Source organism: Nonomuraea sp. NPDC049709 (genome assembly GCF_040674815.1).
Taxonomy (GTDB): Bacteria; Actinomycetota; Actinomycetes; order Streptosporangiales; family Streptosporangiaceae; genus Nonomuraea.
The window spans coordinates 115,344-172,152 of record NZ_JBFANM010000021.1 but is presented as its reverse complement, the minus strand read 5'-3'; the positions used below and the strand labels follow the sequence as shown (position 1 = coordinate 172,152).

General features: G+C 70.6%; 53 protein-coding genes and 1 pseudogene (2 of these 54 only partly in view). 35 read left to right on the top strand and 19 right to left on the bottom strand.

The window, feature by feature from the left end:
- Window positions 1–537, top strand: partial view of a hypothetical protein gene (locus AB0J69_RS22855; protein ID WP_364120434.1) — the final stretch only. It extends 666 nt beyond the left edge of the window; 537 of the gene's 1,203 nt are visible here — the last part of the coding sequence; the start codon falls outside the window, past its left edge; its stop codon occupies window positions 535–537.
- Between the two features lie 422 nt (window positions 538–959).
- Here AB0J69_RS22855 and AB0J69_RS22850 read toward each other — a convergent pair whose 3' ends face one another.
- Window positions 960–1,886, bottom strand: coding sequence for an MBL fold metallo-hydrolase (locus AB0J69_RS22850; protein ID WP_364120432.1), 927 nt, complete (start codon window positions 1,884–1,886; stop codon window positions 960–962).
- A 110-nt stretch (window positions 1,887–1,996) separates the two neighbouring features.
- Between AB0J69_RS22850 and AB0J69_RS22845 the strand changes: the two genes are divergently transcribed.
- Entirely contained in the window at window positions 1,997–2,407 is a 411-nt protein-coding gene (locus AB0J69_RS22845) for a single-stranded DNA-binding protein (protein ID WP_364120430.1), read from the top strand.
- Between the two features lie 903 nt (window positions 2,408–3,310).
- On the opposite strand, the gene AB0J69_RS22840 is transcribed toward AB0J69_RS22845, so the two are convergent.
- Window positions 3,311–5,131 carry a DUF1015 family protein gene (locus tag AB0J69_RS22840; RefSeq protein WP_364120427.1) on the bottom strand — a complete coding sequence of 607 codons (1,821 nt, stop codon included), beginning with the start codon at window positions 5,129–5,131 and terminating at the stop codon, window positions 3,311–3,313.
- A 120-nt stretch (window positions 5,132–5,251) separates the two neighbouring features.
- On the opposite strand from AB0J69_RS22840, the gene AB0J69_RS22835 reads away from it, so the two are divergent.
- On the top strand, window positions 5,252–5,674 hold the full coding sequence (locus tag AB0J69_RS22835) for a tetratricopeptide repeat protein (protein WP_364120424.1): 423 nt from the start codon (window positions 5,252–5,254) through the stop codon (window positions 5,672–5,674).
- 48 nt (window positions 5,675–5,722) lie between these two features.
- Here the strand turns inward: AB0J69_RS22835 and AB0J69_RS22830 are convergent, their stop codons facing one another.
- Window positions 5,723–6,169 (bottom strand): TipAS antibiotic-recognition domain-containing protein, encoded by a 447-nt coding sequence (locus AB0J69_RS22830; protein ID WP_364120421.1) that lies wholly within the window; start codon window positions 6,167–6,169, stop codon window positions 5,723–5,725.
- An 83-nt stretch (window positions 6,170–6,252) separates the two neighbouring features.
- Between AB0J69_RS22830 and AB0J69_RS22825 the strand changes: the two genes are divergently transcribed.
- Complete coding sequence (locus AB0J69_RS22825) at window positions 6,253–7,227, top strand: HAD-IIA family hydrolase (protein WP_364120418.1); 975 nt, start codon at window positions 6,253–6,255, stop codon at window positions 7,225–7,227.
- 290 nt (window positions 7,228–7,517) lie between these two features.
- Here the strand turns inward: AB0J69_RS22825 and AB0J69_RS22820 are convergent, their stop codons facing one another.
- From AB0J69_RS22820 to AB0J69_RS22810, 3 genes are all read right to left on the bottom strand, one after another.
- Window positions 7,518–8,291, bottom strand: a complete 774-nt coding sequence (locus AB0J69_RS22820) for an ABC transporter permease (protein ID WP_364120415.1) — start codon at window positions 8,289–8,291, stop codon at window positions 7,518–7,520.
- Window positions 8,291–9,025: an ATP-binding cassette domain-containing protein gene (locus AB0J69_RS22815; RefSeq protein ID WP_364120413.1), complete on the bottom strand. Its 735-nt coding sequence runs from the start codon at window positions 9,023–9,025 to the stop codon at window positions 8,291–8,293. The genes AB0J69_RS22820 and AB0J69_RS22815 overlap by 1 nt, the downstream gene beginning before the upstream one ends.
- A gap of 137 nt (window positions 9,026–9,162) precedes the next feature.
- The gene (locus AB0J69_RS22810; RefSeq protein WP_364120410.1) at window positions 9,163–9,519 is read right to left on the bottom strand and encodes an SCP2 sterol-binding domain-containing protein; all 357 of its coding nucleotides are present in this window, start codon (window positions 9,517–9,519) and stop codon (window positions 9,163–9,165) included.
- A 118-nt stretch (window positions 9,520–9,637) separates the two neighbouring features.
- On the opposite strand from AB0J69_RS22810, the gene AB0J69_RS22805 reads away from it, so the two are divergent.
- From AB0J69_RS22805 to pssA, 12 genes are all read left to right on the top strand, one after another.
- Entirely contained in the window at window positions 9,638–9,895 is a 258-nt protein-coding gene (locus AB0J69_RS22805) for a hypothetical protein (RefSeq protein WP_364120407.1), read from the top strand.
- Window positions 9,892–10,704, top strand: a complete 813-nt coding sequence (locus AB0J69_RS22800; RefSeq protein WP_364120404.1) for a TlyA family RNA methyltransferase — start codon at window positions 9,892–9,894, stop codon at window positions 10,702–10,704. Before AB0J69_RS22805 ends, AB0J69_RS22800 begins: the two co-directional genes overlap by 4 nt.
- Window positions 10,701–11,600: an NAD kinase gene (locus AB0J69_RS22795; protein ID WP_364120402.1), complete on the top strand. Its 900-nt coding sequence runs from the start codon at window positions 10,701–10,703 to the stop codon at window positions 11,598–11,600. The genes AB0J69_RS22800 and AB0J69_RS22795 overlap by 4 nt, the downstream gene beginning before the upstream one ends.
- A gap of 155 nt (window positions 11,601–11,755) precedes the next feature.
- Window positions 11,756–13,465, top strand: coding sequence for a DNA repair protein RecN (gene recN, locus AB0J69_RS22790; protein ID WP_364120399.1), 1,710 nt, complete (start codon window positions 11,756–11,758; stop codon window positions 13,463–13,465).
- A gap of 73 nt (window positions 13,466–13,538) precedes the next feature.
- Entirely contained in the window at window positions 13,539–14,735 is a 1,197-nt protein-coding gene (gene steA / locus AB0J69_RS22785; RefSeq protein WP_364120396.1) for a putative cytokinetic ring protein SteA, read from the top strand.
- Window positions 14,732–15,709 (top strand): copper transporter, encoded by a 978-nt coding sequence (locus AB0J69_RS22780; RefSeq protein ID WP_364120394.1) that lies wholly within the window; start codon window positions 14,732–14,734, stop codon window positions 15,707–15,709. The genes steA and AB0J69_RS22780 overlap by 4 nt, the downstream gene beginning before the upstream one ends.
- A gap of 1 nt (window position 15,710) precedes the next feature.
- Entirely contained in the window at window positions 15,711–16,574 is an 864-nt protein-coding gene (locus AB0J69_RS22775; RefSeq protein ID WP_364120391.1) for a hypothetical protein, read from the top strand.
- Window positions 16,575–16,650: 76 nt separating this feature from the next.
- The gene (locus tag AB0J69_RS22770) at window positions 16,651–18,255 is read left to right on the top strand and encodes a lipid II flippase MurJ (RefSeq protein WP_364120388.1); all 1,605 of its coding nucleotides are present in this window, start codon (window positions 16,651–16,653) and stop codon (window positions 18,253–18,255) included.
- 200 nt (window positions 18,256–18,455) lie between these two features.
- Window positions 18,456–19,502, top strand: coding sequence for a glycosyltransferase family 4 protein (locus AB0J69_RS22765; RefSeq protein ID WP_364120386.1), 1,047 nt, complete (start codon window positions 18,456–18,458; stop codon window positions 19,500–19,502).
- A 193-nt stretch (window positions 19,503–19,695) separates the two neighbouring features.
- Window positions 19,696–20,679, top strand: a complete 984-nt coding sequence (locus AB0J69_RS22760; protein ID WP_364120383.1) for a TerC family protein — start codon at window positions 19,696–19,698, stop codon at window positions 20,677–20,679.
- 138 nt (window positions 20,680–20,817) lie between these two features.
- Window positions 20,818–21,429: a phosphatidylserine decarboxylase gene (locus tag AB0J69_RS22755; RefSeq protein WP_364120380.1), complete on the top strand. Its 612-nt coding sequence runs from the start codon at window positions 20,818–20,820 to the stop codon at window positions 21,427–21,429.
- A complete protein-coding gene (gene pssA, locus AB0J69_RS22750; RefSeq protein WP_364120377.1) occupies window positions 21,416–22,240 on the top strand; it encodes a CDP-diacylglycerol--serine O-phosphatidyltransferase in 825 nt (274 codons plus the stop codon). Before AB0J69_RS22755 ends, pssA begins: the two co-directional genes overlap by 14 nt.
- 140 nt (window positions 22,241–22,380) lie before the next feature.
- Here the strand turns inward: pssA and AB0J69_RS22745 are convergent, their stop codons facing one another.
- Entirely contained in the window at window positions 22,381–23,037 is a 657-nt protein-coding gene (locus AB0J69_RS22745) for an MBL fold metallo-hydrolase (protein ID WP_364120374.1), read from the bottom strand.
- On the bottom strand, window positions 23,034–23,963 hold the full coding sequence (locus tag AB0J69_RS22740) for a maleylpyruvate isomerase N-terminal domain-containing protein (RefSeq protein ID WP_364120371.1): 930 nt from the start codon (window positions 23,961–23,963) through the stop codon (window positions 23,034–23,036). The genes AB0J69_RS22745 and AB0J69_RS22740 overlap by 4 nt, the downstream gene beginning before the upstream one ends.
- Before the next feature lie 216 nt (window positions 23,964–24,179).
- On the opposite strand from AB0J69_RS22740, the gene uvrA reads away from it, so the two are divergent.
- From uvrA to whiA, 8 genes are all read left to right on the top strand, one after another.
- Window positions 24,180–27,020, top strand: a complete 2,841-nt coding sequence (uvrA, locus tag AB0J69_RS22735) for an excinuclease ABC subunit UvrA (protein ID WP_364120368.1) — start codon at window positions 24,180–24,182, stop codon at window positions 27,018–27,020.
- Window positions 27,021–27,259: 239 nt separating this feature from the next.
- Window positions 27,260–27,664, top strand: a complete 405-nt coding sequence (locus tag AB0J69_RS22730) for a Rieske (2Fe-2S) protein (protein ID WP_364120365.1) — start codon at window positions 27,260–27,262, stop codon at window positions 27,662–27,664.
- Window positions 27,665–27,767: 103 nt separating this feature from the next.
- Window positions 27,768–28,229, top strand: a complete 462-nt coding sequence (locus AB0J69_RS22725) for a Rieske (2Fe-2S) protein (protein ID WP_364120362.1) — start codon at window positions 27,768–27,770, stop codon at window positions 28,227–28,229.
- A gap of 46 nt (window positions 28,230–28,275) precedes the next feature.
- Window positions 28,276–28,737, top strand: a complete 462-nt coding sequence (locus tag AB0J69_RS22720; protein ID WP_364120359.1) for a Rieske (2Fe-2S) protein — start codon at window positions 28,276–28,278, stop codon at window positions 28,735–28,737.
- Window positions 28,738–28,821: 84 nt separating this feature from the next.
- Window positions 28,822–30,750 (top strand): excinuclease ABC subunit UvrC, encoded by a 1,929-nt coding sequence (uvrC, locus tag AB0J69_RS22715; protein ID WP_364120356.1) that lies wholly within the window; start codon window positions 28,822–28,824, stop codon window positions 30,748–30,750.
- A 331-nt stretch (window positions 30,751–31,081) separates the two neighbouring features.
- Entirely contained in the window at window positions 31,082–31,948 is an 867-nt protein-coding gene (rapZ, locus tag AB0J69_RS22710; protein WP_364120353.1) for an RNase adapter RapZ, read from the top strand.
- An 89-nt stretch (window positions 31,949–32,037) separates the two neighbouring features.
- The gene (gene yvcK / locus AB0J69_RS22705) at window positions 32,038–32,952 is read left to right on the top strand and encodes a uridine diphosphate-N-acetylglucosamine-binding protein YvcK (RefSeq protein ID WP_364120443.1); all 915 of its coding nucleotides are present in this window, start codon (window positions 32,038–32,040) and stop codon (window positions 32,950–32,952) included.
- 71 nt (window positions 32,953–33,023) lie between these two features.
- Window positions 33,024–34,004 carry a DNA-binding protein WhiA gene (gene whiA / locus AB0J69_RS22700; protein WP_185103354.1) on the top strand — a complete coding sequence of 327 codons (981 nt, stop codon included), beginning with the start codon at window positions 33,024–33,026 and terminating at the stop codon, window positions 34,002–34,004.
- Window positions 34,005–34,241: 237 nt separating this feature from the next.
- Here the strand turns inward: whiA and AB0J69_RS22695 are convergent, their stop codons facing one another.
- Window positions 34,242–34,823, bottom strand: a complete 582-nt coding sequence (locus AB0J69_RS22695) for a hypothetical protein (RefSeq protein ID WP_364120350.1) — start codon at window positions 34,821–34,823, stop codon at window positions 34,242–34,244.
- A 244-nt stretch (window positions 34,824–35,067) separates the two neighbouring features.
- On the opposite strand from AB0J69_RS22695, the gene gap reads away from it, so the two are divergent.
- The 5 genes from gap to AB0J69_RS22670 all read left to right on the top strand — a co-directional run bounded on the left by gap (window position 35,068) and on the right by AB0J69_RS22670 (window position 38,826).
- Window positions 35,068–36,072 (top strand): type I glyceraldehyde-3-phosphate dehydrogenase, encoded by a 1,005-nt coding sequence (gap, locus tag AB0J69_RS22690; RefSeq protein ID WP_364120347.1) that lies wholly within the window; start codon window positions 35,068–35,070, stop codon window positions 36,070–36,072.
- Window positions 36,073–36,107: 35 nt separating this feature from the next.
- Complete coding sequence (locus AB0J69_RS22685; protein ID WP_364120344.1) at window positions 36,108–37,295, top strand: phosphoglycerate kinase; 1,188 nt, start codon at window positions 36,108–36,110, stop codon at window positions 37,293–37,295.
- 1 nt (window position 37,296) lies between these two features.
- Complete coding sequence (gene tpiA, locus AB0J69_RS22680; RefSeq protein ID WP_364120341.1) at window positions 37,297–38,076, top strand: triose-phosphate isomerase; 780 nt, start codon at window positions 37,297–37,299, stop codon at window positions 38,074–38,076.
- Window positions 38,077–38,175: 99 nt separating this feature from the next.
- Window positions 38,176–38,406, top strand: coding sequence for a preprotein translocase subunit SecG (secG, locus tag AB0J69_RS22675; protein WP_090942947.1), 231 nt, complete (start codon window positions 38,176–38,178; stop codon window positions 38,404–38,406).
- Window positions 38,407–38,481: 75 nt separating this feature from the next.
- The gene (locus AB0J69_RS22670) at window positions 38,482–38,826 is read left to right on the top strand and encodes an RNA polymerase-binding protein RbpA (protein ID WP_090942943.1); all 345 of its coding nucleotides are present in this window, start codon (window positions 38,482–38,484) and stop codon (window positions 38,824–38,826) included.
- Window positions 38,827–38,880: 54 nt separating this feature from the next.
- Here the strand turns inward: AB0J69_RS22670 and AB0J69_RS22665 are convergent, their stop codons facing one another.
- A complete protein-coding gene (locus AB0J69_RS22665; protein WP_364120338.1) occupies window positions 38,881–40,482 on the bottom strand; it encodes an amidohydrolase in 1,602 nt (533 codons plus the stop codon).
- 43 nt (window positions 40,483–40,525) lie between these two features.
- A complete protein-coding gene (locus AB0J69_RS22660; RefSeq protein ID WP_364120335.1) occupies window positions 40,526–41,902 on the bottom strand; it encodes an FAD-dependent oxidoreductase in 1,377 nt (458 codons plus the stop codon).
- 108 nt (window positions 41,903–42,010) lie between these two features.
- Between AB0J69_RS22660 and AB0J69_RS22655 the strand changes: the two genes are divergently transcribed.
- Window positions 42,011–43,033 carry a GNAT family N-acetyltransferase gene (locus tag AB0J69_RS22655; protein WP_364120332.1) on the top strand — a complete coding sequence of 341 codons (1,023 nt, stop codon included), beginning with the start codon at window positions 42,011–42,013 and terminating at the stop codon, window positions 43,031–43,033.
- 187 nt (window positions 43,034–43,220) lie between these two features.
- On the opposite strand, the pseudogene AB0J69_RS22650 reads toward AB0J69_RS22655, so the two are convergent.
- A pseudogene (locus tag AB0J69_RS22650) lies at window positions 43,221–43,637 on the bottom strand (Clp protease N-terminal domain-containing protein); the annotation flags it as partial.
- A gap of 73 nt (window positions 43,638–43,710) precedes the next feature.
- Between AB0J69_RS22650 and AB0J69_RS22645 the strand changes: the two are divergent.
- From AB0J69_RS22645 to AB0J69_RS22635, 3 genes are read left to right on the top strand one after another with little or no spacing between them, the layout of a single operon-like run.
- A complete protein-coding gene (locus AB0J69_RS22645; RefSeq protein ID WP_364120329.1) occupies window positions 43,711–44,475 on the top strand; it encodes a hypothetical protein in 765 nt (254 codons plus the stop codon).
- A gap of 36 nt (window positions 44,476–44,511) precedes the next feature.
- On the top strand, window positions 44,512–45,381 hold the full coding sequence (locus tag AB0J69_RS22640) for an oxidoreductase (RefSeq protein ID WP_364120326.1): 870 nt from the start codon (window positions 44,512–44,514) through the stop codon (window positions 45,379–45,381).
- Between the two features lie 11 nt (window positions 45,382–45,392).
- Entirely contained in the window at window positions 45,393–45,965 is a 573-nt protein-coding gene (locus tag AB0J69_RS22635) for a TetR/AcrR family transcriptional regulator (RefSeq protein ID WP_364120324.1), read from the top strand.
- Here the strand turns inward: AB0J69_RS22635 and AB0J69_RS22630 are convergent.
- On the bottom strand, window positions 45,946–46,704 hold the full coding sequence (locus AB0J69_RS22630) for a class I SAM-dependent methyltransferase (protein ID WP_364120321.1): 759 nt from the start codon (window positions 46,702–46,704) through the stop codon (window positions 45,946–45,948). The genes AB0J69_RS22635 and AB0J69_RS22630 overlap by 20 nt on opposite strands.
- 99 nt (window positions 46,705–46,803) lie before the next feature.
- Between AB0J69_RS22630 and add the strand changes: the two genes are divergently transcribed.
- Window positions 46,804–47,823 (top strand): adenosine deaminase, encoded by a 1,020-nt coding sequence (gene add, locus AB0J69_RS22625; RefSeq protein WP_364120318.1) that lies wholly within the window; start codon window positions 46,804–46,806, stop codon window positions 47,821–47,823.
- Between the two features lie 43 nt (window positions 47,824–47,866).
- On the opposite strand, the gene pgl is transcribed toward add, so the two are convergent.
- The 6 genes from pgl to tkt all read right to left on the bottom strand — a co-directional run bounded on the left by pgl (window position 47,867) and on the right by tkt (window position 56,036).
- On the bottom strand, window positions 47,867–48,640 hold the full coding sequence (pgl, locus tag AB0J69_RS22620; protein ID WP_364120315.1) for a 6-phosphogluconolactonase: 774 nt from the start codon (window positions 48,638–48,640) through the stop codon (window positions 47,867–47,869).
- 2 nt (window positions 48,641–48,642) lie between these two features.
- Window positions 48,643–49,557, bottom strand: coding sequence for a glucose-6-phosphate dehydrogenase assembly protein OpcA (locus AB0J69_RS22615; protein ID WP_364120312.1), 915 nt, complete (start codon window positions 49,555–49,557; stop codon window positions 48,643–48,645).
- A 70-nt stretch (window positions 49,558–49,627) separates the two neighbouring features.
- On the bottom strand, window positions 49,628–51,229 hold the full coding sequence (gene zwf / locus AB0J69_RS22610) for a glucose-6-phosphate dehydrogenase (RefSeq protein ID WP_364120309.1): 1,602 nt from the start codon (window positions 51,227–51,229) through the stop codon (window positions 49,628–49,630).
- 1 nt (window position 51,230) lies between these two features.
- The gene (locus AB0J69_RS22605; RefSeq protein WP_364120440.1) at window positions 51,231–52,844 is read right to left on the bottom strand and encodes a glucose-6-phosphate isomerase; all 1,614 of its coding nucleotides are present in this window, start codon (window positions 52,842–52,844) and stop codon (window positions 51,231–51,233) included.
- A complete protein-coding gene (tal, locus tag AB0J69_RS22600; protein ID WP_364120306.1) occupies window positions 52,844–53,935 on the bottom strand; it encodes a transaldolase in 1,092 nt (363 codons plus the stop codon). Before tal ends, AB0J69_RS22605 begins: the two co-directional genes overlap by 1 nt.
- 7 nt (window positions 53,936–53,942) lie before the next feature.
- Complete coding sequence (gene tkt, locus AB0J69_RS22595) at window positions 53,943–56,036, bottom strand: transketolase (protein ID WP_364120304.1); 2,094 nt, start codon at window positions 56,034–56,036, stop codon at window positions 53,943–53,945.
- A gap of 320 nt (window positions 56,037–56,356) precedes the next feature.
- On the opposite strand from tkt, the gene AB0J69_RS22590 reads away from it, so the two are divergent.
- Window positions 56,357–56,809: the beginning of a heme o synthase gene (locus AB0J69_RS22590; protein ID WP_364120301.1), read on the top strand. The gene runs 492 nt beyond the window's last position; only the first 453 of its 945 coding nucleotides appear in the window; the start codon lies at window positions 56,357–56,359; its stop codon lies off the right edge, out of view.

The window sequence follows — 56,809 nt, the reverse complement described above, 5'->3', positions numbered from 1 at the left end:
GACGTCGAGGAAGATTTCGACGACGAGGACGACTTCGACGACGCCGGCGTGACCGAGACCGGGGACGCGGCCGGGACGGTCGAGGAGGTGGACGACGCCGAGGCCCTTGCCGAAGCGGGTGACCTCCTGGAGACCGAGCCTGCCGACGATGTGCCGGACGAGCGGGCCAGTGTCGATGAGGCAGCGGAGGAGACGCCTGAGCAGGGCGATCCTGCGGATGTGGTGGCTGAGGAGCCGGACCAGGCCAGTGCCGGTGAGGTGCTGGTCGAAGCGGTCGAGGTCACCGACGTACCGGACGAGGTCGAGTCCACGCCCGAGGTCCTGGACGCGGAGCCGGAGAAGCCCGTCTCCGCCGATGACGACTCGGAGCCCTCCGAGGCAGAGGGCGATGCCTCCCAGGACGAGACGGCTCGCGAGACGACGGAGCAGGCTGCTGGGACGCGTGGCATCACCCCGGCGTTCATCGAGCCGAACTTCGGTGACGTACTCGACGAGTCCGCCGAATCGAGCACGGACAAGCCCAAGACCGACGACTGACCCACTTTCGCTGCCCGCCGTACCCATCCCCGCAGGATGTGGTGCGGCGGGCAGCGGTGTGTCGGTCGGATCTGCGCGAGCCGAACTCGCGGTGGTGCGAGCGAGAACGGCGCTCGTCGATGGGCCCTGAAGGATTTCTGACTTGAGGTACGGCGATGGCTGGCGGAGCGACCTCGACCCCCGGCACGCCGCAGCTCTTCCTCCGAACTCAGGAACGCACGCGCCCCACCTATGCCTCTGGCATCGGACACGGCGCCCTACCGGAGCCCCTTGCCTGAACCCCTCGATGGGCACAGCGCCCGAGCTGAGATCCACCGGAAACCCCTGGCGCGGACGGGTGCTCAGCCTGGGCCTCCTCCCGTGCGGACCGGGCCGCCTCCACCTCAATGCCTGCCGCCGGGAGCTGGACGCCCATCAGCCCCTCACGGCGTGACGCGGTTCAGCCAGTGCAGGATCCCCGCCACGTTGGACGGAGCACCGCTCAGCAGCTCGAACTGCTCAGCCGTCGCCTCATCGGACGTCATAGCGCTGTAGCGCTCCTTGGTACGGTCTCTGACCATGGCGACCGCGTGATCCAGATCCATGCCCTCAGATCGGGCCTGCCGCGTGAGGTCAACCCAGACCCGGAGCTCCTCCGCAGACCGCTCGAGCGTCTCCCGAACGGCCTCAACCGGCCCATAGTGGCTGAACAGCAACCGTTGCGGCCCAAGCGCTTCGAACAACGCGATCGAGTCGAGCGCGGTCTTCAGGTCGAAGTCCGGCGGAGGGGTCGCCGGACGCAGGTCTCCCGTCTCGGGAAGGTAGACGCCGGCCGCGTCCCCGACGTACAGGTCGCCGGTGGCGGAGTCGACCAGGCCCACGTGGTGTTTCGCGTGGCCGGGGGAGTAATGGCTGTTGAGCGTACGCCCGTTGCCCAGGTCGATGGCGCCGGTGTCGCCGAGGGCTACGATGCGCTCGGCTTCCGTAGGGGACAACTCGCCGAAAAGCGTGTCGAGCCGGTCGCCCCACACCATCCTCGCGCTGGCCATGAGCCGGGACGGCTCTGCGAGGTGGCGGGCGCCTTTCTCGTGTACGACGACCTGCGCGGACGGGAAGAACCTGGCGATGTCTCCCACGCCACCGGCATGGTCGAGGTGAATGTGGGTCACCACGACCGTGGCCAGGTCTTCGGGGCCGACGCCGAGGGAGGCGATCGCGTCCCGCACCACGGGGGCCGAGGTCGAGGTGCCCGTCTCCACCAGGCATGGCCGGTCGCCCAGGATCAGGTAACCAGCAGTGATGCCCGCATATCCGGCCATCTTGGTGTCGATCTCATAGACGTCGCCGCCTAGTGCGGTGATGTTGTCCACAGGCACTCCCGATCGTCCAGCCGTTGTCCCCAGAACGGCGTTCCAGCCGATCCGGCCTCCCCATCATCGTAGAGAGTGATCTCCACCAGAGCACCGATAGGAGGACGACCGTGGACCGAAACGAAGTCTTGCTGGTGGGGAGGCTGTCAGCGCCGGTCGAGGAGCACCCGTTGCCGAGCGGTGACACCGTGACGAAGTGGCGCATCATCGTCCGCCGCCGCCGTCACAGACGTGGCGCGGCCCTGACGGACAGCATCCCGTGCGTCACGTTCAACCCGGATACGGCCGCCGTGGTCCGCGGCCTCAAGCCCCGCGACTACATCGAGGTGACGGGGGCATTCCGCTGCCGCGTCTTCGGCCCGTCGGCCGCCAAGATCTGGCGGTACGAGGTGGAGGTGAGCGACGCGAAACCCTACGAGGCCGAGATCCCGCAACCCGATGAGCCGGAGGGTGATGCCGACGGGATGAAGCTCGCTGCCCTGATACCCCGGCAGGTGCACTACCTGGCACCAACCGGCTGACCGGAGCCCGGGCGGCGGGGGCCGAAGCACCGCACGGCTGCGCGCCGACGGGAGGTGCTGCCGGAGGGCGTCGGTGCGGGCAGCATGCCGAGGGTTCGGGGGCCTTCGGCATGCTCGGCGACGAACCACGCGCGTCCTTGGTGTGGAGTGTCCGCTGGGTGCGGTGATGTAGGTGCGGCATCGAGGGCGCGTGCTGGGTGCGGGTAAAGGGCCAGTGAGTGCGTGCTGGGTGCGTACAAGAGTGCCGTGAGTGAGTGCAGGGGCGCGTACCGGAGTGCCGTGAGTGCGTGCTGGGTGCGTGGTAGTGCGCGGCACCGAGCGGACAAGGGCTGTGCTGGGCTTCTCCTCGCGTGCAGTCGCGCAGGGGCGGGTGGCTGCGTTGCAGGGGCGTGTGCATCGGTGCCTGGCGTGCCAGGACCTTTGCGCATGGACTTCGTTCGGAGTGTCCGCTGGACGCGGGGGGACTTACGTGTCCAGGGGCCCCAAGTGCCGTGCCTGAGCGCCTGGTAGGGGCCTGGGGCCCACCAGGCTGGTTGGGCTCTTGCGCCACCGCGCTGGCGCCCAGTGCGTGCGGCGTGGTCAGTGCGTGCGGCGTGGTCAGTGCGTGCGGCGTGGTCAGTGCGTGCGGCGTGGTCAGTGCGTGCGGCGTGGTCAGTGTGTCGGCTGCCTGGGCCTCACCAGTCTCCGGCGCGCTTGAGGGGCGGGGGCGCCTCAGCCGAGCGTCTGGCTTGGCACTGGGGCGGTCAGGCCAGAGCCGCGCCTCTGGCCTGGTTGAACGGCGGCGCGCCCCAGCCGAGCCTTCGGCTTGGCTTTGGGGTGCTCGGGTCAGCCGAACCGTTGGCCTGGGTTTGAGCGGCGGGGTCGCCTCAGGTGAGGCCGCTGGCCGGTAGTGGGACGAGTGTCTCAGTCGATGGCGAACGTGCGCAGGACCAGGCCGGTTCTTGGTTTCGGGCCGAAGGAGGTGGATTTGCGGGGGACTCGTTCGCCGCCGGCGGCGACGGCCAGCACGTCGTCGATGGCGAGTGGCTTGAGGATCACAGCGGTCCCGCCCGTGCGGAGGGCCAGCTGTACGGCGGCGTCCGTGTCGTGGTGGACGATGCGTACGTGCTGCTCATCGTCGTGCAGGCCCCACACGAACGGCAGGACGAACTGGGCGAGGATGGAGGTGTTGAGGGAGTTCCAGCGATCCGAATGATCGGGCGGCATGGCGCGGGCCAGTTGCACCGGGTCCGGATCAGTAAGGAGATGGACGCCGCTCTCGCCGACGAGGAGGAAGGAGGGCTCTGCGGCTCGCTCGAGCGCGGCCAGGCCCTGGGCCAGGTCGTTGTAGTCGTGCACCTGCCATGAGCCCTTGGCCTTTGCGGCGGCTTCGGTCGGCGGGAGGCCCGGGATCACGCGGTGGATGGCCTTGAGGTCGGGTGGATACGCGCTGGTGTCCACCAGCAAGGCCAGCCCGAAGTCCCAGGGGCCTACGGACAGTTCGCCGCCGGCGGGTTGCGGGGAGGGTGCTTGGGGCTGGTGGGCGGCGCGTACCTGGCGCTGGAGGACGCGGTACGTCGCGTACCGGTGGTGGCCGTCGGCGATCAGGGCCTGGCGGTCGTGGAGGTCGGCGTTGATCGCGGTGATCTCCGCGTCGTCCGTGATCGCCCACAGCCGGTGGGTCAGGCCGTCTTCGGTGCGGGCCGAGATGAGGGGCTGCCGGTTCGAGGCCACCTCGTCCACCAGGCGGGTGGTGGTGCCGTTCCCGCCCTCGTACAGGAGGAAGATGGGCTCGAGGTTGGCCTGGGTGGTGCTCATGAGGGCGAGCCGATCCGCGATGGGGCCGGGGAGGACGTCCTCGTGGGGGAGGATGATGTGCTGCCCGGGGTCCGTCAGGCCCACGTCCCCGATGAGGCCGCGCTGCAGGATGCCCGGGCCACGCTGCTCGTACACGTAGAGCCCCGGTACGTCGTCGGGCACCAGCACGCCTGAGGCCAGCCAGGCTCTCAGCGTGTCCCTGGCCTCGGTGTATCGGGTGTGGAGCGGTGCTTCGCCGGTCGGGGAGGTCGAGTCGGGGCGGAATTGGGCCGATGTGCTGGATTCTGGGACGTTTGGGGCGGCTGGTGCCCTGCCGGGTTCTGGGTCGGCTGGAGCAAGGCCGGGGGCGAGAGCGGGACCGGGGGCGAGACCGGAGGCGGAGGCCGGAGCGGGGGCGGGTTTTGGGCTGGCCGATTCGTCTTGGGTGCCGGTGGTGTGGAGTTGATCGTCCGTTGGGGCGCCGGTGGCAGCGGAGGCGGAGTTGAGCTGATCGTCGATTGGTTCGGTGGTGGCAGTGGAGGTGCTATCGGGTTGGTCGTCGGTTGGTTCGACAGGGGCTTCGGTGGTGGGTGGATGGTCCGGTGATTTGGCGGTAGCGGTGGGGGAGGCGGTGAACTTGTGGTTCGCGGGTTCGCCGGGGGTGGAGTGGTGGTGGTCTGCGGGGTCGACTGGGGGTGTGGTGAGGGGGTCGGGAGTGGAGTTCTGGGTGGCTGGTGGGGCGGTGGAGGAATTGCTGCGGGAAGAGCAGGGAAGGATGAGGCGTACGACGTTGTTCGGGTGAGAGTCCAGAAGGACCTCTACGTCGGCGTCGGAGATCAGGTCGTACGGTGGGGAGGTCACCTTGGCGGGATCTTCGACAGCGAAACGCACGCCTCGGAAGGGCCGTAGCACGAGGCCATCCGGCACCGGCAGTTCAGGAGTCCCCATACCGGGCATGCTGCCATAAATGCTTGCGCCTTCCCGACGTCGCCCCATGGTTGTAGTCGTGCCCGTTCCCAGCAGGGCGGGGCAGGGTCCCCCCGTACAGCGATGAAGGAGTCCTCACGCATGGCTCAAGAGGGAAACATTCATGATGAGAGCTCGGGCGCTCCCGGCGGTGGTGTTTACGACTGGTACCAGCGGGGGGTCAAGTTGCTGAAAGAGGGGAGCCCCGCGGCCGCGGCGGCGTTGCTGGAGCGGGCCGCGGCGGCGGAGCCCGAATCGCGCAGCATTTTGGAGGCGCTGGCCCGGGCGCAGTTCAACTCCCGGCAGTACGCCGAGGCGGCGGCCAGTTTCCGGCAGATCGTGGATGCCAATCCGGCTGAGGATTATGCCTATTTCGGGCTCGGGTTGTCGTTGTGGCGGACGGGGGATGTGGAAGGGGCTCAGGAGCCGCTGGCCATCGCGGTGGCCATGCGGCCCGATGAGCGGCATTACGTGTCGGCCTTGAAAAGCGTGCGTGCCACCTTGCGTGCTCGACGGGGAATGTGAGCCGGGCGGCACGCACGACCTCGCCAGCCCCATTGCGGAGATCTTCGGTCAGGCGTCGTGGCGGTGGGCGTTGGCGGTGATGGCGGCCTGAAAATACGCCGCCAGGCCCGGAGCCGTTCGGTCGATGGAGGCGGTGAAACGGGGGTCCGTGACGTACATGTCCCCGAGACCGCGGTGGATCTCGTAGGTGCAGTCGTAGCACCAGCGGGTGATGTGGGCGCGGTGCTCCTCCGCCAGGTCCATGGCCAGCTCGCCGTCCGCCGGGGCGCCCGAGCGCATCGCCTCCGCCATGCGGGTGGCGATCTCGCCAGCCTCCGCCATGAACCGCTTCCAGTCCTCCTTCGTGTACGACGACGAGCGGCGCATCGAGTCCGTCCAGGCGTCCGTGCCGCCCCAGCGCCGCTCGGCCTCCGCCGCGTGATCGTCCGGGTCGAAGCCGCCGAACAGCTCGGCGCGGTCCTCGGCGGTGAGGTTGAGATTCGCGGGCATGGTCATCCTTACGTCATCCTTCCTGCGGGCGGGTACGAGGGCGACGCTAAAGTCTCACGCAGCGTGAGAGTCAAACGGGAAGAGGCGCTGTGCTGATCGACGGCTATGACACCCTGCTGCTCGACCTCGACGGCGTGGTCTACCTGGGCAGCCAGGCGGTGCCGGGGGCTCCGGCGGCGCTGGAGGAGGCCCAGCGGCGCGGGGTGCGGCTGGCGTACGTGACCAACAACGCCTCCCGCACACCGGCCGCCATCGCCGGCCACCTGCGCGAGCTCGGCGCGCCCGCCACGGCCGCCGACGTGGTGACCTCCGCCCAGGCCGCCGCCCGGCTGATCGCCGAGAGGGTGGCGCCGGGCGCGAGCGTGCTCGTAGTGGGCGGGTCCGGCCTGCGGCTGGCGGTACGGGACCAGGGGCTCCGGCCCGTCTCGACCGCCGCCGAGTCGCCTGTCGCCGTGGTGCAGGGGATCGCGCCCGGTCTGTCGTACGGGCTGCTGTCCGAAGGGGCGCTGGCGGTGCGGCACGGGGCGTTGTTCGTGGCGTCTAACAGGGACAGCACGATGCCGACCGGGCGAGGGGAACTGCCCGGTAACGGGGCGATGGTACGGGTGATCGCCACCGCTACCGGGGTCGAGCCGGTCTACGCGGGCAAGCCCGATCCGCCGTTGCACCGGGAGTCGATGATCCGTACGGGGGCGCGGCGGCCGCTGGTCGTGGGGGACCGGCTCGACACCGACATCGAGGGCGCCGCCAACGCCGGGGTCGAGAGCCTGCTGGTGCTGACCGGGGTGGCCACGGCGGCCGACGTGCTGACGGCGGAGCCGCGGCATCGGCCCACGTACGTCGGTGAGGACCTGCGGTCGCTGCTCCAGCCGTATCCCGAGGTGCGGGACGGTGCCTGCGGAGGGTGGCGGGCCCGGTGGCAGGACGGGGCACTGCACGTCGACGGCGACGGCAGCCGGATCGATGGGCTGAGGGCCGCCTGTGACGCCGCATGGGCGGCGGCCGGCACGGGACGCGCCGAGGAGGACGCGGTGAAGCCGGTCCTCGATCGGCTCGGGGGTTAGCAGGAAGTCGGGCGTCGATCGGCTCGGGGTGGGGAGGGAGGTAGGGCAGCCGGCTGCACCTGGTGCGTGGGTTGGGTGGTCGGTCGGTTCAGGTGAGCGGGTCCCGGGGCGGTCGGTTCAGGTGAGCGGGTCTCGGGGTGGTTGGTTCAGGGGTGGGTGGGGCTTCAGGGGTGGTTGGTTCAGGGTGGGTGGGTTTCAGGGGTGAGTTTCAGGGGTGATTGGTTGGTTCAGGTAGGCGGTGTCGACGGTTGATCTCGGTCGGGGAGTGCGGGTGGTGCGGGGGTGGTGGATCAGGTGACGCGGTCGGCGGTCTGGCGGGTGAACTGCCAGGCACCCACCGCCAGGAGCAGGACCGACGCCAGCACCAGCACCCCCAGCGACACCGGCAGAGCCCCGCCCCACCCCTGCAGCACCAGCAGCCGCATCGCCTCGATCGCGTACGTCAGCGGGTTCGCCCGCGCCACCGCCTCCATCCACCCGGGCATTGCCGACAGCGGCACGAACGCGTTGCTCGTGAACAGCAGTGGCAGCGAGGCGAAGCCCGTGATGGCGAAGAACGTCCCGTGCGAGGGCACCGCGCACGCCAGGGCCATCGCCGCGGCCGTGAGAGCCAGCGTCAGCAGCGCCGTGGCCACGAGGATCGCCGGCACCCCCAGCGGGCCCGAGGCGGGTCGTACGCCGAGAGCGAGCGCCACGAGGAGGATCACGAGCACCTGGGCCGAGTTCATCCCCACCTGGAACACGAACCGCGACACGATCAGCGAGCTGCGCCTGATCGGCATGCTGAGCAGCTTGTCCAGATAGCCCGTCTCCTTGTCGAACAGCAGCGGCATCGCCGCCGAGATCCCGTTGCCCACCACCGTGAAGGCGATGATGCCGGGCACCGCGAACGCGATGTAGTCGCCCGTCCCCACCACCCGCGGATCCACCGCCCCGCCCATGGCCCCGGCGAAGAACACCAGCCACACGGCCGGCTGCAACACGCTGAACAGCAGGTTCAGGCGTTCCCTCAGCATCATGAGCAGCCAGCGCCGGGACAGGGCCAGCACCTCCTGGGACCACATCAGTGCAGCTCCTCTCGCAGCGCGTGACCGGTGTGCCGGAGGAACACCTCGTCGAGGGAGGCCGCCCCGAGCGCGGACTTCAGCTCGGCGGGCGTGCCGGTGACCACCTGCCGCCCGCGGTCGATGATCGTCAGCCGGTCGCAGAGGCGGTCGGCCTCGTCCATGTAGTTGGTCGCCAGCAGCACGGTCATGCCCTCGTCGCAGAGGGAGCGGATGTGGTTCCACATGTGGTGGCGCGACTGCACGTCGAGGCCGAGCGTCGGCTCGTCGAGGATCAGCAGCTCCGGCCGGTGCAGCAGCCCGCACGCCAGGTCGAGGCGCTTCTGCATGCCGCCGGAGTACTCCTGCACGAGCCGGTCGGCGCTCTCCGACAGCCCCACCAGCTCCAGCACCTCATCGGCCCTGGCCTTCACTTGCCGCCTCGGTACGTGGTAGAGGGCCGCCTCGATCTCGGCCTTCTCCCGGCCGGTCAGCATGTAGTAGCCCATGGAGGAGACCTGCTGCATCACGTAGCCGATCCGCCGGCGCACCTCTCCCGCCGCCCGCACCACGTCGTACCCGCAGACCCGGGCCGTCCCCTCGCTCGGGGGCAGCAGCGTGGAGAGCATCCTGATCGTGGTGGTCTTGCCCGCGCCGTTCGGTCCCAGCAGGCCGAAGATCTCCCCGGGCCCGATGGCCAGGGTGAGGCCGTCGACGGCGGGGTGGTCGCCGAAGGTACGGCTCAGGCGTTCCATGTCGATGATCAGACCCAATTTTGTTCGCCCATCGCCTAATAGTTAACGTATCCATTAAATAACTAGGCGATGGGACGGGTCAACGCCCCCGGGCCGGCCCCGTCAGATCACCTGGGACGGCGTCTCAGGCGGGGGCGTCAGATGAGCCTGCGCAGGCGCAGCAGGTCGCCGAAGCTCGCGTCGATCTTCACCCGCCCTCCGAGCAGCGCCCGTGCCAGGTCCAGCTCCCCGTCGACCAGTGCGATCAGGTCGTCGCTCACGATCGTGAGCTTGACGTCGGCTGGCTTGCCGTCCGCCGGCGGCTCCTCCGCGAACGGGTCGAGCCCCCCGTGGTGCAGCCGTCCGTAGAAGATCACGTCGAGGTCGGATACCCGGCAGCTGACCGTGCGCTCGACCACGTGCTTGGCGCGGTCCTCCTCGTCGATCTCGTCGAACTGGGCGACGAGCTTGGCCAGTGCCGCCCGGCACTCCTCGACGCTTGCCATGATGCGCATCCTTTCTTTCCTTTTGCGGACGGTAGCGTTCCACATCAGTAGCACCCCCGTATGAGCTTCAACGCGTGACACGCCTGCCAAGGTCCCGGGTGCTCGCGGGAGGCGTTACGGTCGAATCATGAGTGAGCTGCCGGAGGAGACCGGCGACGAGCGGGTCGACGCCATCGTGGCCGGCCTCGCCGGGCTGGGCGAGCTGCCCGTGAGCGCGCACGTCGCGGTCTTCGACGAGGCGTTCTCCGGGCTCGAGAGCACGCTCGCCGCCGTGGACGAGGCCCCCGCGGGGGAGCAGGGCGGCGGGCAGGGCGTAGGGCAGGGCGTCGGAGGGCAGGGCTCCGGCTGGCAGGGTGGCGGCGAGCAGGCCGCAGGCCACCGGTGAGCCGCAGGATCCGGCTCGACAGCGAGCTGGTCCGCCGGGGCATGGCCAGGTCGCGCGAGCAGGCCGCCCAGCTCATCGAGGCCGGCCGGGTCAGCGTCGCCGGTCAGCGCGCCCGCAAGCCCGCCACCCAGGTCGACACGGCCTCCGCCATCGTCGTGGCCACCTCCGAGGACGGGCCCGACTACGTCTCGCGCGGGGCGCACAAGCTGCTCGGCGCGCTCGACACGTTCGGCAACCTGTCGGTGGAGGGCCGCCGCTGCCTCGACGCGGGCGCCTCCACCGGCGGGTTCACCGACGTGCTGCTGCGCCGCGGCGCCGCCCATGTGCTGGCGGTCGACGTCGGCTACGGGCAGCTGGCCTGGTCGCTGCGCAACGATGAGCGGGTGACCGTGATGGAGCGCGTCAACGTACGCGACCTCACCCCCGACATGGTCGGCGAGCCGCCCACGCTGGTCGTGGGTGATCTGTCGTTCATCTCGCTGCGGCTCGTGCTGCCCGCCCTGGCCGAGGTCGCCGCGCCGCGGGCCGATTTCGTGATGCTGGTGAAGCCGCAGTTCGAGGTGGGCAAGGAGCTGGTCGGGGCGGGTGGCGTCGTACGCGACCCGGAGCTGCGGGCGCGCTCCGTGCGCGACGCCGCGGCCAAGGCGGGAGAGCTGGGGCTGAGCGTGCGCGGCGTGACCGCCAGCCCGCTGCCCGGACCGTCGGGAAATGTGGAATATCTGCTCTGGATGGGCAAGGGTGAGGGCGAGCCGCAGGTCGCCGACCTCGAAGCCGAGATCCAGCGGGCCGTCGCGGAGGGGCCGCAATGAATCGCACCGTGCTGGTCGCCGTGCACACCGGGCGCGGCGCCGCCGTCGAGAGCGCCCGGCTGGTCATCAACCGGCTGGTCGACGCCGGCATCACCGTCAGGGTCCTGGACACGGAGGCCGGCGACATCGGCTGCCCCCGCGTCGAGGCGGTGCCCGGCGACCCGAGCGCCGCCAAGGACGCCGAAGTCATGATCGTGCTCGGTGGCGACGGCTCGCTGCTGCGCGCCGCCGAGCTGGCCAGGCCCGCCGGCACGCCGCTGCTCGGCGTCAATCTCGGGCATGTCGGGTTCCTGGCCGAGGCCGAGGTGGCCGACCTGGCCGCGGCGGTCGACAGCGTCGTGGCCGGCCGCTACGACGTCGAGGAGCGGATGACCGTCGATGTTCTCGCCCGGCAGAACGGCCGGGTGCTGGCCGACACCTGGGCGCTCAACGAGGCCACTGTGGAGAAGCAGGAGCGCATGCTGGAGGTGGTCGCCGAGATCGACGGGCGGCCGCTGTCCCGGTGGGGGTGCGACGGCGTGATCTGCGCCACCCCTACGGGCTCGACCGCGTACGCGTTCTCCGCCGGCGGCCCGGTGGTCTGGCCCGAGGTCGAGGCGCTGCTCATGGTGCCCATCAGCGCGCACGCGCTGTTCGCCAAGCCGCTGGTGGTCTCGCCGCGCTCCACGCTGGCCGTCGAGATCCTGCCCGACACGCCTGGCGGCGTACTGTGGTGCGACGGGCGCCGCAGGTTCGAGCTGCCGTCGGGGACGCGGGTCGAGGTGCGCAGGGGCGCCGAGCCCGTACGCCTGGCGCGGCTGCACGGCGTGGAGAGCACGGGCGCGCCCTTCACCGACCGGCTGGTCGCCAAGTTCGAGCTTCCTGTCCAGGGGTGGCGCGGAAGGGTGCGACCCTGAGTGAATGGAGGGGAGAGCGCGTAGGATCACGTGGGCACGGTGGACCGCATCGAGCGGGCCGGCGCGGGCGGCAGGCTGCTGCTCCCGCGGTGGGTCGCCTCCGGCGGTCCAGCGCGGGCAGCGGCGTCAGACACGGCAGTGAACGGGAGTGGGCAGTGCGACCAAGGGTCGAGGAGGTCCGCATCCAGGGGCTCGGCGTCATCGACGAGGCCGTGCTCGACCTTTCGCCTGGCTTCAACGTGGTCACCGGCGAGACGGGCGCGGGCAAGACGATGGTCGTCACCGGTCTCGGGCTGCTGTTCGGCGGCCGGGCCGATCCTTCGCGCATCCGGCCGGGAGCCGACCGGGCGACCGTGGAGGGCACGCTGGTCATCGAGCCGGGCGGGCGCGTCTCGCAGCAGGTCGAGGACATCGGTGGCGAGGTCGAGGACGGCGAGCTGATCATCTCTCGCACGGTCTCGGCGGAGGGCAGGTCCAGGGCGTGGCTGGGCGGCCGCACGGTGCCCGTGGGCACCCTGACCTACCTGGCCGACGACCTGGTGGCGGTGCACGGGCAGATGGACCAGCAGCGGCTGCTGCAGCCCGCCAGGCAGCGGGCCGCGCTCGACCGCTACGCCGGTAACGAGCTGGTCAAGCCGCTGCGGGCCTACTCGCAGGCGTATAAGCGGCACAAGCAGGTGGGTGCGCTGCTCGACGAGCTCACCACCAGGGCCAGGGAGCGGGCGCAGGAGGCCGACAGGCTGCGCTTCGGGCTGGAGGAGATCGAGAAGGTCGACCCCAAGCCGGGCGAGGACGCCGACCTGCGCGGTGAGGAGGAGCGCCTCTCGCACGCCGACGCGCTGCGCAGCGCCGCGACGACCGCGCACACGGCGCTGCTCGGCGACCCGATGGAGGCCGCGGGCAGCCCGCACGACGTGATCTCCCTGCTGGGGGAGGCGCGCGCGGCCGTGGAGGCCGTACGCGACTTCGACACCCAGCTCGCCGGGGTGGCCGACCGGCTGGCCGAGGCCGGATACCTGATCTCCGACGTGGCCACCGACCTGGCGGCGTACGCGGAGTCGATCGAGGCCGACCCGGCGCGGCTGGCCGCCGTGCAGGAGCGGCGGTCGCTGCTGTCCGGCCTGATCCGGAAATATGCCGAGGACAGCGCCGGAGTTCTGGCCTGGGCGCAACAGTCCGCCGCCCGCCTCGCCGAGCTCGAAGGCGACGACGAGCGGATCGATGAGCTGACCCGCGAGCACGAGGAGCTGACCGCCCGGCTTACCGAGCTGGCCGCCGAGCTCACCAAGGTGCGCGAGGCCGCCGCCGAGCGATTCGGCCAGGCGGTGACCGAGGAGCTGACGGCGCTGGCCATGCCGCACGCCAGGGTCGTGGTCCAGCTCACCCAGAGCGCGGAGTTCGGGCCGGAGGGCCGCGACGAGGTGGAGCTGCGGATGGCGGCCCATCCCGCGGCGCCGCCGCTGCCGCTCAACAAGGGCGCCTCCGGCGGCGAGCTGAGCCGGGTGATGCTCGCGATCGAGGTGGTCTTCGCCGGTGCGGATCCGGTGCCGACGTTCGTCTTCGACGAGGTCGACGCGGGGGTCGGCGGCAAGGCCGCGGTCGAGATCGGGCGCAGGCTGGCCAGGCTGGCCCGCACCGCGCAGGTGATTGTGGTCACTCACCTGCCGCAGGTGGCGGCGTTCGCCGACCAGCATCTCGTGGTGGAGAAGGCGAGCGACGGCAGCGTCGTGCGCAGCGGCGTGGTCACGCTCAACCACGAAGGCAGGGTACGCGAGCTCTCCCGCATGCTGGCCGGGCTGGAGGACTCCGAGCTCGGCCGGGCGCACGCGGAGGAGTTGCTGGGGCTCGCGGCCGCAGACAGGTGATCCTGGGTGACATAGCGGACACGCCGCGTCATGCGTGGCCCCCGCGCTGTTTCGCTCTGGCAGGATGGTCTTGATGAAGGTTCCGGGAAGCAGGATGCCGGGCCTCCGCGGCAGGAAGGTCGGTGACCTTCCCGGTGTAACGGCAGTGGCGAGAATCGACCGGCGTACCAAGAGGCTGACAAAACGCCTCCAGCCCGGAGAAATAGCGATTATCGACCACGTTGACGTTGACCGGGTCAGCGCGGAGGCGCTCGTCGCATGCGGTGCTTCGGCCGTGGTCAACGTCGCCGCGGGAATCAGCGGCCGCTACCCCAACCTGGGGCCACAGATTTTGCTGGAAGCCGGCGTGCCGTTCGTGGACAACGCCAACCAGGAGCTGTTCGAGCGGATCAAGGACGGCGACGTCGTACGCGTCTGCGAAGGGGTCGTCTACCTCGACGACGACGTGGTCGGCAAGGGTGAGGAGCAGACGGCCGAGGCCGTCGAGTCCGCCATGGCGGAGGCGCGTGCCGGTCTCGCCGTGCAGATTGAGGCTTTCGCCGTCAACACGATGGAGTACGTTCGCGGTGAAGGCAAGCTTCTCATCGACGGAGTCGGCGTGCCTGAGATCCGCACCCCCATGGAGGGCAGACATGTCCTCATCGTGGTGCGCGGTTATCACTACAAGGAAGACATCGCCACCCTGCGCCCGTACATCCGCGAATACCGGCCGGTCCTCGTCGGCGTCGACGGCGGGGCCGACGCGCTGCTGGAGGCGGGCTACCTGCCCGACGTGATCGTCGGCGACTTCGACTCGGTCTCCACCAAGGCCCTGACCTGCGGCGCCGAGCTCGTCGTCCACGCCTACCGCGACGGCAGGGCCCCCGGCCTGGAGCGCGTCCACCAGCTCGGCCGGGAAGCGGTGATCTTCCCCGCCACCGGCACCAGCGAGGACATCGCGATGATCCTGGCCGACGACAAGGGCGCCGAGCTGATCGTCGCGGTCGGCACCCACGGCACGCTGGAGGAGTTCCTCGACAAGGGGCGCTCCGGCATGGCCAGCACCTTCCTCACCCGGCTGATCATCGGCAGCAAGCTCATCGACGCCAAGGGCGTCAGCAGGCTCTACCGCAGCCGCATCACCACCTCGCAACTGCTCCTTCTCGTGATCACCGCGCTGATCACGATGGGGATCGCGCTCGTTCTCTCGCCACTCGGCCAGACCTGGCTGAACGGCCTGCAAGACGCATGGAACGCGTTCATCTTCTGGCTGGTCGGACTCTTCTCGTGATCGATTTTCGCTACCACCTCGTCTCCATCGTCGCGATCTTCCTGGCCCTCGCGGTCGGGATCGTGCTGGGCACCACGCTGCTGCAGGAACCGGCGATCAAGTCCACCCAGGAGGTCGCCGCGGGGCTCACCGCGTCCAACGACGAGCTGCGTGCGCAGATCGACACCCTGCGCGGGCGCGAGGCCGGCAACGACACCTTCATCGCCTCGGTGACGGCCGACCTGGTGGCCGGCGAGCTGTCCGGCCAGCGGGTGCTGCTGGTCGAGGTGCCGGGCTCCAACACCGCCCAGCGCGAGGCCGCCGAGCAGGTGCTCGAGCAGGCCGGCGCCGATATCTCCGGACCGGTCACGCTGACCGAGAAGTTCTTCGACCCCAAGGGTCGCGGCGTGCTGGACGGTCTGGTCGACCAGCTCAAGCCGGTCAACATGGTCTTCCCCGCCACCGCCACGAGCTGGGACCGGGCCGCGGCGCTGCTCGCCGCGACATTCGTCACGACCGACCAGACCCAGAGCGGCACCCCCAACCCGGCCACGGCCGACGTCATCACCACGTTCGAGCACGGCGGGCTGCTCAGCACGGAGCGCGAGCCGGGCAAGCGGGCCACGCTCGTGGTGATGTTCGCGCCGGAGAAGCCGTACGAAGGGGAGAACGCCGAGGCCCAGGCGGGCGCGATCGTCTCCGTCGCCGACGGCCTCGACGTCGGGGGCAAGGGCACGGTGCTGGCCGGGCTCGCCGCCGCCAGTGCCCTGCCCGGCGACGCGATCAGCACCGTACGCGACGAGGGCGAGGTCTCCAAGCGCGTGTCCACCGTGGACACGGCCGATATGCCTGTGGGCCGCGTCGCCATCGTCTACTCTCTCCGGGAGCAGCTGTCCGGTCGCGCCGGCCAGTACGGCATGGGCAAGGGAGCCTCGGCCCCCGTTCCCCCGGTGACGTCCGCGACTCCGTCCCCCACCACCCAGTCAGGGAGCTGACATGCCTGCCAGCCGGGCCCGTGGCCTGCTCTACGCCCTCGCCGGCGCCGCGATCGGCGCGGTGGCCGCCCGAGCCGCCTACGCGGGGTTCACCCGCAACCGGCCCGCCGAGCTGAGCGGCCGCTGGACCAGGAAGAACCACCGCGGCGAGCCCATCACCCTGCTCGAAGGCCCGGCCTTCGTGGCCGGCTCCGGCGCCGCCGCCGCGCTCGTGCCCGGCCTGACCCCCCGCGTACGCGCGGCAGCGCTGCTCGCGGGCGCCGGCAGCGGCGCGCTCGGCGCCTACGACGACCTCTACGGCACCACCTCCTCCAAGGGCTTCAAGGGGCACCTGAGCGCGCTCGCCCGGGGCGAGGTCACCAGCGGCGCCGTCAAGATCCTCGGCATCGGCGCCACCGGGCTGGGCGCCGCCGCCCTCGTCTCCCAGGGCCCGGTGGACACCCTGGTCAACGGCGCCGCCATCGCCGGCACCGCGAACCTCGCCAACCTCTTCGACCTGCGTCCAGGCCGCGCCATCAAGGTGGGCCTGCTGACCGGCGGGCCGCTGCTGGCCGCCTCGCTCCTGCGCGGCTCGCCCGCCACGGCCGCGCTCGCCGCCGTCCCGCTGGGGGCCGCCGCGGCGCTGCTGCCCGATGACCTCGGCGAGCGCGCCATGCTCGGCGACGCCGGCGCCAACGCCCTGGGCGCCCTGCTCGGGCTCGCCGCCGTGACCACCCTCGGCAGGCCCGGCCGCTACACCCTGCTGGGCACCGTCGTGGCCCTGACGGCGGCCGCGGAGAAGGTCAGCTTCACCAAGGTCATCGCCGGGAACCCGGTGCTCAACCGCCTCGACATGCTCGGCCGCCGCCCGGTCGACCCCGTGTGATCCCCCGGCGCGACTGTCGGTCCGGCCTGCCAGGATGTCTGCGTAAGCGTTGATCCGCTGTGGCAGGGGAGGCCGGGTGGGTGTGGTGACGGCGCGGGGCGTCGCGGGCGGTGCACTGCTCATCGGGGCGATCACCGTGCTGGCGCGCGTGGCCGGGTTCGCCAAGCAGTACGCCTTCGCCCAGACCGTCGGCACCAACTGCCTGGCCACGGCCTACATGACGGCCAACCAGATCCCCAACATCGTGTTCGAGGTGGTCGTCGGCGGCGCGCTGGCGGGGATGGTCGTCCCCGTGCTCGCCGGGGCGGCCGACCGGGATTCGCGTGATCGGGCCGGGTGGATCAGCTCGGCGCTGCTGACGTGGGTGGTCGTCGTGCTCGTCCCGCTGGGCGTGCTCACGGCGCTGCTCGCCGGGCCGGTCGTGGGGCTGTTCTTCGGCGCCGCCCTCGACGGGTGCGACGTCGGCGCGGTGACCGCGGTCTCCACCCGGATGCTGGTCGTCTTCGCCCCGCAGATCCCGCTCTACGGGGTGGCCGTGGTGCTCTACGGCGTGCTGCAGTCGCACAAGCGGTTCGCCGGGCCCGCGGTCGCGCCTCTGGTGTCCAGCATCGTGGTCATCGTGGCCTACCTGCTGTTCGTGCCGTTCAGCGGTGGCGTGAGCGATCCCGCCGGCGTTCCCGGGCCCGCCGAGCTGGCGCTGTCGGTGGGGACGAGCCTCGGCGTGCTGTCGCTGGTGCTGGCCGTGGTCGGGCCGGTGGCGCGGCTGGGGCTGCGGTGGCGGCCGACCTTACGGTTCCCCGCCGGGGTGGCCGCGCAGGTGCGCAGGCTCGCGCTGGCCGGCATCGCGGCGCTGCTGGCCCAGCAGGCCGCCATGGTCGTGGTGCTGGTGCTGTCGAACAAGGCGATCGGCAACGCGGCCATCGCGGTGTACAACTACGCGTGGGCGATCTACCTGGTGCCCTACGCGGTGCTGGCCGTGCCCATCGCCACCAGCGCGTTTCCCCGGCTGGCCGCGCAGGCGGGCGACCCGGGGGCCTTCGCGGCGCTCGCGGCGCGCACCACCCGGGCCGTGGTGCTGGTGTCGGGGCTGGCGGCGGGGGTGCTGGCGGCCGCGTCCGGGCCCGGGGCGGTGGTGTTCCTCGCGGGAAAGAGCGAGGTGCCGGCCGCGGAGCTGGCGGCGGCGATCGCGCTGTTCGCGCCCGGCCTGGTGGGATACGGGCTCATCGCCCACCTGAGCCGGGTGCTGTACGCGGCGGGCCGGGGGCGGGCCGCGGCCACCGGGACCGTGGTGGGGTGGGGCGTCGTGATGGTCGCCCAGACCGTCTTCGTGCTGGTGCTGCCGGACGAGTGGGAGATCGGCGGGATGGCGCTCGGGATGAGCGTGGGCATGAGCGTGGGCGGGGCCGTGCTGCTCGGGTCCGTGGTGCGGGCGCGGGGGAGCGCGGCCGTGGCGGGGCTGCTCAGGGCGTCGGGGGCGGCGGTCGCCGGTGGGGGGCTGGGATACCTCGCGGGGGCGGGCGTGGTGCGGTGGCTCGGGGCGGGCGGCATCTGGCCGAACGTGGGGGCAGCCGTGCTGGCCGCGATGGTGGCGTTGGTCGTGGGCGCGGTGGTGGTGGCGGTGCTGGACCGGGCGGACGCCGGGGCGGTGGCCGGGCTGCTTCGCCGGGGCGACTCGGGGTGAGGCGCCCGGTTGCGCGGTGAGGCGGCTGCTCGGGCTGAGGCGCCCGGTCGTGCGGCGGGTGGTCGGTTCGAGACGGTCCGTCGTGCGGTGGGGTGGTCGGTTCGAGACGGCGGTTGTGCTGCGGGGTGGCGGGCGGGGCGGCAGGGGTGCGAGGCGTTCGGTCGGGTTGTGCGTCATGGAGGAAGGAGCGGGTCTTGCGGGTGGCTTTTGTGTTGAGCACCACGTCCGGTGGCACGGGGCGGCACGTGCTCATGCTGGTGGAGGGGCTCGTACGGCGGGGGCACCAGGTGCTGGTGGCCGGGCCACGCAGCGTGGAGGAGCAGTTCTCGTTCGGTGGTGCGGGGGCGAGGTTCGCGGAGGTTCGCGTCTCCGACCGGCCGCACCCGGTCAACGACCTCCGTGCGGTGCTGGCGATCAGACGGCTGACCAGGGGCGCCGACGTGGTGCACGCCCACGGGCTGCGGGCGGGGGCGCTGACCGCGCTGGGGCGGCGCGGGCCGGTGGTGACCCTGCACAACGCGCTGACCGCTGGTGGGTTCGTGGGGTACGTCCACGGGGTGCTCGAACGGATCGTGGCGCGGCGGGCCGGGCCCGTGCTGGTCGTCTCGCCCGACCTCGGCGAGCGGATGACCCGGCTCGGCGCCCGCGACGTACGGGACGCCCTGGTGGCGGCGCCCGTGCCTCCGCCCGCGAAGCGGACGCCGCCGGAGGTCAGGGCCGAACTGGGTGCCGGCGAGCGGCCCATCCTGCTCACCGTCGCCCGGCTGGCCCAGCAGAAGGGGCTGGAGACGCTGCTCGACGTCGCGGCCGGGTCGTGGCGGGGCGAGCCGCTGTTCGTGGTGGCGGGGGAGGGGCCGCTGCGCGGGGAGTTGCAGCGCAGGATCGACGCCGAAGGGCTTCCCGTCAGGCTGCTGGGCAACCGCGACGACGTGCCCGATCTGCTCGGCGCCGCCGTCGCCCTCGTGATGCCGAGCCGGTGGGAGGGGCAGCCGCTCACGCTCAGGGAGGCGCTCATGACCGGAACCCCGGCCGTCGCCTCGGAGGTCGGGGGAATTCCGGGAATCCTGGGGGAGGCGGGAATCCTGGTGCCGTACGGGGATGTCGAGGGGTTCCGTGAGGCCGTGAACGAGCTGCTGTCAGTGCCCGGAACTGCGGAAAGACTGGCTACGGCGGCCGCTCGGCGGGGGCGGGAGATGCCCGGCGGCGACGACGCCGTGGAGAGCGTGCTGGCGGTGTACAGGCGGTGAGGGCCGGAGGATGATTAGGTGCGGTCGATGCGTTCTCATATACTGCCTGGGTTAGGGAGGGGAGTATCCCTTCGCGACAGCCTCGTCATCACGGTGCAGCCCCGCTCCACGGGGCCCCCGGGGCTGCCGGTCCGCAGATTTCCGCGGGCGGGAGAGACCTCCGGCAATGAAGCGTGCATGCCGGAGGGTCTGAGTGAGCGAACCTTTGTGGGCCTGGATCGCCGTTATCGGCGGTCTTCTTGTTGTCCTCGCCATTGACTTGTGGATCGTCGACCGCGGAGAAGCCCGAGAGTTCTCCATGCGGCAGGCGGGATACTGGGTCTCGTTCTACGTCGCGCTGGCCGTGGCCTTCGGATTGTTGCTGTGGGTGACGACCGGCGCCGACAGGGCCGGAGAGTTCTTCGCCGGCTACATCACCGAATACAGCCTCAGCGTCGACAACCTGTTCATCTTCTTCATCATCATGAGCCGGTTCGCCGTCCCCAAGGCCTACCAGCACAAGGTTCTGCTCGTCGGCATCCTGCTCGCGCTCGTGATGCGCGGCATCTTCATCGCCCTGGGCGCCGCGGCGCTCGAGCGGTTCAGCTGGCTGTTCTACGTCTTCGGCGCATTCCTCGTCTACACCGCGATCAACATCGTGCGCCAGCATCTCAAGGGCGACGAAGAGGAATTCAACGAGAACGTCGTGCTGAGGTGGGTGCGCCGGGCGTTCCCGACCACCGAGACCTACGTCGGCTCCAAGGTCACCGTCAAGATCGACGGCAAGCGCATGGTGACCCCGATGCTCATCGTGATGGTCGCCATCGGCAGCACCGATCTGCTCTTCGCGCTCGACTCGATTCCCGCCATCTTCGGGCTCACCAAAGACCCCTTCATCGTCTTCACGGCCAACGCGTTTGCCCTGATGGGGCTGCGTCAGCTCTACTTCCTGCTGGGTGGCCTGCTGCAGCGGCTCGTCTACATCAGCTACGGTTTGGCGTTCATCCTGGGGTTCATCGGGGTTAAGCTCGTATTGGAGGCGTTGCACTCCAGCCATGTCTCCTGGGCGCCCGAAATTCCCATCTGGGTGTCGCTCTCGGTCATCGGCGCCACCATGGTCATCACCACTGTGGCGAGCCTGATCAAGGCCCGCATCGACGCGCGCAAGGGCGAGGAAACGCATCCGGAGCAGGTCTAGCGAAAAGGGCTTCGAGGCGCTTTGCTTGTGTAGTTGTGCCGTGCCACAGTTACTCGTTCGGTAACATCACGGCAAAGCGCCCAGTCCAGTCACCACCAAAGGTTGTACGTGTCCGACGATTCTGCTAAGCCGAGCCGTATGAGGCTCGCGCGCGGGGTCTCCCCGTGGCTCCTCCCGACGGCGGCCGCGGCGGCCGCCTCCGCGCTGCTGACGCGCCGAGACCGGCGATGGGCGCTGGCGGCGGTGCCGCTGAGCGCGCTCACCGGGGGCATGCTCTGGTTCTTCCGCGACCCGCACCGCACACCGGGGGAGGGGCGCATCCTGTCGCCCGCCGACGGCGTGGTGCAAAGCATCGATCCGTGGCCGGACGGCCGCACCAGGGTCGCGATCTTCATGAGCCCACTGAACGTGCACGTCAACCGTGCCCCTCTTGCGGGAAATGTCGCCTCCGTGCAGCATGTGGCGGGTGGGTTCCTGCCGGCGTTCAACAAGGACAGCGACCAGAACGAGCGCGTGGTGTGGCATTTCGAGACCACGCTGGGCGACATCGAGATGGTGCAGATCGCGGGTGCGGTGGCGCGCAGGATCGTGCCGTACCTGAGCGCCGGCGCGAAGGTCACGCAGGCCGAGCGGATCGGGCTCATCAGGTTCGGTTCCCGGGTCGACATCTACCTTCCCGAAGGAATCTCCCCCGCGGTGTCCGTGGGTGAGAAGACGGTTGCGGGGGTGACCAGAATTGACCGCGGCTGACGCCGGTAGCTGGCAGGCGGAAGAGGAAGAGCCTCGCGGGCCCGTCGGCAAGGCGTTCCGCCTGTCCGCCGCGGACTCGCTGTCCCTGGGCAACGCCGTCTGCGGCTTCCTCGCGGTGTGCGTGCTGGCGTACTCCGCCATCCAGCAGCTCCAGGTGGACGGCGGGCGCTTCACGCCCGCGCCCAGCTACTTCGCCACCGCCATCGTGCTGCTGCTCATCGGCGCGACCTGCGACCTGTTCGACGGGCTCGTGGCGCGCCGCTTCCGGGCCTCCGCGATGGGCGCCGAGCTGGACAACCTGGCCGACGTCATCAGCTTCGGGTTCGCGCCCGCGTTCATGGTGGTGATCTGGGGCGGGTTCACCAATCAGGTGCCCTTCGCCGCCGTGGTCACCGCGGCGGCGGCCGTGCTGGTCGCCGGTGTCGTACGCCTGGCCAGGTTCGCCTGCGTCAAGACCAAGAGCGGCGACTTCATGGGGCTGCCCATCCCGATGGGCGCGATGACCGTGATCTCGATCGTGCTGCTGTTCCAGCCGAGCATCTGGTCGCTGCTGGCCGTGTTCGGCGTGGCCTGGCTGATGGTCAGCCGTATCGAATACCCCAAGCCGAAGGGGCAGCTCGCCGCGGTGGTCCTGGGCTGGATCATGGTGAACGTGGCGTTCCTGACCTTCTGGGTCGCCTGGCCCGAGGGCGGCGACCTGCCGATCAAGATCGGCGCCACCATGCAGATCGCGCTCGTCGCCGCGATCCCGCTGCGGGTGCTGTTCTACAAGCGCGAGCAGCGTAAGGAGGCTCAGCGCATCGGTCACTGATGCGCTGAGTGGTGGGATTTTTCGTCTTACTTCGGTTTTGTTTGGGGCTTGAAGCGTCGTGCCCCGCTTGCCGTAAGGGGCGGGCTCGTCGGCCTGGTGCCGACGTGCCCGCCCCTTACGGCTTTGCGCGCGGGACCGCCTTACCAGCCTCTGGCCTTCCACTGCGGCAGGGCCGGGCGCTCCACGCCCAGCGTGGTGTCCTTGCCGTGGCCCGGGTAGACCCAGGTCTCGTCGGGCAGGCGGTCGAAGACCCGCTCCACCACGTCGGTGTAGAGCTGGGTGAAGCGCTCGGAGTCCTTCCACGTGTTGCCGACGCCGCCGGGGAACAGGGAGTCGCCGGTGAACAGGTGGTGGCCGGCCGGGCCGCCGTCGTACAGCAGGGCGATCGAGCCCGGCGTGTGGCCGCGCAGGTGAATGACCTCAAGAGTGATCGCACCGAAGGTGATCGTGTCACCGTGCTCGACCGTGCGGTCCACGGCCACCGGGAGAGCGGGGGCGTCGAGGGGGTGGGCGATCACCTGGGCGCCCGTCACCTTGGTCATCTGCTCCAGCGCCTGCCAGTGGTCGCCGTGCTGGTGGGTGGTGACGATGGCGCCGACCGGCTGGTCGCCCATGAGGGCGAGCAGGCGGTCGGAGTCGGCGGCGGCGTCGATGAGCAGGCCCTCGCCGGTCTCGGTGCAGCGCAGCAGGTAGGCGTTGTTGTCGTACGGGCCGACGGCGAGCTTGCAGATCGTCAGCGCGGGCAGCTCGCGCACGTCGGCGGGGCCGCCGACCTGGACGTCACCTGAATAGGTCATGGGTAGTCCTCTGAGGGCGTCGTGGGCAGATCAGCGGGGGCCGGCATCGTCAGCCACGGTGGCGGCCCTGGAAGACTCGCGCCCCCGGGGCCGGGTATGAACGACTGCCCCACGGGCAACAGACTAACGCCCTCGCCGCCGGACCTGCCGGTGAGCCAGGCAAGCATGTCGCGCATCGTGCCCTGGACGGCGGGGCCGGTGCCGAGGTCGCGCCAGCGGGCGAGGATTTCGGTCGCGCCTTCGGCCTGGCTTCCGGCCGCCGGCGCTGATGCGTTCCTCGTGGGGCGATCGGCGGCGGCCGGGGGGTGCTCGGCTGGGTGCGCGCCGGACTTGGCCGCGTGGTGTCCGGTGGCGTGGGTGGGGCGTTCGGCGAGGAAGAGGATCTCGCTCACCGTGCTGTGGTCGCGTGGCCAGGTGGCCAGGCAGTCGTGCAGCTCCCTGCGTACGAACGAGTCCGGCCAGTCCTCCGGGCCGTACCCGGCGGCCAGGTCCACGTGGTGGAAGCCGATCTCGCGCAGGCGGCGTACCAGGATGTACCAGGCGGGGTGGGGCGGCGGGCGCATGGGCTCCACCTGCGCCGACCAGGCCCTGGCGGGGAGGTCGCGGATGGCGGCGGCCAGGCGGGCGGAACGCTCCTCGAGGTCGGCCAGGTGGCGGGCGGCCGGTTGGGCGGCGGTGGCCTCGATCTCGGCGGTCCGGGCCTCGAGGGAGGGGTACTGAGGGGTGCGGACGCCGGTCCTCGCCCAGGTCAGGAGGTTGAGATGGGAGTCGGCGTTCCTGGCGACGTGGCTGAGGACGTGACCCCTGGTCCAGCCGGGCAGGAGCGAGGGGGCGGCGATGTCGGCGTCGGACAGGGACGCGGCCGTGGCCAGCAATTGGTCGGTGGCCGAGGCCAGCTCGGCCTGCAGGGCGGGTAGGACGGTCATGTCCTGATATTTCATCATTTAGGGTGTCGGCACTGGGGAGGGCATAAAACAGCAGGTCAGGAGGTTGAATGTTGAAGGGCTCCTGCCTGGGCGGGAGATGGCCGTAACCTGTGAGGGACGGATTTTCGGAGGCCGGGGATCGGGCCACCGAAATTGTCGGAGCCCCCGTCTACCATCCCCCGTGGACCTATCCGCCTTTCGACTTCCGGGATCGCCGTGGCAGACCGCCTGATCGTGCGTGGTGCACGAGAACACAACCTCAAGGACGTCTCGCTGGACCTCCCGCGAGACTCGCTGATCGTCTTCACCGGCCTGTCCGGCTCGGGTAAGTCGAGCCTCGCCTTCGACACGATCTTCGCTGAGGGGCAGCGGCGCTACGTCGAGTCCCTGTCGGCCTATGCCCGCCAGTTCCTCGGCCAGATGGACAAGCCCGATGTCGACTTCATCGAGGGCCTGTCGCCGGCCGTCTCCATCGACCAGAAGGCCACCAGCAAGAACCCGCGCTCGACCGTCGGCACGATCACCGAGGTCTACGACTACCTGAGGCTGCTGTGGGCCCGCATCGGGAAGCCGCACTGCCCGGTGTGCGCGCGCCCGATCGCCAGGCAGATGCCGCAGCAGATCGTCGACCGGGTGATGGACCTGGAGGAGGGCACCCGGTTCCAGGTGCTCGCGCCGGTCATCAGGGGCCGCAAGGGCGAATACGGCGAGCTGTTCCGCGAGCTGCAGACCAAGGGCTTCGCCAGGGCCAGGGTCGACGGCACCGTCGTACGCCTGGAGGAGCCGCCGACGCTGAAGAAGTACGAGAAGCACGACATCGAGGTCATCGTCGACCGCCTGTCGGTCAAGGAGTCGGCGCGGCGCAGGCTCACCGACTCGGTCGAGACGGCGCTGCAGCTGTCCGGCGGCACGATCACGCTCGAGTTCGTCGATCTTCCCGAGGACGACCCCAACCGCGAGCGCTTCTACTCCGAGCACCTCTACTGCCCCTACGACGACCTGTCGTTCGAGGAGCTGGAGCCGCGCTCGTTCTCCTTCAACTCCCCGTTCGGCGCCTGCCCCGAGTGCACCGGCCTGGGCACCAAGATGGAGGTCGACCCCGACCTGGTGGTGCCCGACCCCGAGCGCACGCTCGGCGAGGGCGCGATCCACCCCTGGTCCGGCGGCCACACCAGCGAATACTTCGCCAGGCTGATCGAGGCGCTCGGCCACACGGTCGGCTTCACGCTCGACACGCAGTGGGAGAGGCTGCCGAAGAAGGCGCAGAAGTCGCTGCTGTACGGCCACGACGAGCAGGTGCACGTCCGCTACAGCAACCGCTACGGCCGGCAGCGCTCCTACTACACGACCTACGACGGCGTCATCCCGTGGGTGCAGCGCAGGCACGCCGAGGCCGAGAGCGACTCGGCGCGCGAGCGGTTCGAGGGCTACATGCGCGAGATCCCGTGTCCCGCCTGCAAGGGGGCCAGGCTCAAGCCGGTCACCCTGGCGGTCACGGTGGCCGGGAAGTCGATCGCCGAGGTCGCGGCCATGTCGATCGGCGAGTGCGCCAAGTTCCTGGCCGCGCTCAGGCTGTCCGACCGCGACATGCAGATCGCCGAGCGGGTGGTCAAGGAGATCAACGCCCGCATGGGCTTCCTGCTCGACGTCGGCCTCGACTACCTGACCATGGACCGCGCCGCCGCCACCCTGGCGGGCGGCGAGGCACAGCGCATCAGGCTCGCCACGCAGATCGGCTCCGGCCTGGTCGGCGTCCTGTACGTCCTCGACGAGCCGTCCATCGGCCTGCACCAGCGCGACAACATGCGCCTGCTCGACACCCTGATCAGGCTGCGTGACATGGGCAACACGCTGATCGTGGTCGAGCACGACGAGGACACGATCGCGGCGGCCGACTGGGTGGTCGACATCGGTCCGGGCGCGGGCGAGCACGGCGGCCAGGTCGTCGTCTCCGGCACCGTGCAGGACCTCCTCAGCAGCGAGGAGTCGATGACCGGGGCCTACCTGTCCGGGCGCAGGAGCATCCCGATCCCCGCAAAGCGCCGCAAGCGCGACCGGAAGCGGCAGATCACCGTCAAGGGGGCGCGCGAGCACAACCTCAAGGGCGTCGACATCGACTTCCCGCTGGGCGTGTTCACGGCCGTCACGGGTGTGTCCGGGTCCGGGAAGTCGACGCTGGTCAACGACATCCTCTACAGCGCGCTGGCCAAGGAGCTCAACGGGGCGCGCACGGTGCCGGGGCGGCACTCGCGGATCAACGGCATGGACCAGGTAGACAAGGTCGTCCACGTGGACCAGTCGCCGATCGGGCGCACGCCGCGCTCCAACCCGGCCACCTACACCGGCGTGTTCGACCACGTACGCAAGCTGTTCGCCCAGACGACCGAGGCGAAGGTGCGCGGTTACCAGCCCGGGCGCTTCAGCTTCAACGTCAAGGGCGGCCGCTGCGAGGCGTGCGCGGGCGACGGCACCATCAAGATCGAGATGAACTTCCTGCCCGACGTCTACGTCCCCTGCGAGGTCTGCCACGGCGCCCGCTACAACCGGGAGACGCTGGAGGTCCACTACAAGGGCAAGACGATCGCCGAGGTGCTGGACATGCCGATCGAAGAGGCGCTGGGCTTCTTCGACGCGATCCCCGCGATCAAGCGTCACCTGCAGACGCTCAACGACGTGGGGCTGGGCTACGTACGCCTCGGGCAGCCGGCCACGACGCTGTCCGGCGGCGAGGCGCAGCGGGTCAAGCTCGCCTCCGAGCTGCAGCGGCGGCAGACCGGGCGGACGATCTACGTGCTCGACGAGCCGACCACCGGTCTGCACTTCGAGGACATCCGGCGGCTGCTCGGGGTGCTCGGGCGGCTGGTGGACGGTGGTAACACGGTGATCGTCATCGAGCACAACCTCGACGTCATCAAGACCGCTGACTGGATCATCGACATGGGGCCCGAGGGTGGGTCGCGTGGTGGCACGCTGGTGGCCAGCGGGACTCCTGAGGAGGTCGCGCTGGTGGACGAGAGCCACACGGGGATGTTCCTGCGCAAGATCCTCGCCCTCTGACCAACGACGCCCCGCCTGTCCGACCCCGTCGGCCCAGCGGCCCGTACGGCCGCCCGGGCGGGCGGGGGTCCGGCTGGAAAGGGGCATGGCCGCCGCCGCTGAGCGCGCGCCTGCCACCCGATGACCGGACCGAGGGGGTCCGTCAATAAGGTTGAGTTCGGGTAACAGCCACACCTCCGGGGGGCAAAGGCGACACGGGGGTCGGGCATCGACAACAGGTACGGATCGGGGGCGGAGCCATGTCCGAAAACGGGTTGGGACGGCGGGAGATGCTCGGCGCGGCAGGCGTCGCGGCGTGCGGGCTGGCGCTGGCCGCGTGCGGTACGGAGGGTGCCGAGGCCAAGCCGAGCCTCAAGGGCAAGGTCCTGGTGAAGACGGCCGACGTGCCGGTGGGCGGCGGCAAGCTGATCGAGGACCTGAAGGTCGTGGTGACGCAGCCGACGGAGGGCGTCTACAAGGCGTTCAGCGCGCTGTGCACGCACAAGGGCTGCCAGGTCAGTACGCCCAAGGACAACGTGATCAGGTGCGCCTGCCACGGCAGCGAGTTCGCCACCGACAGCGGGAAGGCCACCAAGGGCCCGGCCACCGCGCCGCTGGCCTCCTTCCACGTCAAGGTCGAGGGCGACGGCATCGTGGTCGTCTGAACAGGTAATAGTGCGTAGTTACCGGGATTGGCATCGGGGACGCTGAACCGGCGCCAGGGCGCTGGCCGTACCTGAAGTGAAAGCCAATCTGGGAGGACGCACCATGACGGAAACGACGCGGCGGACGGTGGTGTTCGGTGCCGGCAGCGCTGGGCTGGCGGCCGTACTGACGGCTTGTGCGAGCTACGGCGCGCCGACGACGGAAGCGAACGAGGAGCCGTCGGCCCCCGAGGAGGAGGCGTCGTCCGCGGCCCCGAAGAAGAAGAGCGAGTCGAAGGCCAAGGCGCTGGCCGACACCAGTGACATCCCCGAGGGCGGCGGGAAGGTCTTCAAGAACCAGAAGATCGTGGTGACGCAGCCGACGGCGGGGGAGTTCAAGGCGTTCACAGCGGTTTGCACCCATGCCGGCTGTACGGTCGCCACCGTGTCGAACCAGACCATCAACTGCCCCTGCCACGGGAGCAAGTTCAACATCGCGGACGGCTCCGTGGCGGACGGTCCGGCGAGCGACCCGCTGGAGGAGAAGCAGATCAAGGTCGACGGGGACAAGATCAGACTAGCTTGACCCAGGTCTCATGAATTTCTCACCTGAGTGCGTTTGGGTGAGGCGCATGGGACAAGACCTTCAGAGCCGCAGGGCGGTGTTCGCAAGCGTCGGAGCGGGTGGCCTGGCGCTGGCGATCACCGCGTGCAGCGGCGGCACCGACACTGCGCAGACGGCGGACACCGCCACCGAATCGAGCGCGCCTCAGGCGAGCACGCCGGAGTCCAGCGCGCCGCAGGCAGGCGGCGCGCTGGCCAAGACCGCCGACATCCCCGTGGGCGGCGGCACGGTCTTCAAGGATCAGAAGATCGTGGTGACGCAGCCGACGGAGGGCGAGTTCAAGGCGTTCAGCGCGATCTGCACGCACAAGGGCTGCCCGGTCGGCAGCGTCGAGGGCGGCACGATCGTGTGCCCGTGCCACAACAGCAAGTTCGCCATCGCGGACGGCGCGGTCGCGGGCGGCCCGGCGGAGAAGCCGCTGCCGGCCCAGGCGATCAAGGTCGAGGGCGACCAGATCATGCTGGCGTAGCGGGCCGGATCGGGACGTGCCCGCCGTACCTTCGCGAAGAGTACGGCGGGCCACCTTGTCGGTGAGGGCTACTAGGCTGGCAACGTGGCGAGATCAGCGGGCAGCACCTTGAGTTTCCGGCCCAAACCGGGGTCGATCCCCGAGTCCCCCGGGGTCTATCGGTTCAGGGACGCGCACGGCCGGGTGATCTACGTCGGCAAGGCCAAGAGTCTGCGGCAGCGGCTCAACTCCTACTTCGCCGACTTCTCGGCCCTGCACCCGCGCACGCAGTCGATGCTGACCACGGCCGCCGACGTCGACTGGACGGTCGTCGGCACCGAGGTGGAGGCGCTGCAGCTCGAATACTCCTGGATCAAGGAGTTCGACCCCCGCTTCAACGTCAAATACCGCGACGACAAGTCCTACCCCTACCTCGCGGTGACCATGGGCGATGACTTCCCGCGCGTGCAGGTCATGCGCGGCGCCAAGCGCAAGGGCACCCGCTACTTCGGCCCCTACTCCCACGCCTGGGCCATCCGCGAGACCGTCGACCTGCTGCTGCGCGTCTTCCCGGTGCGCACGTGCAGCGCGGGGGTGTTCAAGCGGGCCGGGCAGATCGGCCGGCCCTGCCTGCTCGGCTACATCGACAAGTGCTCGGCGCCCTGCGTCGGCCGGGTCACCCCGGATGAGCACCGCGACCTGGCCGAGGACTTCTGCGACTTCATGGCCGGCAACACCGGCCGCTTCATCAAGCGGCTGGAGAAGGACATGCGCGAAGCCGCCGCCGAGCAGGAATACGAGCGGGCGGCCCGGCTGCGCGACGACATCCAGGCGCTGCAGCGGGCGCTGGAGAAGCAGGCGGTCGTGCTCGGCGAGGGCACCGACGCCGACGTCATCGCGCTGGCCGAAGATCCGCTCGAAGCCGCCGTACAGGTCTTCTACGTGCGCGGCGGCCGCATCCGCGGCCAACGCGGCTGGGTGGTCGACAAGGTCGAGGAGACCACGCCGGGCGAGCTCGTCGAGCAGTTCCTGCTGCAGATGTACGCCGAGGCCAGCCCCGAGTCGATGCCCCGCGAGGTGCTCGTGCCCGCGCTGCCGCCCGACAACGAGGCGGTCGCCGAGCTGCTGACCGAGCAGCGCCGCGCCCGCGTCGAGGTGCGTGTGCCGCAGCGGGGCGACAAGAAGTCGCTGATGGAGACCGTCGAGCGCAACGCCAAGGAGTCGCTCGCGCAGCACAAGGTCCGCCGCGCCGGCGACCTGACCACCCGCAGCAAGGCGCTGCAGGAGATCGCCGACGCGCTCGACCTCGACCAGGTGCCGCTGCGCATCGAGTGTTACGACGTCTCCCACCTGCAGGGCGAGAACGTCGTGGCGTCGATGGTGGTGTTCGAGGACGGCCTGGCCCGCAAGAGCGAATATCGGCGCTTCGCCGTCAAGACCAAGGAGGGCGACGTCGCCTCGATCCACGAGGTGATCATGCGCCGGTTCCGCCGCTACCTGGAGGAACGCTCGGCCACCGGCGAGCTGGCGCCCGACGACGACAGCGGCCACGGGCCCATCGACCCCGAGACGGGCAAGCCGCGCAAGTTCGCCTACCCGCCCAACCTCGTCGTGGTCGACGGCGCCGGCCCGCAGGCGGCCGCCGCGCAGCGGGCCCTCGACGAGCTCGGCATCGACGACGTGTTCGTGTGCGGCCTGGCCAAGCGGCTGGAGGAGGTGTGGCTGCCCGGCGACGACCAGCCGGTGATCATGCCACGTTCAAGCGAGGGTCTCTACCTGCTGCAACGAGTGCGAGACGAAGCACACAGGTTCGCCATCACCTACCATCGTTCCAAGAGGTCCAAGACGGTGAAGGAGAGCGCGCTCGACAGCGTCCCCGGCCTCGGGCCGGCGCGCAGGCAGGCGCTGCTCAAGCACTTCGGCTCCGTGAAAAAGCTACGCGAGGCCACTGCCGCCGAAATCTGCGAGGTTCCCGGCATCGGCCCGTCCATCGCCGAGGTCATCGTGTCGACGCTGAAAGGAGAGTCACCTTGATCTCGCCAGGATGCCAGGGTGTTCGCACCGCACGTCCATACGGCCCCGCCCGCCACGGCGGCCGGGCCACCTGGGAGCGGCCGGACGGAGGCAGGCCATGAACGCCGCCGCACGTGGAGGCGCGAACGCCGCACACGGCGACGAGAGCCCCGCACGTGATGATGCCGCGAGTCCCGCACGTGACGGCGCCGCGAGTCCCGCACGTGACGGCGCCGCGAGTCCCGCACGTGACGGCGCCGGGAGTTCCGCGCGTGACGGCGCCGGGAGTTCCGCGCGTGACGGCGCCGGGAGTTCCGCGCGTGACGGCGCGAGCGCCGGGCGGGATGACGCGATGAGCACCGAGCCGGCGTTCGTCATCGTCACCGGCATGTCCGGGGCCGGGCGCAGCACCGCCGCCAAGGCGCTGGAGGACCTGGGCTGGTTCGTCATCGACAACCTGCCGCCCGGGCTGCTGTTCGCGATGGCAGAGGAGGCGGGCAAGGTCAAGCTGGCCGCCGACAAGGTGGCGGCGGTCGTCGACGTGCGCAGCCTGGCCTTCACCACCGACCTCAACGCGGCCATCGAGGAGCTCGAAGGGCGCGGCGTACGCGTGCGGGTGGTGTTCCTGGAGGCCAGCGACGAGGAGCTGGTGCGCAGGTTCGAGAACGTCCGCAGGCCCCACCCCCTCCAGGGCGAGGGGCGGCTGGTCGACGGGATCACGCGTGAGCGGGGGATCCTGCGGGAGGTGCGCGCGAACGCCGACCTGGTGATCGACACCTCCTCGCACAACGTGCACGAGCTGCGCAACAAGATCGTCGCCTACTTCGGCGGGGAGGACCGGCCCGGGCTGCGGCTCAACGTCGTGTCGTTCGGGTTCAAGTACGGGCTGCCGGTCGACGCCGACCTCGTGGTCGACTGCCGGTTCCTGCCCAACCCGCACTGGGTGCCCGAGTTGCGGCCGATGAACGGTCTCGACGCGCCCGTCAGCGACTACGTCCTCGGGCAGCCGGGGGCCAAGGAGTTCCTCGACGCGTACGAGGAGGTCCTGCAGGTGGTCGCCGCCGGCTACGCGCGCGAGGGCAAGAGCTATGCGACGCTTGCGGTGGGTTGCACGGGTGGCAAGCATCGCAGCGTGGCCATGGCCGAACAGGTCGCCGCCCGCCTGCGCGACCGCGGGATGGAGGTCCAGGTGAGCCACCGGGATGTGGGGCGGGAGTGACCGATGAAGACCGCGAAGCTGCTTTGCCGCATGCGGTAGAGGGTCCTTCGGATGATGGGCCGGGCTATGTCCGGCTCGGGCCGCCGGTCGTGGCGCTGGGCGGAGGACACGGGCTTTACTCGTCCCTGTCCGCATTACGGATGGTCACCGACCGGTTGACCGCCGTGGTGACCGTCGCCGACGACGGCGGGTCCAGCGGGCGACTGCGCCGCGAGCTCGGCGTGCTGCCGCCCGGCGACCTGCGCATGGCGCTGGCCGCGCTGTGCGGCGACGACGAGTGGGGCAGCACCTGGAGCGAGGTGGTGCAGCACCGCTTCCGCAGCGAGGGCGAGCTGCACGGGCACGCCGTCGGCAACCTGCTGATCGTGGCGCTGTGGGAGCTGCTCGGCGACCCCGTGGCCGGGCTCGACTGGGTCGGGCGGCTGCTGGGCGCGCACGGCCGCGTGCTGCCGATGGCCTCCGTGCCGCTCGACATCGTGGCCGAGGTGGAGCTCGACGGCGTCATCTCGACCGTACGCGGGCAGGTGGCGTGCGCGCTGACCCCCGGCCGGGTGCAGGCGATCTCCCTCGTGCCCGAGGACCCGCCGGCGCGGCCGGAGGCGGTCACGGCGGTGCTGGAGGCCGACTGGGTGGTGTTCGGGCCCGGGTCGTGGTTCACCAGCGTGCTGCCGCATCTCAAGGTGCCCGAGCTGGCCAGGGCGCTGCACAGCACCAGGGCCAAACGGCTCGTCACGCTCAACCTGGCCCCCCAGGCGGGCGAGACCGACGACTTCTCCCCCCAGCAACATCTGGAGGTGCTCCGGCAGCACGCCCCCGACCTGTCGATCGACGTGGTGCTCGCCGACACCGGGATCGTGGACGACCCCGACGCCCTGGAGAAGGCCGCAGCCGCGCTCGGCGCGCGCCTCGTCATGGCCGACGTGGCCGCCGCCGACGGCTCCCCGAGGCATGACCCACGACGTCTTGCCTCCGTCCTGGACGAGATTTTCCTCTCGAAGCGTTGATCCTGGTCGGCGTGGCGCGAAGGTGCGAGAGACTCAAGGGAGCCGGTCTGAATGGGGGAGAGGACTAACGCATGGCGATGACAGGTGTGGTGAAAGACGAACTGAGCCGCCTGCCGGTGCTCAAGCCGTGCTGCCGAAAGGCGGAGGTTTCGACGCTGCTGCGGTTCGCCAGCGGCCTGCACCTGGTGGGCGGGCGGATCGTGATCGAGGCCGAACTCGACACCAACGCGACCGCACGGCGGCTGATCAAGGACATCGGCGAGGTGTTCGGGCACAAGGCGGAGGTGCTCGTGCTCGCGCCCGCCGGGCTGCGCAAGGGCTCGCGGTACGTGGTGCGCGTCTACCGCGACGGTGAGGCGCTGGCCCGCCAGACGGGTCTCATCGACAACCACGGCCGCCCGGTGCGCGGCCTGCCCCGCCAGGTGGTGGCGGGGGCCGCCTGCGACGCGGAGGCCGCCTGGCGCGGCGCCTTCCTGGCGCACGGCTCGCTGACCGAGCCCGGACGGTCCATGTCGCTGGAGGTCACCTGCCCGGGGCCCGAGGCCGCGCTGGCGCTCGTGGGCTCGGCGCGGCGGCTGAAGATCCACGCCAAGGCGCGCGAGGTGCGCGGCGTGGACCGGGTCGTGGTGCGCGACGGCGACGCCATCAGCGCGCTGCTCACCCGTCTCGGGGCGCACGACAGCGTGCTGGCCTGGGAGGAGCGGCGGATGCGCCGCGAGGTCCGGGCCACCGCGAACCGGCTGGCCAACTTCGACGACGCCAACCTGCGGCGGTCCGCGCGGGCCGCGGTGGCGGCGGGGGCGCGGGTGCAGCGGGCGCTGGAGATCCTCGGCGAGGAGGCGCCCGAGCATCTGGTCGTCGCCGGGCGGCTGCGGGTGGAGCACAAGCAGGCTTCGCTGGAGGAGCTGGGGCAGATCGCCGATCCGCCGCTGACCAAGGACGCGATCGCGGGGCGGATCCGGCGGTTGCTGGCGATGGCGGACAAGCGGGCGTCCGATCTGGGCATCCCCAACACTGAGGCCAATCTCACAGTGGACATGCTCGCCCCGTGATGGGGTGCGGCGCGTCCTGGGCCGTCCGGCGGCACGTGCCGGATGGCGCGGGCTTACGGATGGCGCGGGCTTACGGATGGCGCGGGCTTACGGATGGCGCGGGCTTACGGATGGCGCGGGCTTACGGATGGCGCGGGCGGATGGCGCGTGGCGGGTGGGCGGGCTGGGGTGGTGCCCGCCGTGCCGTAGGCGCCTGGGCGGGGTGGGTCCTTCGGATGAGAAGGGGCTTGCCGCTGGTCAGTCGCCGGTGGACTTGCGGGGGGTGAACAGGTCGGCGGCGGGCTTCGGGGAGGGTTGCTGGGCGGGCTCGAACGGGGCCCGGTACTCCGGCTCCTGCGTCTCCTCCACCTCCGTGGCGGCCGCCTGGGCGCTCTGGGCGCGACGTACGCGTACGACCCGGAGGTTGACCAGGGCGAAGGCGGCCACGGCCGCCACGGCGATGCACAGCCAGGCCGCCCACGACTCCGCCAGCGGCGCCCGGTAGAGGGACAGCGCGTCCTGCAGGCCCGCGTTGAAGTTGGGCAGGTTGATGTCGTCCACGCCCCTGGGCGCCCGCCCGCCGGGTGAGCGCAGGGCGGTGCCGATCAGCACGGACGAGCCCGTGACCTGCCCGGTCAGCACGGCGCCGCCCGCGTACAGCGCCGCGACAGGGAGCAGGGCGAGGCTGCGCGGGCGTACGGCGCCGATCGCGAGGGCGACCAATACGGCGATCAGCAGCGACAGGGCCAGCGAGATGGGCAGCCCGCCCCCGAACTCCATCACGGCGTCCGGCATGCTGCGCTGGAACAGGACGGCCGCCCCCAGACCCGCCGCGCACACGAGCGCCGCGAGCAGGCCTACGACTAGCCCGGATAGTAGGCCGGACCGCTTATGTGACATCTCAGCCCCCAGAGAATGCACGAATTTACTCCGACGAGTCGGGCACTTTACTCGAACCTCGCAAAACGTGTCGCCAGAACCGTGATTCACATGCTGGTACCTGCAGTGGTCTAAACCAATTTGGGTCCGATAAGGTTCGTGGTTGAGGTTTCAGCCCGCCATCTGTTCGAGGAGATCGGTTCCCGTGAGCATCCGCGTAGGCGTCAACGGCTTCGGCCGCATCGGTCGCAACTTCTGGCGCGCTGTCGCCGCCAGCGGCAAGGACATCGAGATCGTCGCGGTCAACGACCTGACCGACAACGCGACGCTTGCCCATCTGCTGAAGTACGACAGCATTCTGGGCCGCCTGCCGTACGAGGTGAAGGCCACGAGCGATGAGATCACCGTCGACGGCAAGGCGATCAAGGTCTTCGCTGAGCGCGACCCGGGCAAGCTGCCCTGGGGCGACCTCGGTGTTGACGTGGTCCTCGAGTCGACGGGCCTGTTCACCGACGCCACCAAGGCGAAGGTGCACGCCGACAACGGCGCGAAGAAGGTCATCATCTCCGCCCCGGCGAAGAACGAGGACGTCACCGTCGTCATGGGCGTCAACGACGGCGACTACGACCCGGCCAAGCACACGATCATCTCCAACGCCTCCTGCACCACCAACTGCCTGGCACCGATGGCCAAGGTCCTGCACGACACCTTCACCATCGAGAAGGGTCTGATGACCACCATCCACGCCTACACGCAGGACCAGAACCTGCAGGACGGCCCGCACAAGGACCTGCGCCGCGCCCGCGCCGCCGCCCTCAACGTGGTGCCCACCTCCACCGGCGCCGCCAAGGCCATCGGCCTGGTGCTGCCCGAGCTCAAGGGCAAGCTCGACGGCTTCGCCATGCGCGTGCCGATCCCCACCGGCTCGGCCACCGACCTCACCGTCGACGTCAGCCGCGACGTCACCGTCGAGGAGGTCAACGCCGCGGTCAAGGCCGCCGCCGAGGGCCCGCTCAAGGGCATCATCAGCTACACCGAGGACGAGATCGTCTCCTCCGACATCGTGACCGACCCGGCCTCGTGCATCTTCGACGCCGGCCTCACCAAGGTCATCGGCAACCAGGTCAAGGTCGTCGGCTGGTACGACAACGAGTGGGGCTACTCCAACCGCCTCGCCGACCTGATCGAGCTGGTCGGCCGCGGTCTCTGACGCGACGCGGCAGGAGCGGAACAAGGAGCATGAGCATGCGCACGCTCGACGATCTCGACGTGAAGGGGCGGCGCGTGCTCGTGCGCGCCGACCTCAACGTCCCCCTCGACGGGGAGACGATCACCGACGACGGCCGCATCCGGGCGTCGGTTCCGACGATCAAGACCCTGGTCGGCAGGGGCGCGAAGGTCGTCGTCTGCGCCCACCTGGGCAGGCCGAAGGGCCAGGTCAACCCGAAATACTCGCTCAGGCCCGTGGCGGCGCGCCTTGGCGAGCTGCTCGGCCAGGACGTGGCCTTCGCCACCGACGTGGTCGGCGACAGCGCGACGAGCACGGTTGAATCGCTCCAGGAGGGCCAGGTGGCCCTGCTGGAGAACCTGCGTTACGAGCCGGGCGAGGAGTCCAAGGACGACGCCGAGCGCGGCGCGTTCGCGCAGCGGCTGGCCGGGCTGGCCGAGCTGTACGTGGGCGACGGCTTCGGCGCGGTGCACCGCAAGCACGCCAGCGTCTACGACGTGCCCGAGCTGCTGCCGCACGCGGCGGGCGGGCTGGTCGAGGCAGAGGTCGAGGTGCTGAAGAAGCTGACCGAGGACACCGAGCGCCCCTACGTGGTGGTGCTGGGCGGCGCCAAGGTCTCCGACAAGCTCGGCGTCATCGCCAACCTGCTGACCAAGGTCGACCGGCTGCTGATCGGCGGCGGCATGGCCTACACCTTCCTCAAGGCCCAGGGCCACGAGGTGGGCAGGTCGCTGCTCCAGGAAGACCAGCTCGACCAGGTGCGCGGCTTCCTCGAGCAGGCCGCCGAGCGCGGGGTGGAGCTCGTGCTGCCCGTCGACGTGCTGGCGGCGGTCACGTTCGCCGCCGACGCGAAGCACGACGTGGTCGAGGCCACGGCCATCCCGGCCGACCGCGAGGGGCTCGACATCGGGCCCGCGACCCGCGAGCTGTTCGCCGCCAAGCTGGCCGACGCCAAGACCGTCTTCTGGAACGGGCCGATGGGCGTGTTCGAGTTCGACGCGTTCTCCGGCGGCACCAGGGCGGTGGCCGAGGCGCTGATCTCCTCCGACGCCTACACCGTGGTCGGCGGCGGCGACTCGGCGGCGGCCGTGCGTAAGCTGGGCCTGCCGGAGGACGGTTTCTCTCACATTTCCACCGGTGGTGGGGCCAGCCTCGAATACCTCGAGGGCAAGACCCTTCCCGGACTCGCGGCCCTGGAGGACTGAGTTGCAGCGGAAGCCGCTCATCGCCGGCAACTGGAAGATGAACCTCAACCACTTCGAGGCCATCGCGCTGGTCCAGAAGCTGGCCTTCGCACTCAACGACAAGGACTTCGACAAGGTCGAGGTGGCCGTCCTGCCGCCGTTCACCGACCTGCGCAGCGTCCAGACCCTGGTCGACGGCGACAAGCTCAGGATCGTGTACGGCGCCCAGGACCTGTCCCAGCACGACGGCGGCGCCTACACCGGTGAGGTGTCGGGCGCCATGCTGGCCAAGCTCGGCTGCACCTACGTGACGATCGGCCACTCGGAGCGCCGCCAATACCACGGCGAGGACGACGACCTGATCAACGCCAAGGTGCAGACCGCCTACCGGCACTCGCTGACCCCCATCCTGTGCGTGGGAGAGGGCCTGCTGGTGCGTCAAGAGAACGGTCACATCGCGCACTGTCTCGGCCAACTCGACGGGGCGCTGCGCAAAATCACCGCCGAGCAGGCAAAATCGATAGTGGTGGCCTACGAACCGGTGTGGGCGATCGGCACCGGCGAGGTGGCCACCCCCGAGGATGCCCAGGAAGTCTGCGGAGTGTTGCGAGTCAGACTCGCTGAGCTCTACGACGCCGAAGTGGCCTCGGGAATCCGTATCCTTTACGGAGGCTCGGTCAAGTCAGGCAATATCGCAGGGATCATGGCTAAGCCCGATGTCGACGGCGCGCTCGTGGGCGGTGCCAGCATCGACGCCGGGGAGTTCGCGAAGATCTGCCGATTCTCCGATATGCCAGGCTAACTGAGTCGTTCTGGGGGTGCGACTTGACATCAGGTCGTACCCTCAAGAGGCAAGTTTGAATCGTCACGCGTAACAGAGCACTGAAGGAACAGGCATACCGTGGAAATCGGAATCTCCATCGCCCTCATCCTGGCGAGCGGCCTCATGATCCTGCTCGTCCTGCTCCACAAGGGCAAGGGTGGCGGCCTGTCTGACATGTTCGGCGGCGGTTTCTCGTCGAACTTCGGTGGTTCCTCGGTGGTGGAGCGCAACCTCGACCGGCTGACCGTCATCACGGGCACCGTCTGGTTCGTCTGCATCATCGCTCTCGGCCTGCTCATGAGGCCGTGAGCAACAGAAGTTAACGCGTGACAGTGATTCTCCCCCCGTGTCTGTACGCGGGGCGATCGAGCGAGGAGTTCATCCGTGGGTAGTGGCAACGCGATCCGTGGCAGCCGAGTCGGCGCCGGCCCGATGGGGGAGGCCGAGCGCGGCGAGGCGGCTCCGAGAGTGCGGGTCTCGTTCTGGTGCGCCAACATGCACGAGACGCGCCCCAGTTTCGCCAGCGACGCGGCGGTCCCCGAGCTGTGGGACTGCCCACGTTGTGGCCTCCCAGCCGGACAGGACGAGGAGGCCCCGCCTGCCCCGCCCAAGAATGAGCCGTACAAGACGCACCTGGCCTATGTGAAGGAGCGCCGGAGCGACAAGGACGGCAAGGCGATCCTCGAGGAGGCACTGGAGCGCCTGCGCAACAACAAGTCCCCCTGGTAGTGGTCATGACGAAGGGGCCCGGGAAGCTGCTTCCCGGGCCCCTTCGGCGTGCCGCTAGCGGCTCTCGTGGACGGCCACGCCGTCCACGAACGTCATCCGCACCCGCGTCGTCCAGATCTCGTCCGGCGGGAGCTCGAACGGGTCGCGGTCCAGCACCACCAGGTCGGCCGGGCGGCCCGGCTCGATGACGCCGGCCGGGGAGCGGTTGATCCAGGCCGAGCCGGCGGTGTACGCGGTCATGGCCGTGGCCAGGTCGATGCGCTGGCCGGGCAGGAACGGGGTCTGCGCCGTCGGGTAGTCCGCGTGCACGGAGCTGCCCGGCTCGGTGCGGTTGACCGCCACGTGCATGCCCTGCAGCGGGTCGGCGTTGGAGACCGGCCAGTCGCTGCCCGCGCAGAACCGGGTGCCGTGCGCGAGCAGGTCGGCGAACGGATATTGCCACGACGAGCGCGGCTCGCCCAGGTACGGCAGCGTCAGCTCGTCCATCTGCGCGTGGTGCGTGGCCCACAGCGGCTGCAGGTTGGCCGTGACGCCCAGCGCGGCGAAGCGCGGCACGTCGGAGGGCTCGATGATCTGCAGGTGGGCGATGTGGTGCCGGTTGGCCGGATCGGTGCCCTCGAAGCTGTCCAGGGCCTCGCGCACGGCCCGCTCGCCGATGGCGTGGAAGTGCACCTGGAAGCCGTGCCGGTCCAGCTCGGCGACGTATTCCCGGAGCTTGCCCGGATCCACGTACGACAGCCCCGTGCCCCCGCACAGGCAGTACGGCTCCAGCGTCGCGGCCGTGAAGTTCTCCGTGATGCCGTCCTGCATGATCTTGACCGAGCCGGCGCGGAAGCGGTCGAGCCCCTCGGCGGCGGCCCGGCGCGCCAGCAGGTCCTCCACCTGGTCCAGCCCCCGCGTCCGGTCCCACCACAGGGCCCCCACCACGCGCGCCCGGAGCCGTCCTGAGCGGGCCGCCGCCAGGTAGGTGGGCAACTGGTCGTCCGAGCCCGCGTAGGAGCCCACGATGGCGTCCTGCCAGCCGGTGATGCCCAGCGAGAACAGGTGCCGCTCCGCCTCCACCAGCGCGTCCTCCAGGTCCTGGGCGGCCGGGCGGGGGGTGAGCAGGCCGACGAGGTCCATCGCGCCCTCGTGCAGGACGCCGGTCGGCTCGCCGGTGGCGTCGCGCTCGATGCGGCCGTCGGCGGGGTCGGGGGTGTCGCGGGTGATGCCGGCCCGTTCGAGCGCGCGGCCGTTGACCCAGGCGGCGTGGTGGTCGCGCTGGATCAGGTAGGCGGGGCGGTCGAGGAAGTCGATCTGGTCACGGTGGGGAAGGCCGCCGGGAAATGCCGACATGTCCCAGCCGCCGCCATCAATCCACTCTTTATCAGGATTGCTCGCCGCATAGTCGGCGATCTTTTCTACGTACGCCTCAAGCCCGAAAACCTCTGACAAATCGCACTTTGCTCGTTCCAGGCCCGCCTGCACGGGATGGATGTGCGCGTCCGTGAAACCCGGCACCAGCAGACCGCCGTCCAGGTCGACCGTCTCGTGGGCCTGCCGCGACAGGTCCCCCTCCGGTCCCACGGCGGCGATCACGCCGTCACGCACCAGCACGGCCTCGGCCAGAACGCCCTTCGGGGTGAAGGCGCGGCCCCCTCGGAAGAGGATGTTCATGGGGGTCTCCCTTTCTCGATCGCTCTTATCTTCCCGCCCCTGCTCAGTGACCGGTGATGAGGTCGGCGAAGCGGGCCAGGACCGAGGTGCGCGGCATCGTGCGCTCGCGGTGGTCGGCCATCCGGTAGAGCCGGTACATCGTGTGCACGCCCACCCAGCGCAGCGGCTCCGGCTCCCAGGAGCGCACCCGGCGGCCCACCCACGGCAGCGCGGTCAGCTCCGTCTCCTCGCCGAGGATCAGGTCGCGCAGCGTGCGGCCGGCCAGGTTCGTGGTGGTCACGCCGTGGCCGGTGTAGCCGCCCGCCCAGCCCAGGCCGGTGGCACGGTCCACGTGGACGGTCGAGCACCAGTCGCGCGGCACGCCCAGCACGCCTGACCAGGCGTGCGCGATCGAGGAGGAGCGGGCGGCGGGGAAGAAGTCGGTCAGCAGCCGCCACAGGGCCTCGACGGTCCACTCGTGGGTGTGGCCGCGCGCGTCGACCCTGGAGCCGTACAGGTACGGGCGGCCGCGCCCGCCGAAGGCGATGCGGTCGTCGGCGGTGCGCTGGGCGTACATGTAGTAGTGGGCCATGTCGCCGAGCAACTCGGCGCCCTGCCAGCCGACCTCGTCCCAGAAGGAGGCGGGGAGGGGCTCGGTGACGATCATGGAGCTGTTCATCGGGAGCCACTGGCGGCGCAGGCCGCGCAGGCGGGCCGTGAAGCCCTCGGTCGCGCGGATCACATGGCCCGCCGACACCGTGCCGTACGGGGTGACCGCCCGGTGCGGGGCGATCTCGGTGACCGGGGTGCGCTCGTAGATGGGCACGCCGAGGTCGCGTACCGCCCTGGCCAGGCCCTGGGCCAGCTTGGCGGGCTGGATGCGCGCGCAGTGGGGGCTCCAGGAGGCCGTGAGGGCCCCGGAGACGCGTACGTGGTCCGCGGGGTTCACCAGGCGCAGGTCGGGCTCCAGGATGCCCCAGGAGCGGGCAGAGGCCACCGTCGCGCGCAGCCGGGCCGCCTGGGCGGGGGTGCGGGCCACGTTCAGGACGCCGCCCTTGACCAGGTCGCAGTCGATGGACTCCTTCTCGCAGACCGCGATGACCTCGTCGATCGAGGCGTACATCTCGCGCTGCAGCCGCCGGGCCCCCTCGCCGTACCGCTCGTGCGAGCCGGCCAGGTCGCCGGTCAGCCAGCCGCCGTTGCGCCCGGACGCGCCGAACCCGGCGAACTCCTGCTCCAGCACCACCACGCTCAGGGACGGGCGGGCCCGCTTGAGGTAGTACGCGGTCCACAGACCCGTGTAGCCGGCGCCGACGATGGCCACGTCGGCCTGGAGGTCGCCGCCGAGCCGGTGGCCGGGGGAGGGCACGCCGGAGGACCGGTACCAGAAGGAGACGTCGCCGTTCACGAACCCGGACGACAAAGGGGCACGCACGCTCATGGCGACATATCCTCCTATATCGGGATAAGTCGGCGCATCTCGCGACGAAATACGCAATGAAACACATCGTTAGCGACCGTGTAACAGCCGCCCGGCATGCTCGTGTGCATGGGATTCTTGCGCATCCGCACCACGGTGGACGAGCGACCCGGCCGGCTGGCCTCGCTGGCCGCGGCCCTGGCGGCCAGGGGTGGCAACATCCTCGGCCTGAGCGTACAGTCCGACGCCGACGGCACCGTCGACGAGTTCGTCGCCGACATCCCGGCCAGTCCCGAGACTGTGCGCGAGGCTCTGGAGGCGGCCGGTGGCCGCCGGGTCCAGGTGGTGCCCGCCACCGCCCACGAGCTGACCGACGAGCCCACCAGGGCGCTGCTGCTGGCCTCCAGGCTGCGCTCGATGCCGTGGCGGCTGCCCGAGCTGCTGGCCGAGCTGCTGCGCGCGGACGACGCCCGGTGGATCTATGGTGAAGCGGTGAGTGATCTTCCCGACCCGACCCAGCTCGTCGTGCCGGTCGCGCCCAGGCGCGCGGTCCGGCTGCGCCGCGCCGAGCTGCCGTTCACGCTGACCGAGGCGGCCAGGGCGGCCTCCTTCGCCAGGCTCGCCCAGCCCGCCACCGAGCAGGCCGGCGGCGAGCGCGGGGTCAAGCTCGCCGACGGGGTCGAGGTCACCGTGCGCCCGCTCACCTCCATCTACCGCGAGGCCGTGCGCGACCTGCACGACCGGTGCTCGCCGGAGTCGCGCAGGTTCCGCTACTTCACCTCGATGCCCGCGCTGCCGCCCCGCATGTTCGACCGGCTCTGCGACCGCAGCAGGGGATATTCGCTGGTCGCCGGGCACGACGGGCAGGTCGTGGCGATGGCCAACCTCATGTTCACCCCGGATCCCGGCATCGCGGAGATGGCATTCCTGGTCGAGGACCGCTGGCAGGGGCGCGGTCTGGGCACGGCGATGGCGCGGATGCTGGTGCGGGCGGCCCGCGATCTCGGCTACGCCGAGGTCAGGGCCACCATGCTGTCCGACAACGCGAAGATGCGCAGGCTGCTGATCTCCCTGGGCGCCACGCTCGGCTACACCGAGGATCCCGGCGTCGTGGAGGCGCGGCTGCCGGTCGGCACGATGGCCCCGGCCTAGGGTCCCAGGCTCAGCCCAGGCCCGCCTCGTCGTCCGTCTTGCCGGCATCCGGATCCCGCCGGATGCCCAGGTGGCGTTCGATGCGCTCCAGGCTCTCCTGGATCTGCGTGAGCCGCTCGCCCAGCATGGAGCCGCCGGCGAAGAACATCTCGGCGGGGCGTTCCTTGGGGCCGCGGCCCACGCGGTCCAGCACGCGCTGGCGTACGTCCGCCAGCTCCGCCCCGGCGTCCGCGAGCCCCTGGGCGGCCAGCCCCTCGCCCTCCCTGATCAGCCCGAGCAGGATGTGCTCGGTGCCGATGTAGTTGTGGCGCAGCTGCAGCGCCTCGCGCAGCGACAGCTCCAGGACCTTCTTGGCCCGCGGCGTGAACGGGATGTGCTCCCCGGGCGCCTTGCCGCCGCGGCCGACCTCGCGCTCGACGAACGCGCGCACGTGGCCGAGCTCCACGCCGCAACTGTCGAGCACCAGCGAGGCCAGTCCCTCGCCCTCGTGGATGAGGCCGAGCAATATGTGTTCCGTGCCGATGTAGTTGTGGTTCATCATCCGCGCCTCCTCCTGGGCGAGGACGACGACCCTGCGCGCACGGTCGGTGAAGCGTTCGAACACCGGGGGCCTCCGTTCGGCTGGGGCTGCCTCCACTATGCGCTACAAAGCCGGCGATGTGGGGTATTTGTCCTGTGTGGATCTTGACGAGGTGGCGGACCGGCTGTACGCGTTGCCGCCGTCCGAGTTCACCGCCGCGCGTACGGCGGAGGCCCGCGCGGCCAAGGACGCGGGCGAGGCGGGGCTCTCGCGTGACATCGCGAAACTTCGCAGGCCGACGGTGTCCGCCTGGGCGGTGAACCGGCTCTCGCGCGAGCATCCCGACGAGCTGGCCGAGCTGCTGGAGGTGGGGGAGCGGTTGCGCGCGGCCTGGGCGGAGCAGGACGCCGACGAGCTGGCCGCGCTGACCCAGCGCCGGGCCGAGGTGACCGGGAAGGTCGGCAGGCTCGCCAGGCAGGCGGCCGGCCTGTCGCCCGCGGCGGGGACCGAGGTGGACCAGACCCTGGACGCCGCCCTCGTGGACGCCGACGCGGCCGCGGAGGTGCGCCGCGGGCACCTGGCCAAGCCCCTGCACTACAGCGGGTTCGCGCCCGCCCCCATCCCGCGCGAGCGGCCGGCCGCGCGGAAGCGGAAGACGCCGGAGGACGAGGCCGCCGAGGCCAGGAAGCGCGCGGAGGCCGAGGCGAGGAAGGCCGAGGAACGCGCGGAGGCCGAGGCGGCGCACCGGGAGTGGCGCCAGGCGCTGGACGCGGCCGAGAAGGAGCACGACGAGCGCGCGGAGAAGGTGGCGCGGCTGGAGGGGAAGCTGGCCAAGGCGCGCAAGAGGCTCGAGGACAGCCGGCAGCGGCTGGAGGTGACGCGGCGCGAGGAACGGCACGCGCGGCAGCGTTTGGAGCGGTAAGGTGTACGAAACGGTTTCGTACACCTAGGAGTTGCGATGACGACCTGGACCCCCGCCTCCATGCCCGACCAGACCGGCAAGACCGCCATCGTGACCGGCGCCAACAGCGGCATCGGCCTGCCCACCGCGCTGGAGCTGGCCCGGCACGGCGCGCACGTCGTCGTGGCGGCGCGCGACCCGGAGAAGGGCGGCGAGGCGGTCGCGCGCATCCTGCGGGAGGTGCCGGGCGCCCAGGTGGAGTACGGGCGGCTCGACCTGGCCGACCTGGACTCGGTCAGGCGGTTCGCCGAGGGCGTGGACAAGGTGGACCTGCTGGTCAACAACGCCGGCATCAGCATGGTCCCGAGACGGGAGACCAAGGACGGCTTCGAGCTGCAGTTCGGCACCAACCACCTGGGGCACTTCGCGCTCACGGGCCTGCTGCTGCCGCTGCTGGCCGCCAGGCCCGGCGCCCGGGTCGTCACCGTGTCCAGCGACGCGCACTCGGTCGGCCGGATCGACTTCGACAACCTGGACCTGGAGCGCGGCTACGGCCGCATGTCCGCCTACGGGCGCTCCAAGCTCGCCAACCTGCTGTTCACGCTGGAGCTGCAGCGGCGGGCCACGAAGGCGGGGATCGACCTGAAGAGCATGGCGACCCACCCCGGCATGACGGCCACGCGGATCGTCAAGCTGGGGCCGTTCCAGCCGCTCCTGGGCGTGTTCCTGCAGTCGGCCGAGGCCGGCGCCGTGCCCTCGCTCTACGCCGCCACCTCGCCCGACGTGCGGGGCGGCGAGTATTTCGGGCCGAAGGCCAAGGTGCTGGAGCCGTCGCAGGCGGCCCGGTCCGAATCGACCGCCGCGCGGCTGTGGGACGTGTCCAGCGAGCTGACGGGCGTACGATTCGAGAAGTTCGCCAATCTCTGAAGGACGTGCACGTGGCTCCACTCGACCCTGAGCGTGACAGGGCCATTCTCGACGCCACGATGCAGCTGCTGTCCGAGGTCGGCTACGACCGCATGACGGTCGACCAGATCGCCAAGCGGGCCAGGGCCAGCAAGGCCACCATCTACCGGCGCTGGGCGGGCAAGCCCGAGCTGGTGGTCGACGTCATCTGCCGGCGCTTCGACACGGACGCGCCGCCCGGCGAGGACACCGGCTCGCTGCGCGGCGACCTGGCCTCGATCTTCCGTGGCCTGTGCGAGGCGGTGGAGCGCAAGCACACGCTCGTCATCGGGCTGTCCTCGACGCTGGTGTCCAACCAGGAGCTGGCCCGCACGCTGCGCGCCCACATGCCGACGAAGAACCTCGGCGACGTGCGGGCGCTGCTGGAGCGCGCCGTCAAGCGCGGCGAGCTGGCCGGGCCGGTCGATCCCGGGCGGCTGTTCGGGCTGGCCGAGGCGCTGGTGTGGCACCGCATGATCTTCGCGGGGCCGCCGTTCGAGGCGGCGTTCGTCGAGGAGTCGGTGGACGGCGTGCTCATGCCGGTGATCAGGGCTTGGGCGGGCTAGTCGCCCGGGCCAGGTAGGCGCAGACGGGAAAACCCTCTCCCGCGTACGGCTCCGCGAGCCGGAGATAGTGGCCCCTGATGCGCTCGACCGTCTCCGGCGGCTGGCCGGCGATCATCGCGAACCGGGGCCCGCCCGCCTGCACGATGTCCGTCCACCAGGTCGCGAGATCCACCCGGTGGCGCCACCTGACGGTCTCCACGGCCGCCCCGGCGAAGCCGGCCCCCGCCAGCAGGGCGGTGAAGCGCCCCGGGGTGTCGTGGGCGGTGAAGGGGCGCGCCGGCGGGTCGTAGGGGACGCGGGCGGCGGCGATGGCCTCGGTGAAGACGTTCGTGGCGGTCATCTCGTCGGACTTCCACCAGGTCAGGGCGATCACCCCGCCCGGGCGCAGCACGCGGTGCAGCTCCCTGAGCGCCGCGGCGGCGTCGGGCACATGATTGATGACGAAATTTCCGGCTATCACGTCGAACTGCCCGTCCTCGAACGGGAGGTCGGGCAGCGCGGCCAGCCGGACGCTCGCATACGGGTGGCGCCGGGAGGCCAGCTCCAGCATGCCGGGATCGGCGTCCACGGCGGTGACCTCGGCGCCCACCGCGAGCGCCGCCGCCGTCACCACGCCGGTGCCGCAGCCCACGTCGAGCAGGCGGGGGGCGCGGACCTGGCAGGCCGAGGCGAGGAGGGGACCGACGGTGTGGGAGCTGAGGTGGGCGAAGCCGCGATCGTACGCTTCGGCGTTGGTCACGCGGCCCAGCCTAGCCCAGCAGCCGAACCTCACATTCTGATGTGAGATTTCCCCCTAAAGGCTGTTTTTTCGGGAAATGTCGCCCCTAAGGTCATCCGCATGACCATCGACGCCTTCATCGACGCCCTCCCCAAGGTCGAGCTCCACGTGCACCTGGTGGGCTCGGCCTCGGTATCCACCGTGCTGGAACTGTCGCGCCGCCACCCCGGCACCGAGGTGCCCACCACGGAGGAGGAGTTGCGCCGCTTCTACACCTTCACCGACTTCCCGCACTTCGCCCGGGTGTACCGGGCCGTCAACGCGCTGGTCCGCGAGCCGGAGGATGTGGCGACCCTCGTGCTCGGGCTGGCCCGCGACCTCGCCCCGCAGGAGGCCCGCTACGTGGAGCTGCAGGTCACGCCGTACGCCCACCACATCGTCGGCATGCCCATGCGCGAGGTCACCGAGGCCCTGGACCTGGCCGCCGGCCGCTCGCTGGCCGACCACGGCGTCGAGATGGCCTACATCTTCGACATCCCCGGCGAGTACGGCGAGGAGGCCGCGAAGATCACCCTGGAGCACGCCCTCCAGGAACCTCCCGCCGCGCTGGTAGGTTTCGGCATCGGCGGGATCGAGCAGGAGCGGCCGAAATATCGTGACGCCTACCGTTCGGCGTTCTCGGCCGCCCGGGCGGCGGGCCTGCACAGCGTCCCGCACGGCGGGGAGATGTCCGGCCCGGAGACGATCTGGGAGGTCATCGAGGGCTACGGCGCCGAGCGCATCGGCCACGGCATCAACTGCCTGTCCGACCCTCGCCTGGTGGCCCACCTGCGCGAGACCCAGCTCCCGCTGGACGTGTGCCCGACCTCCAACCTGTGCACCGGCCAGATCGCCCGCATCGAGGACCACCCGTTGCCCCGGATGCTGGAGGAGGGCCTGTACGTCACGCTGAACAGCGACGACCCGCCGATGTTCGCCACGACGCTGGCGGAGGAGTACCGGGTGGCGGCCGGGGTGTTCGGCTTCGGGAAGGAGGAGCTGGCGCTGCTCGCGCGCAACGGGGTGCGGGCGTCCTACCTGGCCGAGGAGCGCAAGCGGGCGCTGGAGGCGGAGATCGACGCGCTGGTCGCCGCCTCGTAGCCTCCGGGGCCGCGCAGGCACCCGGAGGCCACGGTGGGAGATCTCAGGGGGACGCGATCCGGCCCAGCCCCGGCGGGATCTTGCTCGCCGCCGCCCGGTCCAGCAGGAACAACGTCCGCCCCCGGCCCCGCGCCCCCGCCGCCGGCACCTGTACGGGACCCGAGTCCGACAGGGCCAGCCGGACCGCGCCCGACTTCTCCTCACCGGCCGCCACCACCCACACCTCGCGCGAGGCGTGGATGGCCGGCAGCGTCAGCGAGATGCGCGTGGGCGGCGGCTTGGGCGAGCCGTGCACCGCCACCACCGGGCGCGTGTCGTAGAGCGCGGGCATCCCCGGGAACAGCGAGGCCACGTGGGAGTCGGGGCCCATGCCGAGCAGCATCACGTCGAAGTTCGGCACCGGCCCGTGGTCCTCCGGCCGGGCGGCCTTGCGCAGCTCGGTGGCGTAGGCGTCGGCCGACTCCTCGGCCGACATGCCCGAGTCGGGGCCGCGCATGACGTGCACCCGCTCCGGGTCCACGTCCACGTGGTCCAGCAGGGCCTCACGGGCGCCGGTCTCGTTGCGTTCCTTGTCGCCGGCGGGGACGAAGCGCTCGTCGCCCCACCAGACGTCCAGGCGCCGCCAGTCCACGGCGTCCCGGGCGGGCGTGGCGGCGATGGCCGCCAGGGTGGCGATGCCCACCGTGCCGCCCGTCAGCACGATCGAGGCCGAACCCTTGGCCGACTGCACGTCGACCAGCCGGGTGATGATCCGCGCCGCCACGGCCTTGGCCAGGACGTCGGCGTTGCGGTGCACGACGATGCTGGGAACGCTCACTGTCATCCCTTGTACGTCCTGGCGAACCGCTTGACCGCGGCCTCGTAGATCTCGTCGGTGTCGAGCCTGCGCAGCTCCTCGGCCAGCAGCTCCGAGGTCTGCCGCCGGGCCAGGGCCACGTTCCTGTCGGGCTGGCCGGGGCGGGAGAGCGTGGCCAGGCGGGCGTCGGACCTGGTCACCGTCAGATCGCCCTCGCCCAGCTGCAGGCGGACGGAGGTCAGGCCGGGGCCCTGCGAGTCGGCGACCCTGATCGGCGCCCCGAGCCGCTCCGACAGCCAGGCGGCCAGCAGCGGCGCGCTCGGGTGACCCGCCGCGGCCTCCACGACGCCCTTGCGCACCTTGCCCACCGGCTGGTCGAACGCGGCCGCCAGCAGGCTGCGCCACGGCGTCAGCCGGGCCCAGGCCAGGTCGGTGTCGCCGCGGGCGTACCCCTTGGCCCGGATCACCAGCGTCTTGACGCCGCCGTCGTCGAAGCCCTTGGCGTCGGTGATGCGGCGCTGCGCCAGCGCCCCGATCGCGTCCTTGGACGGCACGTCGGGAGCCGCGCCCGGCCACCACGCCACGACCGGCGTGTCGGGCAGGAGCAGCGGGCTGACCACGGAGTCGGCGTGCTCGGTGAGCTCGCCGTACAGGCGCAGCACGACCACCTCACCGGGCGTGTTCTCGCCGATCCGCAGCTCGGCGTCGAGCCTGATGGGCTCGTCCTCCTCGCGCTTGATCACCACGATGATGCGCGACGGGTGCTCGCGGGCCGCCTCGGTGGCGGCGCGCAGCGCGTCGTACTGGTGGCGCTCCTCGCTGATCACGACGAGCGTGAGCACCATGCCGATGGCCGGCGCCCCCATCTGGTGGCGCAGGTGCGTGAACTGGGCGGCGATCTTCCCGGCCGTGGTGTCAGTGAGCATAAAGGTCGTCACGAGCCCTCCTTCGTCGGTCTCGTGCCAACTGTCGTGCCGCGTCTAATTGTTCGCTCGCTGCGCTCACTCACTAGAGCCTCCTCCACACGCGGCCGTCGCGGGCCATCATCGCGTCGGCGGACTCCGGCCCCCACGAACCGGACTCGTAGCCCTCCGGCTGCCCCTGGGTGGCCCAGAACTCCTCGATCGGGTCGAGGATCTTCCACGACAGCTCGACCTCCCGCTGGTGCGGGAAGAGCGGCGGGTCGCCGATCATCACGTCGAGCAGCAGCCGCTCGTACGCCTCCGGCGACGACTCCAGGAACGACTCGCCGTAGGCGAAGTCCATGGAGACGTCGCGGACCTCCATCTGCGTCCCGGGCACCTTCGAGCCGAAGCGCACCGTGATGCCCTCATCCGGCTGGACCCGGACCACCAGGGCGTTCTGGCCGAGGATCTCCGTGTCGTCCTTGCTGAAGGGCAGGTGCGGCGCCCGCTGGAACACCACGGCCACCTCGGTGACGCGGCGGCCCAGGCGCTTGCCGGCGCGCAGGTAGAACGGCACCCCGGCCCACCGCCGGTTGGCGATCTCCAGCTTGACGGCGGCGTACGTCTCGGTGGTGGACTCGGCGGAGATGCCGTCCTCCTGCAGGTAGCCGACGACCTTCTCGCCGCCCTGCCAGCCCGCCGAGTATTGCCCGCGCGCCGTGTTGAGCCCCAGGTTGGCCGGCAGCTGCACGGCCTTGAGCACCTTCTCCTTCTCCCGCCGCAGCGCGGAGGCGTCGAAGGACGTCGGGTCCTCCATCGCGACCAGCGCGAGCAGCTGGAGCAGGTGGTTCTGGATCACGTCGCGGGCCGCGCCGATGCCGTCGTAGTAGCCCGCGCGCCCCCCGATGCCGATGTCCTCGGCCATGGTGATCTGCACGTGGTCGACGAAGCTGCGGTTCCAGATCGGCTCGTAGAGGTTGTTGGCGAACCTCAGGGCCATGATGTTCTGGACGGTCTCCTTGCCCAGGTAGTGGTCGATCCGGAAGATCGAGCTCTCGGGGAAGGCCGAGGTGGTGATCTCGTTCAGCTCGTGCGCCGACTTCAGGTCGTGCCCGAACGGCTTCTCGATGACCACCCGCCGCCACGACCCCTCGGGCGCGTCGGCCAGCCCGGTCCGCTTGAGCTGCTCCACCACCACGGGGAAGAACTTCGGCGGCACCGACAGGTAGAAAGCGTAGTTTCCGCCGGTGCCCCGGGTCTCGTCGATCTCAGCCAAGGCCATGGCCAGCGCGTCGAACGCCCCGTCGTCCGAGAACTCGCCGGGCACGAAGTGGATGCCCTCGCGGATCTGCTTCCAGACCTCCTCGCGGAAGGGCGTCCGGGCATGAGCCTTGACGGCGTCGTGCGTCAGCTGGGCGAAATCCTGGTCCTTCCAATCCCGCCGGGCGAACCCGACCAGCGAGAACCCGGGTGGCAACAGCCCCCGGTTCCCCAGGTCGTAAATCGCCGGCAGCAGCTTGCGCTTGGCCAGGTCACCCGTCACGCCGAACAACACCATCACGCATGGTCCCGCCACCCGGGGCAACCGCTTGTCGCGCGGGTCGCGCAGCGGGTTGGCGGCCGCCACTTCCAAGGTGGTGGAGGTGCCCGCGACGGCCGCCGCCACGGTGGCGGCCTCCTCCGCGGGTGCTGCCGGGTCAGTCATCTCAAGCCTCCTGTGCGGCTGCGAGCAAACGCGCGACTCCCGCCGCGCGGTCGGTCAGATGCAGGCGTACGGCCGGACGCCCGCGGGTTTCCAGCGCCCCCAGATCACCGAGCGCCTGGGCGAGCTGGAGCCGGCCCAGCGAGTAGGGGGCGCCGGGGACGGCGACGTCCTCGGAAACCTCCCCGGTGATCAGCAGGAACACCCCGTTCTGCGGCCCGCCCTTGTGGTATTGCCCGGTCGAGTGCAGATAGCGGGGCCCCCACCCGAACGTCACCGGCCGGTTCGTGCGCAGCGCGAGCAGGGCCCGCAACGTGGCCGGATCGGCCATCATCCAGGCGTCCGTCATCTGCTCGAAGTCGGCCCCGTCGGGCACCGGCGCGTCGAAGGCCGCCAGCCGGTCGAGGTAGGCCAGGACCGCCAGGTAACCGTCGCCCGGGATCGCGTGCAGCAGCTCGGCGAACAGCCCGGGCAGGTCCTTGGCCGTCGCCGACCCGAACGCCTCGACCGGGCCGTCCACGAACGACGGCGCGCCGACCGGCAGGTCGGGCAGGGCCAGCAGGGTCGCGGTGTTCTCCTTCGACTCGGCCACATTCGGCTGGTCGAAGGGGTCGATCTCCAGCAGCAACCCGGCGACGGCGGTGGCGTATTCCCAGACCAGGAACTGCGCGCCCAGCGGCCCGTCCACGCGTACGTCCCCGACGTCCGAATCGATCGCGACGATCAGCTCGTCGCCGGTCTCGTTGGGATCGGCGCCCACGACCGGCAGGATCCCCCTGCCCTGCTTGCCGGTGGACTCGGCGACGAGCTGCTCGATCCAGTCGGGCAGCCCGGTGATGGGCGAGAGCTGGTCCTCCAGCACCAGCTTGTCGCGTCCGGCCAGCGCCGCGCCGCCGAGCGCGGCCCCCAGGTCGAGGCCCGGGTTGCCGGTGTCGCGCGACAGCAGCGGCAGCACCTCGTCCGCCTCGTCGAGCAGCCGCTCCACGTCGGCGCCCGCCAGCGCGGCGGGCACCAGCCCGAACGCCGACAGCGCCGCGTAGCGGCCGCCCACGTCGGGCACGGCGAGCACCAGCTCGTAGCCGCCGTCCACGGCCCGCCGCTCCAGCGGCGAGCCCGGGTCGGTGACGACCACGATGCGGCTCGCGGGCGCCAGGCCCGCGTCGGCGAAGAGCCGCTCGTAGACGCGCAGGTGGCAGTCGGTCTCCACGGTCGAGCCGCTCTTGCTGGCCACGACCACGACCGTGGATTCGAGCTGGTCCGTCAGGGCGCGGCGGGCCTGCCCCGGGTCGGTGGTGTCGAGCACCGTGAGCGGCACGTCGGCGGTGTTGCAGATGACTTCCGCCGCCAGCGACGAGCCGCCCATCCCGGCCAGGACCACGTTCGTCAGGCCCGCGGCGCGGGCCCGGCCCGCGAGCTCGCCCAGTACGGGCAGGAGCTCGCGGGAGGAGCGGGGCAGGGTCAGCCAGCCGAGCCTGACCGCCGCCTCCGCCTCGGCGTCCTCACCCCACAGCGTGGGGTCGCCGGCGGCGAGCCGCGCGGGCACGCCGTCGGCGACGAGGCGCCCCGCGACGGAGGAGGCGGCCGAGGCCACCCCCTCCTCGCGGTAGGAGACCTCCATCACGGAACCAGGTTCTTGGTGACGCTCTCGAGCAGCTCGTTCCAGGACGCCTCGAACTTCTCCACGCCCTCGTCCTCCAGCACCTTGACCACGTCGTCGTAGTCCACGCCGGCTTCCTTGAGCGCGGCCATGGTGTTCCAGGCCTGCTCGTAGAAGGGGCGCACGGTGTCGCCGGTGATGTTGGCGTGGTCGGCCGTGGAGTCGAGCGTCTTCTCCGGCATCGTGTTGACGGTGCCGGGGGCGACGAGCTGGTCGACGTAGAGGGTGTCGGAGTATTCGGGGTTCTTGACACCGGTCGAGGCCCACAGCGGCCGCTGCGGGCGGGCGCCCGCCGAGCGCAGGCGCTGCCAGCGCTCCGAGTTCATCACGTCCTCGAACGCCGCGTACGCCAGGCGCGCGTTGGCCACGCCCGCCTTGCCCTTCAGCTCCGGCTTGCCCAGCTTGTCGAGGCGCTTGTCGATCTCGGTGTCGACGCGGCTGACGAAGAACGAGGCCACCGACTCGATCGTGGCCAGGTTGAGGCCCTTGGCCTGCGCCGCCTCCAGCCCGGCCAGCCAGGCGTCCATGACGGCGCGGTAGCGCTCGAGGGAGAAGATCAGCGTGACGTTGACGCTGATGCCCTCCGACAGCGCCTGCGTGATCGCGGGCAGGCCCTCCAGGGTCGCCGGGATCTTGATGAACAGGTTGGGCCGGTCCACCATCCACCACAGCGACCGGGCCTCGGCGACCGTCTTCTCGCTCTCGCGGGCCAGCCGCGGGTCGACCTCCAGCGAGACGCGGCCGTCCACTCCGCCGGAGGCGTCGTAGACCGGGCGCAGAACGTCGGCGGCCCAGCGGATGTCGTAGGTGGTGATCGCGCGTACGGCCTCGCCCACGTCGACGCCGCGCACGGCCAGGTCGTGGAGCTGGGCGTCGTAGGCGTCGCCCTTGCTGAGCGCGTTGGCGAAGATCGTCGGGTTGGAAGTCACTCCGACGACGTTCTTCTCGCGGATCAGCTGTTCCAGGTTGCCGCTGCGCAGGCGCTCGCGGCTGATGTCGTCAAGCCAGATGGCCACGCCCTGGCCGGACAGCTTGTTGAGGATCTCGCTCATCTTTTCTTCAGTTTCCCGTCGTCTCGCCCTTGTCCTGACCCAGCTTGGCCAGGCTCGCCTTCGCCGCGGCCGCCACCCGCTCCGCCGTCAGACCGAACTGCTCGTACAGAGTCTTGTACGGCGCGGAGGCACCGAAGTGTTCGAGGCTGACCACTTCGCCGCACTCGCCGACGTATTCGTGCCAGCCGAGCGCGATGCCCGCCTCGACCGCGACGCGAGCCCGGATCGACGAGGGCAGAACCGTCTGCCTATATGCGGATTCCTGCCCCTTGAACCACTCAACACACGGCATCGAGACCACTCGCGTGGGGATGCCCTGCGCCTCGAGCAGTTCGCGGCCGTCCACCGCGATCTGCACCTCGCTGCCCGTGGCGATGAGGATGACCTTCGGCTGGCCGTCGGACGCGTCGCGCAGCACGTAGCCGCCGCGGGCCACGCCGTCGGCGCTGGTGCCCTCGTAGACCGGCAGGTTCTGCCTGGTCAGCGCCAGGGCGGCAGGCCGGTCGGTGTGCTCCAGCACGGCCTTCCAGGCGTACGCCGTCTCGTTGGCGTCGGCCGGGCGCACCACGTCGAGGCCGGGGATCGCGCGCAGCGCCCACAGGTGCTCGATCGGCTGGTGGGTGGGGCCGTCCTCGCCCAGGCCGATGGAGTCGTGCGTCCACACGTAGGTGACCGGCAGCTTCATCAGCGCGGCCAGGCGGACCGAGGGGCGCATGTAGTCGGAGAAGACCAGGAACGTGCCGCCGTACGGGCGGGTGCCGCCGTGCAGGGCGATGCCGTTGAGGATGGCGCCCATGGCGTGCTCGCGGATGCCGAAGTGCAGCGTGCGGCCGTAGCGGTTACCGGGGAACTCCTTGGTCTGGTATTCCTCCGGGATGAAGGACGGCTCGCCCTTCATCGTGGTGAGGTTGGAGTCGGCCAGGTCGGCCGAGCCGCCCCACAGCTCGGGCAGCACCGGCGCCAGCGCGCCCAGCACCTCGCCGGACGCCTTGCGGGTGGCGACCGAGGCGCCCACCTCGAACGAGGGCAGCGCGGTGGCCCAGCCGGCCGGCAGCTCGCGGTGCGAGATGCGGTCGAGCTCGGCGGCCCGCTCGGGGTTGGCCAGGCGCCATTCGGCGTAGGCCTTCTCCCACTCGGCGTGGTCGGCGCGGCCGCGCTGGGCGATGCCGCGCACGTGCGCCAGCACCTCGGCCGGCACGTGGAAGGTCTTGGCCGGGTCCATGCCCAGCACTTCCTTGGTGGCGGCGACCTCCGCCTCGCCCAGGGCCGAGCCGTGGATCTTGCCGGTGTTCTTCTTGTTGGGGGCCGGCCAGCCGATGATGGTGCGCAGCCGGATGAACGACGGCCGGTCGGTCTCGGCCTTGGCCGCCTGCAGGGCGTCGTAGAGGGCCTGGACGTCCTCGACGTAGTCGCCGGAGGCGGTCCAGTCGACGCTCTGGGTGTGCCAGCCGTAGGCGTCGTAGCGGGCGACCACGTCTTCCGACAGGGCGATCTGCGTGTCGTCCTCGATGGAGATGTGGTTGTCGTCGTAGATGACGATGAGGTTGCCCAGCTTCTGGTGGCCGGCGATCGAGCTGGCCTCGTGGCTGATGCCCTCCTCGATGTCGCCGTCGCTGACGAAGCACCAGATGTGGTGGTCGAACGGCGAGGAGCCGGCCTCGGAGTCGGGGTCGAACAGGCCGCGCTCGCGGCGGGCCGCCATCGCCATGCCGACCGCGTTGCCCAGGCCCTGGCCGAGGGGGCCGGTCGTGGTCTCCACACCCGCCGTGTGACCGTGCTCGGGGTGACCGGGGGTCAGGCTGTCCCACTGGCGCAACCGCCTGAGGTCGTCCAGCGTGAGGCCGTAGCCCGACAGGTAGAGCTGGATGTAGAGCGTCAAGCTCGAGTGGCCGCACGACAGCACGAACCGGTCACGTCCGAGCCACCCGGGATCGGTGGGGTCGTGACGCATCACGCGCTGGAAAAGCAGGTATGCGGCGGGGGCCAGGCTCATGGCGGTGCCGGGGTGACCCGAGCCCGCCTTCTCCACTGCGTCCATGGCCAGGGCTCGAACGACGTCGACCGCCTGCTTGTCCAGGTCGGTCCATTCAAGGGCTGGCACGAGTTCGGTGCTCAAGTGCTCGATCTCCGGAATCTAGTTGTCATTGGTATGCCGGTCGGCTGTCCCGCCCGAGACGGGCCGCCTTCCGGCGGCCTGCCGCAGGTTGCGCGCCCGCGCCTACACGGGACCCTAACCGAGTGGAGCTGGCGATCGATTCCCATTCCACCCTCGCGTGTCCATGTACGGCGCAAGCCCCCCATTGGCCGGACCGGCCGACCCTGCGACTACAGTTTGTTTGTTCGCAGGGGCGTCACGGCGCCCGCCCATGGATCCGCTCTTTACAGAGGTTACGCGTTGACTCCGCACAGGCTGGAAGCGCCTTGACGGTGCTGACCAACAGGCAGGCGACGGCCCCCTCACCGCAGGTGAAGGCGCCGCGCTCGATAGGCATGACCATCAGGGCCTACATCGCGCTCACCAAGCCGCGGATCATCGAGCTGCTGCTGATCACGACGCTGCCGGTGATGTTCCTCGCAGCGGGCGGCCTCCCGCCGCTGTGGACGTCGATCTCGGTCATGGTGTTCGGCACCCTGTCGGCGGGCAGCGCCAACGCGCTCAACTGCTACGTGGACCGCGACATCGACCAGAAGATGCGCCGCACCCGCCGCCGGCCGCTGGCCAGGCACCAGGTCTCGCCGCGCGGGGCGCTGGTGTTCGGCATCGTGCTGGGCGTCCTGTCCACCGCGGGGCTGTGGCTGACCACCAACTGGCTGGCCGCGCTGCTGTCACTCGCGGCGATCCTGTTCTACGTGCTGGTCTACTCGATGATCCTC

What these genes read in the sequence shown, in the direction of transcription:
- AB0J69_RS22840 (WP_364120427.1), bottom strand. Translation starts at nt 5,131, where the DNA reads ATGGGGACTCCTGAACTGCCGGTGCCGGATGGCCTCGTGCTACGGCCC.
- AB0J69_RS22835 (WP_364120424.1), top strand. Translation starts at nt 5,252, where the DNA reads ATGGCTCAAGAGGGAAACATTCATGATGAGAGCTCGGGCGCTCCCGGC.
- AB0J69_RS22830 (WP_364120421.1), bottom strand. Translation starts at nt 6,169, where the DNA reads ATGACCATGCCCGCGAATCTCAACCTCACCGCCGAGGACCGCGCCGAG.
- AB0J69_RS22820 (WP_364120415.1), bottom strand. Translation starts at nt 8,291, where the DNA reads ATGTGGTCCCAGGAGGTGCTGGCCCTGTCCCGGCGCTGGCTGCTCATG.
- AB0J69_RS22815 (WP_364120413.1), bottom strand. Translation starts at nt 9,025, where the DNA reads ATGGAACGCCTGAGCCGTACCTTCGGCGACCACCCCGCCGTCGACGGC.
- AB0J69_RS22810 (WP_364120410.1), bottom strand. Translation starts at nt 9,519, where the DNA reads ATGCGCATCATGGCAAGCGTCGAGGAGTGCCGGGCGGCACTGGCCAAG.
- AB0J69_RS22805 (WP_364120407.1), top strand. Translation starts at nt 9,638, where the DNA reads ATGAGTGAGCTGCCGGAGGAGACCGGCGACGAGCGGGTCGACGCCATC.
- AB0J69_RS22795 (WP_364120402.1), top strand. Translation starts at nt 10,701, where the DNA reads ATGAATCGCACCGTGCTGGTCGCCGTGCACACCGGGCGCGGCGCCGCC.
- steA (WP_364120396.1), top strand. Translation starts at nt 13,539, where the DNA reads ATGAAGGTTCCGGGAAGCAGGATGCCGGGCCTCCGCGGCAGGAAGGTC.
- AB0J69_RS22775 (WP_364120391.1), top strand. Translation starts at nt 15,711, where the DNA reads ATGCCTGCCAGCCGGGCCCGTGGCCTGCTCTACGCCCTCGCCGGCGCC.
- AB0J69_RS22755 (WP_364120380.1), top strand. Translation starts at nt 20,818, where the DNA reads ATGAGGCTCGCGCGCGGGGTCTCCCCGTGGCTCCTCCCGACGGCGGCC.
- AB0J69_RS22745 (WP_364120374.1), bottom strand. Translation starts at nt 23,037, where the DNA reads ATGACCTATTCAGGTGACGTCCAGGTCGGCGGCCCCGCCGACGTGCGC.
- AB0J69_RS22740 (WP_364120371.1), bottom strand. Translation starts at nt 23,963, where the DNA reads ATGACCGTCCTACCCGCCCTGCAGGCCGAGCTGGCCTCGGCCACCGAC.
- AB0J69_RS22730 (WP_364120365.1), top strand. Translation starts at nt 27,260, where the DNA reads ATGTCCGAAAACGGGTTGGGACGGCGGGAGATGCTCGGCGCGGCAGGC.
- AB0J69_RS22725 (WP_364120362.1), top strand. Translation starts at nt 27,768, where the DNA reads ATGACGGAAACGACGCGGCGGACGGTGGTGTTCGGTGCCGGCAGCGCT.
- AB0J69_RS22720 (WP_364120359.1), top strand. Translation starts at nt 28,276, where the DNA reads ATGGGACAAGACCTTCAGAGCCGCAGGGCGGTGTTCGCAAGCGTCGGA.
- rapZ (WP_364120353.1), top strand. Translation starts at nt 31,082, where the DNA reads ATGAGCACCGAGCCGGCGTTCGTCATCGTCACCGGCATGTCCGGGGCC.
- whiA (WP_185103354.1), top strand. Translation starts at nt 33,024, where the DNA reads ATGGCGATGACAGGTGTGGTGAAAGACGAACTGAGCCGCCTGCCGGTG.
- AB0J69_RS22685 (WP_364120344.1), top strand. Translation starts at nt 36,108, where the DNA reads ATGCGCACGCTCGACGATCTCGACGTGAAGGGGCGGCGCGTGCTCGTG.
- AB0J69_RS22665 (WP_364120338.1), bottom strand. Translation starts at nt 40,482, where the DNA reads ATGAACATCCTCTTCCGAGGGGGCCGCGCCTTCACCCCGAAGGGCGTT.
- AB0J69_RS22660 (WP_364120335.1), bottom strand. Translation starts at nt 41,902, where the DNA reads ATGAGCGTGCGTGCCCCTTTGTCGTCCGGGTTCGTGAACGGCGACGTC.
- AB0J69_RS22655 (WP_364120332.1), top strand. Translation starts at nt 42,011, where the DNA reads ATGGGATTCTTGCGCATCCGCACCACGGTGGACGAGCGACCCGGCCGG.
- AB0J69_RS22640 (WP_364120326.1), top strand. Translation starts at nt 44,512, where the DNA reads ATGACGACCTGGACCCCCGCCTCCATGCCCGACCAGACCGGCAAGACC.
- add (WP_364120318.1), top strand. Translation starts at nt 46,804, where the DNA reads ATGACCATCGACGCCTTCATCGACGCCCTCCCCAAGGTCGAGCTCCAC.
- zwf (WP_364120309.1), bottom strand. Translation starts at nt 51,229, where the DNA reads ATGACTGACCCGGCAGCACCCGCGGAGGAGGCCGCCACCGTGGCGGCG.
- AB0J69_RS22605 (WP_364120440.1), bottom strand. Translation starts at nt 52,844, where the DNA reads ATGGAGGTCTCCTACCGCGAGGAGGGGGTGGCCTCGGCCGCCTCCTCC.
- tal (WP_364120306.1), bottom strand. Translation starts at nt 53,935, where the DNA reads ATGAGCGAGATCCTCAACAAGCTGTCCGGCCAGGGCGTGGCCATCTGG.